Origin of the sequence: Mesorhizobium sp. M1169, assembly GCF_040318345.1 — a bacterium.
GTDB lineage: Bacteria > Pseudomonadota > Alphaproteobacteria > Rhizobiales > Rhizobiaceae > Mesorhizobium.
In genome coordinates this window covers 1-57098 of sequence record NZ_JAMYME010000014.1, presented here as the reverse complement: position 1 = coordinate 57098, position 57098 = coordinate 1, and the positions used below count along the sequence as shown (strand labels likewise).

Below are 57098 nucleotides of genomic sequence, written 5' to 3'. Positions count from 1 at the left end.
TTCCAGACGCGATTGGCCTTTTCGAGCGCCGTCGGCGACCCGGCCTCCGCCCAACTCTCGAAATTGCGCCAGTCCGAGATAATAGGCGCATAGAACGCGGTCTTGTAGCGGTCTTGCGTGTGCTGGGTGCCGAAGAAATGACCGCCGGGGCCGACCGACTGTATGGCGTCGAACCCGAGCGCTTCCTCGGAAAGATCGAGCGGCGTCAGGAACTCGGCGACCATCTGCAACAGGTCTATGTCGAGGATGGTCTTCTCGTAGGAGCAGCGAAGGCCGCCTTCGAGCCAGCCGGCCGCATGCATCATCAGATTGCCGCCGCCCTGGATGGCGCCCCACAGCGAGAACACGCTTTCATAGGCGGCCTGCGCGTCGACCGTGTTGGCGGCGCAGGTGTTGGAGGTGCGGTAGGGGATGTTGTAGCGGCGGGCGAGCTGCCCGCCGACCAGCTGCGCCTTCATATATTCCGGCGTGCCGAAGGCCGGCGCGCCGGACTTCATGTCGACATTCGAGGTGAAGCCGCCGTAGCCGACAGGCGCGCCCTTGCGCACCATCTGCGCGAAGGCGATGCCTGACAGCGCCTCGGCATTCTGTTGCACCAGCGCGCCGGCAATCGTCACCGGCGCCATAGCGCCGGACAGGGTGAACGGCGTCACGATGACCACCTGGCCCTTGCTCGACATCTGGATGATGCCTTCCATCATCGGTACGTCGAGCTTGAGCGGTGAATTGGTGTTGATGATGGTGAATACCGACGGCTCCGCAAGCAACTGCTCATGGCTGATGCCACGTGCGATCCTGGTGATCTCGATGCCGTCGACGTTGCGCTCCTTACCGAGCGAATAGATGTGGAACATCTTGTCGGTCAGCGTGGCGAGATCGCGGATGCATTCAAGGTGGCGGACGGACGGATGGATGTCGATCGGCTCGACCGGATAGCCGCCCGTGCAGTTCAATATGTTGTGCATCTGCGCAAGCTTGAGGAAGTTGCGGTAGTCCTGCTGGTTGCCCGGCCGGCGGCCGCGGTCGACGTCGGAGCAATTGGGCGCCGACGCCATCATCGAGATGATCAGATTATCGCCGCCGAAGCGCACGTTGTGCGCCGGGTTGCGGGCGTGGATGGTGAATTCCGGCGGGCAGTGCGCAACCAGTTCCAGGATCATGTCACTGTCGAAGCGCACCCGCTCGCCACCTTCGCGGACATCGGCGCCATGCGCCTTCATGATGCGCCGGGCTTCGTCATGTAGCACGTCGACGCCGATTTCCCGCAACACGCGCAGAGAGGCGAGGTGGATAGATTCCAGCTCGTCGTCGGAAACCAGCCGGGTCGGCGCCAGCGGGTTCTTCAACTGCCGAAACGGCGGCTGCTCGAACGCCGCCGATCCGCCGGCACGCTTTCCCGCGCGGCCGCCGCGACGGGCGCGGTCGTTTGCCAATGCAGGTTCGGCGGGCTGAATGGCGGCGGTCATGATAGTCCTCGTACGCTGCGGCAATGCGGCGGCATAATGGACTGCCGGCCGGCCAGCCATTGCGGAGGCGGCGACCACTAGGACGAGGGAAGCGACATGCCTGAAGGGCAGCCGGAGGGATCGTCAGGCTCTTATCTCTTCCGGCTGGCGCAAGCGGTTTTCGTTGCCGGTGCTTACCGCGATGAAAGCGAAACGCTAGTCCTGCATCATGGACCGGGCGGAACAGGACAGCGGCGAGACAGTGCAATGGGCGGCGATCACCGGCGTGATCGCCACCGTCTCGGTGTTCGCCATCGCGCAAGGGCTGAGCTATCCGCTGTTGAGCTTCATCCTGCAGCGCCAGGGCGTCTCGCCGGCCATGATCGGCCTGTCGGCGGCAATGACGCCGATCGGCTTCATCGTCTCGTCGCCGCTGGTTCCGGCGCTGGCGGGGCGTTTCGGGGCAGGGCGCACCGCGCTTACTTGCGCGGCACTTTCCGCGCTGGTGCTGGCGCTGATCGGCTGGACGCAAAATGTCTATCTGTGGTTTCCTCTGCGCTTTTTGATCGGCGCCGTCACCAACCCGCTCTACGTGCTGAGCGAAGTCTGGGTGATCGCACTGGCGCCGCCGACACGCCGGGGCCGCGTCATGGGCATCTATTCGACCATCATTTCGGCGGGCTTTGCGGCGGGGCCGCTGTGCCTGCTTGCGGTCGGCACCGAGGGATGGCCGCCGTTCCTCGTCGGCATCGCCGCATTCCTGTTTTGCGGCGCCTGCCTCGCCTCGGTGCTGGCACGGCTGCCCAAGGTCGACGAGAGCGGGCACCGCGTTTCGGTGCTGGGGTTTGTGCCGCAGGCGTGGCTGCTGTTATCGGCGGTGATCGTGGCCGCCGGTTTCGAACAGGCGGTGCTCGCCTTGCTGCCGGTCTACGGAACACATTATGGCATCGCCGAAGCGCGCATGTCGGCGCTGCTGTCGGTGATGATCGCCGGCAACATCGCTATGCAGGTGCCGCTCGGCCTGCTGGCGGAACGACTGACGGCGCGGCTGGTGCGGTTCATCTGTGTTTCGATGACGGTGCTCGGATGCGTTCTGTTGCCGTTTCTCATCGAGACGCCGCTGATCTGGCCGTGCGTCTTCATCTGGGGCGCGGTTTCCTACGGCATTTACACGATGTCGATCATTGAACTCGGCGAGCGGTTCACCGGCTCGGCACTGGTCGCCGGCAACGCCGCCTTCTCGCTGATGTGGGGCGTCGGCGGCATCGCCGTGCCGCCGCTGGCGGGCAGCGCCATGGATGTTGTTGGCGCCGGCGGCCTGCCAATGACGCTCGGTGCCATTTGCCTGGCGCTGGCAGTTGTAACGGTCATTCGAAGACGGATGGTGTGAATGCCAGAAAGCCGCCGTTTCTGACGAATGACTTGAATATAAGCGGCCCCATGTCGATCTTGGCTATGCCGCCGCCCGACTCAACCGGAGACGTCATGACCAAATCGAATACCAAGGGCCAGCCGGGTTCGGCGGCCGAAGACCCGTTTCTCTGGCTTGAGGACAGGAGGGGCAAGCAGGCGCTCGACTGGGTGCATCACCAAAATGCAGTTACGGTCGGGGAGCTGCAGGGCGATCCGTCCTATCAGACGTCGTTCGAGACGGCGCTCGACCTGATGACAGCCGAGGATAACATCGCCGTTGGGGCCGCTATCAACGGCTATGTCTATAATTTCTGGCAGGACCGGACGAACGTACTCGGCCTTTGGCGGCGCACCACCGTCGCCTCCTACAAGACCGACAAGCCGGAATGGCAGACGATCATCGACTTCGACAGTCTGGCGGCGAAAGAGGGGGTGAAATGGGTGTTCAGCGGCGCCAGTCGGCTCTACCCCGACTTCAGCCGCTGCCTGCTCAACCTGTCGCCGGATGGCGGCGATGCCAGCGAGATGCGCGAATTCGATATCGAAAGCAGATCGTTCGTCGATGGCGGCTTTCGCGCTCCTGCCTCGAAGTCGAGCTTTAGCTGGCTGGACGAGGACACGGTTATCGTTTCCGCCGCCTTCGAGGAGGACGACAAGACCCAGTCCGGTTATCCGCGCGTGGTCAAGCTTTGGCGGCGCGGCACGCCACTGGAAGCGGCGATGCCGATCTTCGAGGCGCTGAAGCAGGATCTTGCCGCCGGCGGGTCCGTCGAATTCGACGGCGACAAGCGTCATGTCTTCCTCGCCCGGACCATCGACTTCTTCGCCTCGCACAGTTTCCTGCGGCTGCCTTCCGGCGAGAACAGGCGCATCCCGTTGCCGGACGACGTCACCGATACAGCGCTGTTCAAGGGCCAGCTCGTCTTCGGCGTGCGTACCCCGTGGACTGCGCCGGACGGCACGCTGTGTAAGCCCGACGGGCTCTATTCACTCGATTTCGAGCGCTGGATCGAAACCGGGATATTCGGATCCCTCGATACCGTGCTCGAGCCGGCGCACCGCGTCTCGATCGCCGGCATTGCCCGCACGCAGGACCGGCTGTTCATCAATTTGATGGACAATGTGCGCGGCAAGGTCGTCGCCGGCGAGCGCAGCGACAGCGGCTGGGAGTTCAAGCCCGTGGCGTTGCCCGAAAACGGCAATGTCGGCATCAGCCATGCCGAGCATTTCGGTTCCAGCGTCTCCTTTTCCTTCACCGATTTCCTGACGCCGAGCTCGATCATCTGGTCGGACGACAATGCTGCCACGCTGGCACCGGTGAAATCGCAGCCGGCGCGTTTCGACGCGTCGTCCCTGCTCTCCGAACAGTTCGAGGCGCGCTCGAAGGATGGCACGATGATCCCGTACTTCGTCGTCAGGAGGCGCGACTTGCATGGACCCTTGCCGACATTGCTTTACGGCTATGGCGGCTTCGAAGTGCCGCTGCTGCCCGGCTATGCCGGCGTGCGCGGCAGGCTGTGGCTGGAGAAGGGCAATGCCTATGTGCAGGCCAACATCCGCGGCGGCGGCGAGTTCGGCCCGAACTGGCACCAGGCAGCGCTCAAGGCCAATCGCCAGAATGCCTTCGACGATTTCGCTGCCGTCGCGCAAGATCTGATCAAACGCGCCATCGCTACGCCCGACACACTGGGCATCCAGGGCGGATCGAATGGTGGCTTGCTGACCGGCGTCTCGCTGACCCAGCACCCGGAATTGTTCGGTGCAGTGATCATCGACGTGCCGTTGCTCGACATGCTGCGTTACACCGAGCTGCCGCCCGGCGCGTCATGGATGGCCGAGTATGGCGATCCGGCGAAGCCGGAAGAGGCAGCCTGGCTCGCCGCCTATTCGCCCTACCAGCATGTAGACACGGATGCAGCCTATCCGCCGGTGTTGCTGACGACCTCGACCGCCGACGATCGCGTCCATCCCGGCCATGCCCGCAAGATGGCGGCACGGCTGCAGGCGGCCGGCCACGGCAAGACGCTGTTCTTCGAGGAGACCGAAGGCGGCCATGGTGGACGCGGCGACCGGCGGCCGCAGGCCGTACAGGCGGCGATGAAGTACGTCTTCCTGCAGCGGGCCCTGACTGGCACCAATTGACTGGCACCAATTGACTGGCACCAATTGACCGGCGTCGCTTGACCGGCACGGCTTGAACTGAGGGCTCGAGGCAGCCTAAGGTACATGCATGGCTCGGCTGGCGAAATCGGGTTGCGCATTTGGGGTGGCGGTGACGCCGTCGTCGCGCACGCTACGCGCCGAGCTGTTGCGGCTGTGCGCTCGCATCGGCTATTCGCCGCCCGCTGTCCTCTGACGAATCCGCCCCGGCGCGAAAGCTGCCGGATTGGTTCAAGAGGAAAGACCAGACATGACCTACCAGAATTATTCGCTGAAGCAGCTTCAGCAGATCGATGCCGCGCATCACCTTCATCCGTTCACCGACCACAAAGAGATGCGCGAGACCGGCTCGCGCATCATCACCCACGCCAACGGGCCGTTCATCTATGATGCCGAAGGGACGGAAATCCTCGACGGCATGGCTGGGCTGTGGTGCGTCAATGTCGGCTATGGCCGCGACGAGCTTGCCGACGCCGCCTACGCCCAGATGAAGGAGTTGCCCTACTACAACTCTTTCTTCAAATGCTCGACGCCGACGCCGGTTCTGCTGTCGAGAAAGCTGGCGGAGATCGCGCCAAGGCACATCAACCAGGTGTTCTACGGCTCGTCCGGTTCGGAGGCCAACGACACGGCGCTGCGCCTGGTCCGTCACTATTGGGTGCTGGAAGGCAGGCCCGAGAAGAACCGCATCATCTCACGCAAGATGGGCTACCACGGCTCGACCATCGCCGGCGCCTCGCTCGGGGGCATGGATTTGATGCACAAGCAGCTCGGAGGCGCCGTGCCCAACATCGTCCATGTGATGATGCCCTATGCCTATGAGCTCGCACTGCCCGGCGAAAGCGACCATGATTTCGGCCTGCGCGCGGCAAAAGCGGTCGAGGACGCGATCCTCGAAGCCGGCGCCGACAAGGTGGCCGCCTTCATCGGCGAGCCGGTGATGGGGGCAGGCGGGGTGAAGATCCCGCCGATGAGCTATTGGCCGGAGGTGCAGCGCATCTGCCGCAAATACGATGTCCTGCTGATGCTGGACGAGGTCATCACCGGATATGGCCGCACAGGCGAGTGGTTCGCCGCACAAGCCTTCGATGTCGAGCCCGACACCATCACCACGGCCAAGGCGCTGACCTCTGGCTATCAGCCGCTGTCGGCGCTGCTGGTCGGCGACCGCATCGCGGCGACGCTGGTCGAAAAGGGCGGCGAATTCTATCACGGCTACACCTATGCCGGGCATCCGGTGGCCTGCGCGGTGGCACTGAAGAACCTCGAGATCATCGAGCGTGAAGGCCTGGTCGAGCGCGTCAGGAACGACACCGGGCCTTACTTCGCCAGGGCCCTGCAGGAACGTCTCGGTGGGCACGATCTGGTCGGCGAGGTGCGCTCGTTCGGGCTGATGGGGGCGATCGAGATCGTCAAGGACAAGGTGACCAAGGAGCGCTTCCTGCCTGCCGGCAGCGCGGCGGTGATGGTTCGCGACCACGCGATTGTCCAGGGCATGATGCTGCGCGCTACCGGCGACACGATGATCCTGTCGCCGCCGCTGATCTGGACGCGCGAGACGATCGACATGGCCTGCGACCGCATCGCCACGGCGCTCGATCTGGCGCAAGCGGATTTGCGCAAGGGGGTAAGGTAGAACCATCGCCGGGCGTCCTGCAGTCGGACGCTCGGCGATCGCTGCGTCGATCGCCGAGCAGATGGTCGAGGACGTGGACAAAGTCAGTTCGAATTCGGCTGCGGGTGGAAACGCGCCCTTTGGCGCGCCAAGCCTACCTCACTCCCCGGCTGGCAAAACTCGTCCATGCCGAGCGCGGCAAGCGTGCGAACGGCGCCCGTCTTGTCACCTGCCGCCGATCAGCGTGACTTCCGTAAGCCATCCGTAAGTCCGGTCCAGTCAACGTCGCCTGATCGACTTCAGCAAGGGATCATTCGTTCAAGGAGACCAAAATGGGCGACTAGCTGTCCTTAGCGCCACGTCGCAACGAATTGCGCCACGTTGAAGAGCGAACAAGTCGAGCGGTGTGCAAATTTGAAGCATGCTTGCTTCCCAATTGAGGCATTTGGCGAATCCAAATCAGAGGGAGTGACACATGTTTAAATATCTGTCTCGGGAGGGTCTCACGCGCGAACAATCGGAAGCCCTGGAAAAGGCCGCGTTCTTGATCATCAGCGCGCGGAAAGAAGCCGCGGCCCTACTGGCGCGGGCGGGAGTAACTTTACCTGATGATGGGTTTGGGTTCGGGAACCCTTGCAACGCGCACATAGAGGCGCACGGCAACTGCCCGTGCAACGATTACACGGGCGATGGTGGGCCATGTTTGACGCAGACTACCCTCGATACCGCCTTCCCCCCGTCCCGGAGTTGCGGCCATCCACCATCAAAACATCTCTCCACGTAAGGCGTATTGGAGACAGTTGATGCGCACCATTTCTTTGATCCTAGCCTTGGTTATGCAATCGGTCATCACTGTATCTCTTGCGCAGGACGCCAAAACACCTTTCAAAAGGCCGGCTCCAGAAGAGCACAAGGACTTCGTGGCGGAAATTGAGGGTGTTTTCAGGAAATATCCAAGGGCGATCGCTCGCTACAAACTCGTGGATATCGGCCTCGTAAATATTGGCGAGATGCCGCGCGTGGAGTGCACAGTAGAATGCGAGTTTGATTCTACTTGGGGCGGATGGTGCAAAGACCGTTGTGATACGGAACGCGAAGAATAGCACCCTGCCGGTTTCCATTGCCCGGTTGCTAGTCGACAGACACGCGCTTTATGATGGCTGCTGAAGCGCCGATCGGGCCCGTTGCCCGAGATCGTTGTGCGGGAGGGACACTATGGCCCAGCAGGAGCAGTGGCAGCTGGAAGGCAGCGCCGCGGACCTCTACGAGCGCTACCTGGTCCCGGCAATCACAGCCCTGTGGGCTGCGGACCTGATGGATCGTGCTGCGCCTCAATCTGGTGAGCGGATTTTGGACGTAGCTTGCGGCACCGGCGTGGTGGCACGCTCGGCGGCCGAGCGTATGGGAAGTGGGCAGGTCGTCGGCCTCGACATCAATACGGGCATGCTCGCCGTTGCTAGGTCGCTCCCGAGAGGCGCTGGAGCGCGTATCGACTGGCACGAGGGAAGCGCGCTCGAAATGCCGTTCCCTGACTCCGCCTTCGATCTGGTTCTTTGCCAGCTCGGACTGCAGTTTTTTCCGGATCGATCTAGTGCGCTCCGTGAGATGTTCCGGGTTCTGGTGCCTGACGGCCGACTGGCTTTAAACGTTTTCAGCGCTATTGAGCACACTCCTGCGGCGAAGGCGCTGGCGGATGCCTTGGATCGACACCTCGGTCCAGGCGCTTCGGCAACGAAAAGGTCTGAGCATTCACTCGCCGATGCGGACGAGCTTTACCGATTGGTGGCCGAGGCGGGATTTCGTCAGGTGACCATCCACACGACGACACAAAACATCCGATTTCCCTCGTCTAGGGAATATGTGCGACTACAGCTGGCAGCGACTCCGCAGGCCGGGCTGGTCAGCAGAATTGATGCCGGGCATCGGGAAGCAGTCATCGCAGCGATCACCGGTGATCTAGATTTTTCGCTGGCAATCTATTCAACTGAAGGGGAGCTGATGTTCCCCCAAGAGGCCCACGTCGTGCTCGCACGCAAGTAGCGTAGCTGACCGATGAGCCATGGCACCGACGCGCTGGGGGATTGGGGCGCGACCACCTGTGGGTCGACGTAGCTCAGGACAGCAGCCACGACGCCGACGATCATCTGGAGACGCGCCAGGGCGATCGCCTCATTGTCCTTGAAGAATGCGAAACGCAAAAACCGCGCTCCATCGGAACGCGGCTTTGCCAGATACGCATGGCGCTTCGCCAACAATACACTTGCGAAACTAACGGCGAACCTTACGGGCTCCGGTACGCGAGACCTGATCCGGAGCGCCGGGCGGATGTCCGCCTCGCAATCCGTTTTAAACGCATATCGTTACTGCAGGGTTAGCAAGAGCTTAAGCAAACCTAAATTTGCCGACTTTCCGCTTTGGGCAGATCGAAAACCTGTGAACTTGGAGCTTACGCCGGGTCACCACGGAGGAAATTAATGATGCCGGAAAAATCCGCGCCGGCATTCCCTTGTGCGTTGAACAGCGCATAAAGCTGGGCTGCCTCGGCGCCGAGCGGCGTTGCTGCACCGACGCTCTGTGCGGCCTCCTGCGACAGTTTCAGGTCCTTCAGCATCAGTGCCGCCGCGAAGCCAGGCTTATAGCCATTGTTGGCGGGCGATGTCGGCACCGGGCCGGGCACCGGGCAATAGGTGGTCAGCGACCAGCACTGGCCGGACGACGTCGAGGCGACGTCGAACAGCGCCTGGTGCGACAGGCCGAGCTTTTCCGCCAGCACGAAGGCCTCGGCAACGCCGATCATCGAAATGCCCAAAATCATGTTGTTGCAGATCTTCGCCGCCTGTCCGGCGCCGTCGTCGCCGCAATGAACGATGCGGCCGGCCATCGGCTTGAGGATTGGTTCGGCCATGGCGAAGGCATCCTTCGAACCGCCGGCCATGAAGGTCAGTGTGCCGGCCGCCGCACCGCCCGTGCCGCCGGAGACCGGCGCGTCGATCGACAGCAACCCGTGCTTGGCGGCGATGGCATGGGCCTTTCGAGCCGACTCGACATCGATGGTCGAGGAATCGATGAACAGCGCGCCTTTTTTTGCCTTGGATACTATGTCTGCGTAAACCGACAGAACATGCTTACCGGCCGGCAGCATGGTGATGACCGCATCGGCGTCTTTCACCGCTGCAACGGCGTTGGCCATGATGACGACGCCGTGTTCCCTGGCGATGACGAGATTCTCCGGCACCAGGTCGAAGCCGTGCACGGCATACCCGGCCTTGACCAGGTTGGAGGCCATCGGATTGCCCATATTGCCGAGGCCGATGAAGGCGATGGTGGTCATAATGGCGCTCCGTGAGTGGAATAGTGAATAGTGAATAGTGAATAGTCAGTAGTCAGTAGTCAGTAGTCAGTAGTCAGTAGTCAGTAGTCAGTAGTGATCATGTATTACTCATAGTCTATATGATAGCCTCACCATTCACCATTCACCATTCACCATTCACTATTCACTATTCACTAAATTCTCTATCGTCCGATCAGGGCGCGAGCGATGATGACGCGCATGATCTCGTTGGTGCCTTCGAGGATTTGGTGGACACGCAGGTCGCGCACCAGCTTCTCGATGCCGTAATCGTGCAGATAACCATAGCCGCCGTGCAGCTGCAGGGCGTCGTTGGCGACATTGAAGCCGGTGTCGGTGACGAAGCGCTTTGCCATCGCCGACCATTTCGAGGCCTCCGGCGCGTTGCGGTCGAGCTTCGAGGCGGCGGTATAGAGGAAGACGCGCGCTGCCTGCAGTTCGGTCTCCATGTCGGCAAGCTTGAACTGCAGCGCCTGGAACTGGTTGATCCTCGAGCCGAAAGCCTTGCGCTCGGCGGTGTAGGCGAGCGCCTTGTCGAGTGCCGATTGCGCGCCGCCGAGCGAGCAGGCGGCGATGTTCAACCGGCCGCCGTCCAACCCGGCCATGGCGATGCCGAAGCCGGCGCCCTCGACCGACAGCAGGTTTTCGGCCGGCACCTTGCAGTCCTCGAAGACGACCTGGCGCGTCGACTGCATGTGCCAGCCCATCTTGTGCTCGTTGGCGCCGAAGGAAAGGCCCGGCGCATCGTTCGGCACGACGAAGGTGGAAATGCCTTTCGGCCCGTCGGCGCCGGTGCGCGCCATGACGACATAGAGGTCGCTGTCGCCGGCACCGGAGATAAACTGCTTGGCGCCGTTCAGCACATAGTCGCCGCCGCTTTTGACCGCACGCGTCTTCAGCGCCGCGGCATCGGATCCCGAACCCGGCTCGGTCAGGCAGTAGCTTGCCAGCCATTCCATCGAGGTCAGCTTCGGCAGGAAACGCCGGCGCTGCTCGTCGCTGCCGAAGCGGTCGATCATCGATGCCGCCATGTTGTGGATCGAGATGAAGGCGGAAAACGCCGGATCGGCCCGCGAAAGCGCCTCGAAGATCAACACGGCGTCGAGCCGGCCGAGCCCCGAGCCGCCGACGTCGTCGGGGACATAGATGCCGCCAAGGCCGAGCGGACCTGTCTCGCGGATCACATCGGCGGGGAAATATTTGTTGCGATCCCAGTCGAGTGCGTTCGGCGCCACACGGTCGGCGGCGAAGGCTTGCGCCATCTCCTGGATGGCGCGCTGGTCTTCGTTGAGTTCGAACTGGCTGGTGCCCGCATCGACAGCGGCGTCCATGGCGTGCTCCCTGATGTTTCCGGCCTGCTGGCCTGTCGTTTTTGGCTTTGCGCGCCGTCCAATCTAGACCAATGATGCCGCCGCGCAACCCGACCGTCTCCATCCAACCATCTGGGCAGCCGCTGTGGGCGAATGCGCTTTGGAGCAAAGTGTGACGACAACTTTCGACGAACTGCTTGGATGCTTCCATGCCTATCTCCAGACGTTCGATGATGCGCTGGTGCGCGACGCCGTGGCCCGGATCGGCTGGGACATGCCGTCCCGTCCGCTCGAACCGCATGCACTGCCTTGTCTCGTCCAGCTCGGCCGGATCGTCGAACTCGCTCCCGCTGCGGCCAAGCCACTGGCGCGGCTGGTTGCGGAGCGTCGCGGAGATCTGCGCTGGGGCCAGACCTATGGCGAAGCGGATTTCGGCAAGGCTTTCATCGACAATTACGGCTGGCTGGAGGTGTTCGGCACACGCGGCCATTTCGTCAATTACGAGGTCGCGGGCGGCCTGCTGATCCTTGGGCCCGACATTGTCTACCCCGATCACCACCATGTCGCGGGGGAGATCTACATCCCGCTGACCGGCGGCACCGAATGGCGCATGGGCGACGGCGGTTTTCGCCTTCGAGCGGCGGGCGAGGTGATCCACCATGCCTCTGACATCAACCACGCCATACGCACCGGCAGGGAGCCGCTGCTGGCGCTCTATCTCTGGCGTGGCGGGCCACTGGCGGCCAAGTCGACGATCACCGCAACCGTTGCGCAGGGCAGGGACTGATATGGCCAAGGCGATCATGCTGCAGGGCACGGGTTCGGATGTCGGCAAGACGGTGCTCGTCGCCGGTCTGTGCCGCGCGGCGAAGAAGCGCGGCTTGAAGGTGCGGCCGTTCAAGCCGCAGAACATGTCCAACAACGCCGCCGTCGCCGATATTCCAGGCGATTCAGGCGGCGGCGAGATCGGCCGCGCCCAATGGCTGCAGGCGATCGCCTGCGGCGTGGCGCCGACCGTCCACATGAACCCGGTGCTGCTCAAGCCGCAGACCGATGTCGGCGCTCAAGTCGTCGTGCAGGGCAAGGTGTTCGGCGAGGCGCGGGCGCGCGACTACCAGGCGCTGAAGGGCCGGCTGATGGATGCGGTACTGGACTCCTGGGCAAAGGTCGGCGAGGGCGCCGATCTGGTCATTGTCGAGGGCGCCGGCTCGCCGGCCGAGATCAATCTCAGGAGCCGCGACATTGCCAATATGGGCTTTGCGACGCGCGCCGGCGTGCCGGTGATCCTGGTCGGCGATATCGATCGCGGCGGCGTCATCGCCTCGGTCGCCGGCACCCATCTGATCCTGCCGGAGGAGGACCGGCGCATGATCGTCGGCTACCTCATCAACAAGTTCCGTGGCGACGTCTCGCTGTTCGAAGACGGCATCAAGGCGATCGAAAAATTCACCGGCTGGCGCTGTTTTGGCGTCGTGCCGTGGCTGAAGGCGGCGGCGCGGCTGCCATCGGAAGATTCCGTCGTGCTCGAGCGACTGGCGTCCGGCGAGAAGCGCGCGCTGAAGATCGCCGTGCCGGTGCTCTCGCGCATCGCCAATTTCGACGATCTCGACCCGCTCAAGGCCGAACCGCAAGTTGAGGTGGTGTTCGTGCCGCCTGGTGAGCGCTTGCCCGAAGATGCGGGTCTGGTGGTCATTCCCGGCTCGAAGTCGACGATCGGCGATCTCCTGAAATTTCACGAGAACGGCTGGGACCGCGACCTTGCCGCGCATAGGAAACGCGGTGGTCATATCGTCGGCATTTGCGGCGGCTTCCAGATGCTTGGTCATATCGTGCGCGATCCCGACGGCATCGAGGGCAGCGTTACAGAAACGCAAGGGCTTGGCCTGCTCGACGTCGAAACGGTGATGGAGCCGGAAAAGACGGTGCGCAATGTCAGCGCGCGCTCGGTGCAATTCGATCTGCCGCTCGAGGGCTACGAGATCCATCTCGGCCGCACCACCGGTCCGGACACGCTGCGGCCGTCCGCCGTTATCAACGGCATCGATGACGGCGCTATCTCGGCCGACGGCAAGGTGCTGGGCACCTATATGCACGGGCTGTTTTCCGCCGATGCCTTCCGGGCGAAATTCCTCGAAAGCCTCGGCGTCAAGGGCGGCGGCATCGACTACCGCGCCGAGGTCGAACGGGCACTGGACGAGATCGCAGCCGAACTGGAAACCCACCTCGACTGCGACACGATTTTTGGGCTGGCGCGTTAGATACTTTGCCTGAGCATGATCTTGTCCGAAAACCGGTCTCCACTTTTCGGGATCATGCTTTCTCGTCAGCCTTCGGCCAGTAGGTGCCGAACGACCAGACGTTGCCTTCCGGATCGCGGCAGATGAATTCGCGGCTGCCATAGTCGCGGTCGGTGAGTTCTTCCAGAATCTCGGCGCCGGCGGTCTTTGCCCGCGCGTATGCCGCGTCTGCGTCAGCGACCGCAACGTAGATCGACTTGCCGCCACCCGAACCCGGCGCGCCGACCATCTTGCCATAGGCGTCGTCGCGCGCCGTGCCGAGCATGACGATCGAAGAGCCGAAAGCGAGTTCGGCGTGGTGCACCACGTCGCCTTCGCCATAGCGGGCGCGAACGCTGAAGCCGAAGGCCTCGCACAGCCAATCGATCATCTTGCCGGCATTCCTGTAGCGCAGCGCCGGATAAAGCCGCGGTGGTTCGGGGGTGTTCGGCATGGCTGATCTCCTTCAGCGGGTTGGTCGATCAACCCAGTCTGCGCGACGGCCGGTTGCGCGTCTTGAAGAAATGTTACCTCGCGGCAAGCGCCGTCGGCGCGACGCCTGCCAGGTCGCGAAACTCGCGTACCAGATGCGCCTGGTCGGCATAGCCGCAGTCGGCGGCGATGTCGGCCCAAGCGCTGTTCGCCTGTCTCGACAGGCCAAGCGCATGATTGAAGCGGACGATGCGCGAGAGCGTTTTTGGGCCGGTGCCGATAGCGTCCGAAAATTTTCCGGTAAGATGCTTGCGGCTCCAGCCAAGCTTTTCGGCCAGCGTCGAGATGCGGGTCCGCCCACGCGTCGAGACGATCGTCTCATAGGCCCAGACCATTTCGGCCTGGGTGCGGTCCGCGGTTGCCAACCGATCGCCAACGAAGGCTTCGGCGATGGCAAAGCGTGAGCTCCAATCCGGTGCATTGCCGAGCCTTTCGCGCAGCGCGATGCCTTCTACGCCGAGCACGTCATCCAGGCCGACCATGCGGTCGGTCAGTTCGATCATCGGGCGGCCGAAGAAGCGACGAGCGCCGAGCGGGCTGAAATTGATCTGCACACAGCAGGCGCCGCCGAAGGATTCGATCACTACCGGCCCGGCATAAAGGCCGGCGGCAAAACTGGCGAAGCGGTCATTGTCGCCCGGGTCATGGCCGAGCCCGATGGCAAAGGGTTCGGCAAAGCTGATGACCAGCGGCACGGTCAGCGAGGCATATTCGACGGCGCGGAAATGGCCTGGCATGGTTTCGCGAAAGCCGCATATGTCGGTGACGGCGCCCTGAAGCCGATGGCTCGGCGCGCGCCGCACCATCTCGAACCGATCGAGGCCTGGGCTTTCGTGGCGGCTGCCGTCTTCGCTGTCGGGCATGCGCTTTCCTTCCGCCACGCGACTTTAACAGACCATTCGTCGGAATCAAAAGCGCCCCGCGTTTTGGCGGGCGCGCCGCGTTGCCTGGGATTGTGAATTGTATGGACGTGTTTAGGCGCCGCGCATCAGGCAGCCGGCGGCCAGCACGATGTAAGCGATGACGACAATCCACACAGCAGCCAAAGGGATGAACGCAAGGACGCCAAGCGCGGCGAGAACGCCGATAATGGCGATAACAAGGGATATAATGAAAATAAGCTGGGTAGGCGCACTGAGATTCATGTTCGGTCCCTCCTCAACATGATTCGTACAACGGCATACTATCAGTCGCGCGGTCACACACCAATGAGTGCACGCAGGCGGCTTTTCCACCATCGCACCCCGTTTGCGCCAAGCCGATTCCGCGCTACCTTCCCGACGAATCGGAAGGGGCTGATGGCGATGGGATTGCTGGACCAGATACGCTCGATCTTCGACGGCGACCCCGGCGTGCGCAAGGTCGCGGACGATCCGGTGCTGTCGGCGGAATTGCTGATGCTGTTCCGTATGATCCTGGCCGACGGTTCGGTCAGCGAAAGCGAAATGACCGCCTTCAGGCGTATCTGCCGCGACGCCTTCGGCATACCCGAAACCAGCGTCGACAGCGTCATCGAATATCTCAACGATTTCGGCTACGAGACCAACAGCTCGCAGGCCGTCGCCCAATTCCGCGACCTCGACGTCGAACGGCGCAAGCTGCTCGCCCGCCACATGGCCGAGATCGCCAAGGCCGATTCGCAACTTGCCGGGAGCGAGATGCAGCTGTTGCGCCGCACGCTCGATTTGCTCGACATCAGCCCGGCCGATTTGGTCAAGCCGCAAGGCTGAGGCCGCTCACCCCTGTTCGTGCAGCCGTTTTGCGATCGCCCGGTGCAGGTCTGGAGCAGCAGTGACCAAGGCTTTGGCCGCCTCGGACTGCGGGTGGTCGAGCACTTCGCTCGTCCTGCCGCGCTCGACGATCTTGCCGTCATGCATGACCATCACCTCGTCGGTGATGGCGCGGGCGACGGTCAGATCATGGGTGATGAACAGATAGGCGATGCCGAGCTTCTGGTTGAGGTCGGCGAACAGATCGAGGATCTGCGCGCGGATCGAGACATCGAGCGCCGAGACCGGCTCGTCGGCGACGACCAGTTTCGGCCGCGTGATGATGGCGCGGGCGATCGAAAGGCGCTGGCGCTGGCCGCCCGAAAACTCATGCGGATACTTGTCCATGTCGCCTGGTGAGAGGCCGACCTCGTGCAGCGCATACGCCACCATCTCGCGCCGCGCGGCGGGCGCCGGCTTCTTCTCCAGCACATGCAGCGGCTCGGCCACCAATCTCTCGACCTTCTGGCGTGGGTCGAACGAGCCGTACGGGTCCTGGAACACGACCTGCATGTCGCGCCGTGCCGGCTTCAGCTCCGCCTCGCTCTTGTCGGTGAGGATATCGCCGCGGAAGCGGATGGTTCCCGATGTCGGCTTGTCGAGTGCCAGAACCATGCGGGCAAGCGTCGACTTGCCGCAGCCGGAACGGCCGACGAGCGCCACCGACCGGCCGGGCGCCATCGAGAAGGAGACATCGTCGACGGCGCGGATGGCAGCCGCGCGTTTAAACAGGGATATGCGCCGTCCCGGATAATCCCGCGTTACGCTCTCTACCTGAAGCAGCGGTTTGGCCGATCCGCTGTCGTGTGTGCGGGCCCGCGCCGGCACATGCATCGAGGCCTGCGCCAGCTGTCGCGTGTAGGGATGAAGCTGTTCGGACAGCGTGCGCGCGGTATCGCCGGCCTCCATCACCTCGCCATGGCGCAGGATGGTGATGCGGTCCGCCATCTCGGTCACCACTGCGAGGTCGTGCGAGATGAGCAGAAGACCCATGCGGTTTTCCGCTACGAGGTCGCGCAGCAGGTCGAGGATCTGCGCCTGCAGCACCACGTCGAGCGCGGTCGTCGGCTCGTCGGCGATCAGCAGCTTGGGCTTCAGCGCACAGGCGATGGCGATGACGACGCGCTGGCGCTGGCCTCCGGACAGCTCATGCGGATAACGCGACAGCGGGAACTGCGCCGCCGGCAAGCCGACCCGGTCGAGCATTTTTCGCGCCCGTTGCTCGGCGTCCGCGCGGCTCGCCCTGGTGTGCCAGCGAATACCTTCGGCGACCTGCTCGCCAATGGTCTTGACCGGGTTGAGCGCCGTCATCGGCTCCTGGAACACCATGCCGATGTCGTCGCCGCGCAGCGCGCACATCTGGTCCTCGCTCGCCGCCAGAATATCGATGCCGTCGAAGGTAACGCGTCCCGTGGCGCGTGCCGCCCAGGGCAAGAGCTGCATCACGGTGAGCGCCGTCATCGACTTGCCGGAGCCGGATTCGCCGACCAGCCCCATGACTTCGCCGGGCGCGACGGATAGCTCGACGTCCCTGAGGATGGGCGTGCCGCCGATGGTCAGCGACAGCTTCTCGATTTCGAGCAGGCTCATCGCTGCCGCCGCGACTTCGGATCGAGAATGTCGGCAATGCCGTCGCCAAGCAGGTTCAGGCCAAGCACGGTGATGACGATCGCCATGCCCGGAAAGATCGCCATCCACGGCGCCACCACCATGCGGGTCTGGGCGTCGAACAGCATGCGGCCCCAGCTCGGCATCGGCGGCTGCGTGCCCAGCCCGACATAGGAAAGCCCGGCTTCGGCCAGTATGCCCAGCGCGAACTGGATGGTGCCTTGCACCAGCAGCAGCGTGGCGATGTTGGGCAGCACATGTTCGATACTGATCAGCGTCCTGCTCTTGCCGGCGGCGCGGGCGGCGAGGATGAATTCGCGGGGCCAGATCGCCAGGGCGCCGGCCCGAGCGACGCGCGCGAAGACCGGGATGTTGAAGATGCCGATGGCAATGATGGCGTTGAACGCGCCGGGCCCGAAGATGGCGGTGATCATGATTGCCGAAAGCAGCGCCGGAAAGGCGAAGACCAGGTCGTTCAGCCGCATCAGCACGTCATCGGCGATGCCGCCGCGCGCCGCAGCAAAGGCGCCGAGCGGCACGCCGACGCCCATGCCGATGCCGACCGCCACCAGCGCCACGGCAATCGAGTTGCGGGCGCCGACCATGATCATCGACAGGATGTCGCGACCGAAATGGTCGGTGCCGAACCAGTGCGCCAGCGATGGCGCCTGGGTCTTGTCGGAAATGACCAGCCTGGTGACATCATAAGGCGTCCACAAGAAGGAAAGGATCGCGACCGCAGCCACCAGTGCGGTGATGACGAAGCCGGCGAAGAACGAACGGTTTTTGAACGCCTTGGCCAGGATGCCGGCGAGATTCTCGTCGGGGATGTCGATGTGCAGCGTCATTGCCTGCCTCTCAGGCGCGGATCGACCACCGCATAGGAGAGATCGACAACGAAATTGACGATGATGACGGCGGCAACCAGCAGCATGACGACGCTCTCGACCACGATCAGGTCACGCTGGTTGATTGCCTGGAACACCAGCCGGCCGAGGCCGGGCAAATAGAAGACGTTCTCGATGATGATGGTGCCGGCAAGCAGGAAGGCGAATTGCAGGCCTAGAATGGTGACCACCGGGATCAAGGCGTTGCGCAGCGCATGCCGCCACAAGACAAGACGATAGGGCAGGCCCTTGGCGCGGGCGGTGCGGATGTAATCCTCATTCAGCACTTCAATCAGCGCCGAGCGGGTGACCCGGGCGAGGATCGCCGCCTGCGGCAGAGCGAGGGCGACCGCCGGCAGGAGCAGCGACTTCAGCGCCGGCCAGACGCCGGCGCCCCAGCCGGGAAAACCGCCGCCCGGCACCAGCCGCAGCCAGACGGCGAACAGATAGATCAGCATCAGCGCAAACCAGAAATTGGGCACGGCGACGCCAAGCTGGGCGGCGCCCATCGCAACCGTGTCGCCGGCGCGGCCGCGCCGGCTGGCGGAAAACAGCCCGACCGGGATGGCAATGACTGTGGACAGCGCCAGCGCCATCAGCGCCAGCGGCAGCGAGACGACGAGACGCTCGCGGACCAGATCGATGACCGGCACCGAATAGGTATAGGAACGGCCGAAATCGAGGCTCAGCAAGCCGCCGGCCCAATGCAGGTAGCGCAGCACGACGGGAGCGTTGAGACCCATCTGGTTGCGCAGCAATTCGATCTGGTCGGCGCTGGCGTTCAGGCCAAGCATCAGCCGCGCCGGGTCGCCGGGAATGATCTCCAGCACGGCAAAAACGACCATTGAGGCCAGAACCAGCGTGACGATGGCGATGATGAGGCGCTTGAGGAGGTAGGCGGTCATGGACGTTGAGGAACCGCTGTGTTGCCGGACGCAAAAACCGGGCGAAGCTTGCGTTCCCGCCCACCCCCCTCTGTCCTGCCGGACATCTCCCCCTCAAGGGGGGAGATTGGCAGTTTCAACGCCGGCACTGTCCTTGCAACGCTAGTGGTTAGCGAAAGCGGCGGTGAGGGCTCAATCTCCCCCCTTGAGGGGGAGATGTCCGGCAGGGCAGAGGGGGGTGTGACGGAGTGCAACTTTCGCCCTTCTATCAGCGACCCGCTCAATCCGTCCACTTCACCTTGGTCAGGTCGTTGGCCTGGATCGGGGCATTTTCCCACAGGCCCTGCAGTTTGGCGTCCCAGACGCCGACCTTCGGCAATTCGTAGAGGAAGCCGACCACGGCGTCATCGGCCAGGACCTTCTGCGCCTCGCCGAGCAGCGTCGTGCGCTTGGCCTCGTCGGAGGTAAGGTTCAATTCGTCGATGATCTTGTCGAAGGCCGGATTGTCGTAGTTGAAGTAATAGTCCTTACGCGAATAGATATCGATGTCGTTAGGCTCGGTATGGGAAACGATGGTCAGGTCGTAGTCCTTCTTGGTGAAGACCTGGTCCAGCCATTGCGCCCATTCGACCGGGATAATCTCGAGATCGATGCCGATTTCGCGAAGCTCGGAGGCGATGATCTCGCCACCAAGCCGCGCATAGGAGGGCGGCGGCAGCTTGAGCGTCGCCTTGAAGCCATTCTCCAGGCCGGCTTCCTTCAGCAACTCCTTGGCCTTCTCCACATTGTGCGGATAGAGGCCGGTGAGGTCGACATAGGCCTTGCTGGCGGGCGACATGTGCGAGCCGATCGGCACGCCTAGGCCGGCCGAGGCGCCGTCGATGATCGCCTTGCGATCGAGCGCAAAGGAAATCGCCTGCCTGACCTGCAGCTTGTCGAAGGGCGGCTTCTTGTTGTTGATCGACAGGATGGTTTCACCCTCGGTCGAGCCGATCACCACCTTGAAGCGCGGATCGTCCTTGACCTGGGCGACGCTGTCGGGGTCGAAGAACGGAAAGGCCTGAACGTCGCCGGAAAGCAGCGCCGGAACGGCGGCGGCGGCATCCGGAATGATGCGGAACTCGGCCTTGTCGAGGAACACCGGGGCGCCCCAGTAATTGTCCGACTTGACCAGCGTGATCGATGAGCCCTTGGCCCAGTTCTGGAACTTGAACGGGCCGGTGCCGATCGGTTTTTCCTTGTTGGTGTCGGCTGTCTCAGGCGCCACGATCACCGCGTCGCCCCAGCCCATATTGTAGAGGAACGAGCCTTGCGGGTTCTTCAGCGTGACCTTCACCGTCGCGGGATCGACGACCTCGACCTTGTCGATGGCGGCAAACAGGGCCTTTTGCGCGTTGACGGAATTGTCGGCGCGGGCACGGTCGAGCGAGAATTTCACGTCGTCGGCGTTGAAGTCGGTGCCGTCATGGAATTTCACGCCTGTATGCAGCTTGAAAGTGTAGACCTTGCCGTCGTCGGAAATGCTCCAGCTTTGCGCGAGATCGGGCAGCACCTCGCCGTTCGGGCCGATGCGGGTCAGGCCCTCGAAGACATTGGCATAGAGTACCTCGTCGATTGCCGCGGCGGCACCCGCGGTCGGGTCGAGATGCGGGGGTTCGAGCGTAATGCCGATGACCAGGTCGGTGCGCGCGGCCATCGCCGAGGTCCCGGCGGCCAACGCCAGCGCCGCGGCGGCCACAATGGTTTTCCACAATTTCATCGTGCAACTCCCCATGTCTAAAACACGTGCTCAAACCCGGGCGGATAGAAGCGTGAATTCGCCGCCGAGTAAATTGCGTTTCGTACCGTGTGCCGACGCCGGGAGGAATGTTTTTCCGCCCAGGGCCGGATCATGGCGGGCCGGCGCCCCTCAGCAGCACGCCGAGGCCGATCGCCATCACCTTTGCCGAGTCCAGCATGTCGGCAATGCCGACCCATTCATCGGGCCGATGGGCGAGATCGAGGATGCCCGGGCCATAGGCGATGCAGTCATAGATGTGGCCGATGCGGGCGATGTGCTTCTGGTCGTAGGTGCCGGGCGAAATCACATAATCCGGCTCGCGGTCGAATATCTCCATGATGCCTTGCGCGACCGCCTTCACCACCGGTGCGTCGCGCTCGGTCATCAGCGGCAGCACCTCCATCAGATCGCGGATCTCGTAATCGAACTTTTTGCGCTCGCGCTTCAGCCGTTCCAGGATATCGGTCACCTCGCTCTTGACCGTAGCGAGATCCTCTTCGAGCAGGAAGCGGCGGTCGATGGTCAGCCGGCAGGAATCGGGCACGTTGGGCGAGGGCAGGCCGGGCCGGAAATCCTCCGTCTGGCCGCCATGGATCGAGTTGATGTTCATGGTCGAGCGTTTTGCGCCTTCGGGCACGACCGGCATGCGCGTCATCTTGCGGTCGAGCGCCGGAAACAATTCGTCTTCGAAGGCCCGCAGCACGGCGCCCATATGGCGCACCGCATTGTCGCCGAGGAACGGCATCGAGCCGTGCGCGATCTCGCCCTTGGTCTCGATCTCGGCCCACCAGACGCCGCGATGGCCAAGGCAGATGCGGTCCTTGTTGAGCGGCTCGGGAATGATGACGTGGTCGACCTTCGGCCTCGAGAAATAGCCGAGCTTGGCCAGATGCGCGACGCCGCCAAAGCCGCCGGACTCCTCGTCGACCGTGCCTGAAATCTCGATGGCGCCGGGAAAATCGGGAAACACCTCCATGAAGGCTTCAGCGGCGATGATCGAGGCGGCAAGCCCGCCTTTCATGTCGCATGCGCCGCGGCCATAGACCTTGCCATCCCTGACGATGCCGGCGAACGGATCGAGGCTCCAGCCGTCGCCGGGCTCGACGACGTCGATATGCGAATTGAAGTGCACGCAAGCACCCGGCGCCCGGCCATCGAAGCGGGCGACGACGTTGACGCGCGGGTAACGGTCAGTGTCGCCGGGCGTGCCTTCGGCACGGATGAATTCGATCTCAAAACCACGCTTCTTCAGCCGCGCGCCGATATATTCGGCACATGGCCGATAGGCTTCGCCGGGCGGATTGATGGTCGGAAAGCGGATCAGATCCGCAGTCAGGGCAACCAGATCATCGGCTCGGTCATCGATAGCCTTGAGGAGCCGTTCGTTCGGTTCGTTCATTCGGCGAATTGAGCAGCGGATGAGGCGGTTTTGCAAGCCCGATGGCGAATTGCGAGGCGATTGCGTGTCGTTACGGCAACTATTGCGGGAAATCGTTCAAATTCGCTGCTTTGGATTGGTGAAATCGTCAGGGAGTAGGTGTTAGCTCGCTGGCTTGCCATCAAAACGCTGGAGAACAGCGTGACGGCAGGCAGGCAAGGGGCATCAAAGGGGTTTGATTGCATGAAAAACACTGTTCTCATGGCAGCGGCATTAGTAGCGATGCTGTTCGGTTCGTCGTTCGAGAGCCGTGCGGCCAGCCTGGTCGCGAACATCGATATTTCCTCACAGACGATGACGGTAAGATACGGGCTTTCGTATTATCGGTGGAGCGTTTCCACCGCCCGCAAGGGCTACATCACGCCGCGCGGCAGTTACCGGCCACAGCGGACGGCCCGGATGTGGTATTCGCGCAAATACGACATGTCGCCGATGCCCTATTCGGTGTTCTTCCGCGGCGGCTATGCCATCCACGGCACCGGCGCGATCCGGCAATTGGGGCGCCCGGCATCGCATGGCTGTGTGCGCCTCCACCCCAGCAACGCCGCCGCGTTCTATTCGATGGTGCGCGAAGCCGGCTTCGGCAATACGCGGATTCTCGTGACGAATTAGGGCCTGCTCCTCGGCCCGCAATAAAAAACCCGCCGGAGCGGCGGGTTCGTTGGGGCCAAATAGCACCATACCGAAATCAGTAGCATAGCTGCCGGCACAAAGCAAGAACAAAATAAGGCTTGCACCCAAAAAAGATGGTGCGCTCAGGCGGGTTTGTCGCGCATTGTCGCTGGCCGACGCTTTTTGCGGCCGCTGATCTCCCAGCGCTTGTGGAACCACATCCACTGGCCGGGGTCTTCGCGCACCCAGCGCTCGACCACGTCGTTGAGAAGCTGGGTGGTGGCGGGGACGTCGACACTGCCGCCGGCGGTGCGCGGCAAGGTGAGTTTGTCCTCGATCTCGAGCCGGAAACGGTTGTTCGGCAGGCGTACGCAGCGCGCCGGGTAGACATCGCAATCGTAGTGCCGCGCCAGGGTGCCGAGGACCCGGTTGCTCTCGCAGGGGCGGCCGAAGAATGTCGTCTCGAGCCCGCCGGTGAATTTTTGGTCGACCAGCACGCCGATATTGCCGCCTTTCTCGAGGATGGCCGCAAGTGCGAACGAGGCACCGGTCGAAGACGGCAGCAGCGATCCCATGCTCGAGCGGCGGGTCGAGAGGATGTAGTCGGCGAGGTAAGGGTTGTTGGGCGGGCGAAAGAGCGCCGTGATGTTCATGCCGAAGGTCGCCGCCGCCACTGGCAGCAGCTCGAAATTGCCGAGATGCCCAGTGAAGACGATATGCGGCTTGTCCTCGCCCGCGATGCGCACGAAATGCTCCACGCCCTTGACCTCGACACGGCCCGGCTTCGTCGCAGTGGGATCGTAGTCGAACAAAGCATCGAGAAAGATGTATTCGGTGGCCAGGCGGGCCATGTTGCCCCACATGTCGGAAGCGATCGCCTCGATTTCGGCATCGCTCTTTTCCGGATAGGCCTTGCGCAGATTGTCGACAGCAACCTGATGGCGCGCCACCCAGGGGCCGATGCGGCGGGCAGCGCGGTCGGCGAAATTGAGCGCCCTGTCGGGCGGCAGCAGGCGCAGCGCGGAGATGATGAACATCGCGACGCGCGCGACCAGCCAGTAGTTGAACTGGCGAAGCCGCCTGCCATAGCGGAATCCCACGTCCCTGCGGATCTTCCTGAAGGCGTTGCCGATCATTTCAGCCGACGCGCAGGATGATCTTGCCGAAGACGTCGCGGCCTTCCATGCGCTTCAGCGCCGCATCGATGCCGTCGAAGCCGACCTCGGTGTCGATCACCGGCGCGACCAGGCCCGCCGCCATCTTCTCCATGGCGTCGGCCATGTTTTCCATGCGGCAGCCGAACGAGCCTAGCAGCTTCAGCTGCTGCTGGAACAACTGCATCAAATTGATCTGCGTCGACACGCCGGACGTCGAGCCGCAGGTGACCAGCCGACCGCCGCGTTTGAGGCACAGCATCGAGGCGGCAAAGGTGTCGGCGCCGACATGCTCGAACACCACGTCGACGCCCTTCTTCTTGGTCAGCTTGCGCACGACGCCTTCGAAGCGGTCGTCGCGGTAATTGATGACGTGGTCGGCGCCGAGCGCCTTGGCCTTGTCGATCTTGTCGTTCGAGCCGACGGTCGTGATGACCGTGCAGCCCATCTTCTTGGCCAGCTGAATAGCAGCGGAGCCGATGCCGGAGCCGCCGGCATGGACCAGTATCGTCTCGCCGGGTTGCAGCCGGGCATTGTCGAACAGCATGTGCTCGACCGTGCCGAAGGTGACAGGCGCCACCGCCGCGCCGATTTCGCTCACGCCTGGCGGGGCGGGGACCAGAAGGCGCGCCGGCAGGTTGATCTTTTCCTGCGCAAAGCCGTCGAGATGGAAGCCGTGAACGCCCGAGACATGCTCGCAGAGATTGTCACGGCCTTCGCGGCAGGCGCGGCAAAGACCGCAGGTGCGGGCGCCATAGATCGACACCAATTGCCCGGGCACAAGGCTGGAAACGCCGGGGCCGACCGCCTCGACCTCGCCGGAAGCCTCGGCGCCGACGACCAGCGGCAGCTTGCGCTTGGCAAAAGCCATGCCGCGCCAGCCCCAGACGTCGATGTGGTTCAGCGCCACGGCCTTGATGCGCAGCGTCACCTCGCCGAGCGCAGGTTGCGGCGGGGGCGGCAGGTCCACCGTTTCAAGGCGGCGGTCCTCGATAAGTTGCAATGCGCGCATGGTGCCTGTCGGTTCAGTCTGGCTGAAAAAGGTCGCTTAGACCGGTTCCCGCGCCATGACAAGGCAGGTGTTCTGGCCGCCAAAGCCGAAGGAGTTCGACAGGACGGTGCCGACCTCGGCGTTGCGCTTGGTGTTCGGCACCACGTCGAGCACGATTGCCGGGTCGGGATTGTCGTAGTTGATGGTCGGCGGAATGATGCTTTCGCGCATCGTCATCAGCGAAAATGCGGCCTCGACAGCACCGGCAGCCGATAGGGTGTGGCCGATCATCGACTTGTTCGACGAGACCGGCACTGACGAGATCCGCTCGCCGAACACCGTCGACAGCGACAAATGCTCCATCTTGTCGTTTTCGGGCGTCGAGGTGCCATGGGCGTTGACATAATCGATCCCGTTCTCACTCAAGCCGGCATCGGCAAGAGCGGCGCGCACCGCCGCGATCGCCGGCGAACCGTCCGGCTTGGAGCGGGTGCGATGGAAGTCGTCGGCCTTTTCGCCGCAGCCGCGCAATATGCCGAGAACGGTGGCGCCGCGGGCAAGTGCTGCCTCCAGCGATTCCAGCACAAGGGCGCCCGAACCTTCGGCGAGCACGAAGCCGTCGCGATCCTTGGAGAAGGGTTTTGAGGCCTTTTCGGGGATGTCGTTATGGGTGGAGAGCGCCGACAGAAGCGAGAAGCGGATCAGCGCCTCGGCGGTCGCCGAGCCGTCGGCGCCGATCGACAGCGCCCTGTCGCATTCGCCGCGGCGGATCGCCTCGACGCCGAGCTGGATCGCGGTGGCGCCCGAAGCGCAGGCTGTCGACAGCGTGATCGGCAGGCCGCGTGTGCCGAAACGGTCGGCAAGCCGGTCGGCAATCGAGCCGAACTGGGTGGTCTCGAAGATGTCGAGTTCCATGAGGCCGCGCGCTACCCGCAGCAGCCTCTCTGCACCGGTGTCGTGCCTGTCTGAATTATTGGGCGTGTCGGAATTGTAGAGCGAAAAGCGCTCGCTCCAGTCGAGCTCGACCGGCGGCGAAGCGAGGAACAGCGGTCCGCCGAAATCGCCGGCATCGAGCCCCGCCTCCGACATCGCTTCCTGGGCGGCGGTTTCGGCAAGCTCATAGGTGAGGAGACTGGCGCCCTTGGAGCTCGACGGCAGGAAATCGACCATGCCGGAGATGCGGGTGTTGAGATGATCGACCGGGAAGCGGGTGATTGGATGGATGCCGGATTTGCCTGAGGTAAGTGCCGCCCAATTGTCGGCTTTGCCGACACCGAGCGACGTCACGACGCCGATGCCGGTGACGGCGACGATGGGCCTGCCCATGTGGTCGTTCAGATTGGCCATTTGTTGTCCAAAAACCTGTTTCTCTTGGAGCGTCGGATCGCCCGAAAACCGCGCCACACTTTTCGGTCCGATGCTCTAGGCGGCTTTGATCAGCGCCATGCCCTCGAATTGGTGATAGCCGATCGCCGTTGCAAGGACGGTCTTCGGGACGCCGGCAAACGGCTTTTCGACTGTGGCGTCGAAGACAGGGTAGGCGGCCTTGCGGTCGACAGCCAGCGCCGCCAGCGCCACGGCAAAGGGGAACTGCGCTTCCTTCATGTGGCCGGTCAGCGTCGAAAAGCCGCGTGCGGCGATCGCCGGATTGGCGTCGAGCGCCGATTTCTCGGCGGCGGTCGCGGCATGGGCGCCCGAAGCGCCGGAGATCGCGAGCAGCTCGCCATTCGGCAATGCGGCTTGCTTCAACAGCACGGCGATCTCGCCGTCGAGTTCGTCCCGCCGGCGCCTGGCGCGACCGGACAGGACCGGGCCGAGTTCCGCATAGATCTTCCGGCCACGGCTTTCCGCATGCTCGCGCTGCTCCAGGACGAGAAACGCGCCGCCGGATCCGGTCACCACGCCGCCGCCTTCGGCACCTTGCCTCTGCCAGACCGGCCGCCACGGACCGCGATGCAGGTAGCCGGCCAGTTCATAGCCGAGCAGCATGTCGGAATGTTCGGTCTGGAAAGCGCCGCCGACCAGAATATGCGTCGACTGGCCGGAGCGGATGCGCGCGGCCGCCGTCTCGACGGCGGCAACGCCCGCACCTTCCTCGCCCATGAAGGTGCGCGACGACCCCGTCACCTTGTGGACGATCGAGATGTTGCCGGCGAGCAGGTTGGAAAGCTGTGCCAGAAACAGCGTCGGACGCAATTCGGTGGTCAGCTTCTCGTTGAGCAGCACGTCGCGGTCATTGCGGCTTTCCGATGCCGCGAGAATGGCCGCATCGACCGCCTCGTCGCGCTCGCCGCCGCCGGCGGCCACCACCATGTCCATGGTCGCGCAGAGTTCGTCATTGCCCTTGATGCCGGCATCGTCGAGCGCAAGGCCGGCTGCATAGGTGCCGAGCCTCTGCCAGGTTTCCATCTGCCGCTGGTCGCCACGCTTGGCGATCTGCAGGTTCCAGTCGATCTCGGGCAGCGGATGGACCGTATAGGGCGAGAAGCGCGAGGCCTCCAGAACCGGCTCAAGCCGTGGCTGGACGAGCTTTTGCCAATGCGCATCCGGACCCTCGCCCAGTGACGAGACAAGGCCGATGCCTGATATGACGACGTCGTGGGGGTTCATGGGAGGCTGTTGTGGGTCGGGCGCGTCAGGCGCTGTGTTCACGTGGCGTTCTTGGCGGCGACGAGCGCGTCGATCTTGGCGCACAGGTTCTTCATGACGAAATAGTCGTCGGTCGAAGCCTTGCCGTCATTGACTTCCTGCGTCCACTTTTCCAACGGCACCTTGATGCCGAATTCCTTGTCGATGGCAAAGACGATGTCGAGGAAGTCGAGGCTGTCGATGCCGAGATCGTCGATGGTGTGGCTTTCGGGCGTGATCGTCTCGATGTCGATCTCGCTGGTGTCGGCGATGATCTTGGCGACTTTGTCGAACGTGGTGGACAAGGGCTTTTCCTTCGATTGCGGGCGGAATCTGTCCGCATGTGTTTTGGGCTGTCTAATCGGTTTTTCCGGGCAGGAAAAGGCCTGATACGCCGCGCGCAGATGGGATTGCTGCCCAGGCAGAGCAATAGGGGGCGCTGGCAACCCCCGGCGATATGCCGAAACCGTCCCATCTCTGATCATTGGGTGTACCAATGTACCATGGTACAAAGATCTATGACCATAGAACGCGTGCAGACCGGGGTGCGCCTGGAAAAACGATTGGTGAAGGTGCTCAAGGCCTTGGCTGAGCATCGCGACATGAGCCTGGGTGACCTCATCGAGGGCATCGTGCTGCATGCTTTCGAAGGCCGGACACCGTTCTCCGCGGCGACCCTGGAAACAATCGGCCAATTGAAGCGCATCTACGAAATGGGAGCTTGCCGCAGCGGACAGCCACCGTCTGGCGGAAACCGGGGGGAGGGCGGATGACGAGCCATCTTGCGCGCAGCCACAGCATCGTGCTTTCGGGACCGATCGACCGCGTCTTTCCGCTGTTCACGCCGATCGGAGAGACCCTTGGGTGGACGGCAGGCGCATCGCATCCGCTATGTTCGAGTTACGCCGGATTCGCGTTTCGGATTTGTCGAGGTGGCCTGCCGACCGACCACTAACGGAGGCACGGAGGCGTCGATTACTCACGGCCTTGGAGCCCGGCAGGAGCATCCTATCTGTCCGAACTTACAGAGGACGCGTTCGCGGACATGATCGAGGGATGGAAGCTCCGTGTCGACGCTTGGCTGGTAGCGGTGAAAATCTGACGCCAAGTAACTAAACGAATTGCCACTAAGGGTGGAATGTTACCTTCGTCTCGTAGACGGGAACGAGCAAGTAGCGGACAAAGCGGTCGCTCAGTGAGGTTTCCTGCGTTCTGTGCCTTGATAATGGGACAATTCTTCGCCGCTGATCGGAGCAACACCCGTGGCCATGCATTCCTTCCACATCCACATCCCGGATGAACAGATCGAGTACCTACAGCGTCGTATCCAATCGACAAGATGGCCGTCGTCGATCTTCGCATACGGATGGGACGACGGTACTGACGTTGATTTCCTCAGAAAGCTTTCACGTTACTGGGAATACGATTTCAGGTGGCGCGATCACGAAAAACGTCTGAACCTGTTGCCTCAGTTTAGGGTCACGATAGACGGGTGCGACATCCATTTCGTTCATCAGAAAGGAAAGGGGTCAGCACCCTTGCCGTTGATCCTCACTCATGGCTGGCCCGGCTCCTTCGCCGAGTTCGAGCACGTCATTCCGCTGCTCACGGATCCTGCCAAATACGGCGGGGATGCCGAGGACGCCTTCGATGTCGTCGCACCGTCGCTTCCGGGTTTCGGCTTCTCGTCCCCGCCGCATCAGGCCGGCGTTAGCTCAAAGCGTGTCGCGAAGCTGTGGCGGGGGCTGATGCGCGAACTGCGATATGATCGCTTCGCCGCACAAGGTGGCGACATCGGCGCAGGCGTCTCGACCTGGCTCGCTCGGCTTTACCCGGACGACCTTATCGGATTGCACCTGAATTACATTCCAGGCAGTTTCCGCCCGACCCTCGGTCGCGACGACCCACCTGTCACGCCGGAGGAGAAGGCATTCCTCGACAGTGCGGCGAATTTCGCCGCAACGGAGGGGGCCTACGCTTTTCTGCAGGGGACCAAGCCCCAGACGCTAGCCTTTGCACTGACAGATTCCCCAATCGGGCTAGCCGCATGGATTGCCGAGAAGTTCCGCAGTTGGAGCGACTGCGAAGGCGAACTCGAACGCGCCATCCCTCTAGACACGCTGCTTACCGACATCTCGCTCTACTGGTTCGGTAACACGATCGAGGCCTCACTCCGGATTTACAAAGAGAACCGGCTCTGCCCCCTGATCTTCGGGCCAAGGGAGCGAATAACACCGCCCCTCGGCGTTGCAGTCTTCCCTCGAGAGCTTCCTATGCCACCTCGCTCCTGGGTCGAGCGAGTCTTCCGTGTCGAGCGCTGGACCGACATGCCGAAAGGCGGACATTTCGCGGCGATTGAGCAACCCGAACTCCTGGTCGAGGACATCCGGGCCTTTTTTCGGCCGCTGAGGCTCCGGCCGGCAAAGTAAGGACGAAAACCTGCCCGTTGTCACGGCTCGGAAGTCCTGATGAGACGGAAGCATCGCATTCGCTTTCGTTAAAAGCGCTCGTTGCTCCTGACTAAGGTCAATGTCGACCTTGGACTCGACCAAGACCTCATCGCGGGTCGGAACCGGTATTCCGCTTAAGGTACCAAGCGCTAGATTTTCACTTCAACCGGCTCCGGCCCGGTCAGAAGGTAACGCGGCCGAGTACCCGTACGCCGTCGCCCTGCGGCTCGACGACCACGGCCTCGCCTTCGCGCGGCGAGATGCCGGTCAATTCCTTGATGTTTTCGAGATGCGTGACCATGACCAGATTGTCGGACCCGGAATAGCCGCGGATCTCGGCCAGGATCGCAGCGATCTGGGCGGCCTTCTCCTTTTCGTCGGTCTTCAGCAGGTCAAGCGGTGCGAACGGCTCCGGCTCGCTTTCGAAAGCGATGCGGGCGGTCTCGAGGCAGCGGCAATAACGGCTGGACAGCACGCGCTCGACCGGTGCCGCGCGGGCGCCAAACAGCGCGCCGATCTTGCGCGCCTGTTGCTTGCCGCGCTCCGAGAGATTGACCTGGGTGGCGCATTTGCCGAGGTCGAAATTGGCCGCATCGGTGGTGCCTGTGACCATGGCATGGCGAAGCAGCACCACATGCCCGCCGTCGCGCAGCAGCGCCCAGCCGGCTTCCGTCGCATGGGCTGTGGCGGAAACGGCAAGCAACAGCAGCGCCAGCATAAATCGAAGCATCAGACATCCTTTTCGGGTGACCGGCAGGCAGGTCCCCGGTGACCGGCATATAGGGACGGCAAAGCCGGCTGAAAGACAAGCCGAGTGCAACCTGCGGCCGAGACGCCTATTTCTTCGCTATCTGCTTCTTCACCAGATCGATCTTGCGGTCGGTCAGCGGGATCGGGAGTGTGTAGCCGGCTTCGGTAAATCCTTGTTTGGCGTTCTCGAAGAATTCGATCGCCTTTTGGTATTCGGCATTGCCACCGCCATAGCTGCCGCGGTTCCAGTGGACGTCGCCGAGATTGTTCTGCTCGAAGGCCCATTGCATCGGCTGGCTTTCGCGGGTGAAGACCTTGAGCGTTGCCTCGAAGGCGGCTTCGGCTTCGTCCAGATATTTGCCGGTGCGTTCGAGATTGCCGAGATTGATCAGGCTCATGCCGATGCCGTTCTGCGCGTTTGCCCAATCGACGGGCGAGGTCTCGAAGGTCAGCACCTCCAGCGCCGCCCGGCGCGCGGCGATCGATGCGGCCAGTTTGCCGGGATCGGCCTCGCTCATGCTCAGCCATTGCAGCGCCGAGCCGAGGCCGGCCTGCGCCAGTGCCCATTGCCGCGGCGTCGTCTCGCGCTTGTATTCGCGCAGTGCATCGCGATAGGCCTCGATCGCCGCCTCGTAGTGCACCGGCTTGTCGGTCACGCCGCCGAGCAGTTGCAGCGTGTTGCCGAGATTGTAGTGGGTCATCGCCCAGTCGAGCGGAAACTCCTTTTTGGTATAGACGCGCCGTGCCGCCCGGTATGCAGCAGCCGATTGCTCAAGCCTGGCAGGATCGCGCGTGCGCTGGCCGAGCGTCTGGTAGATCGAGCCGAGATTGTTCTCCGCCGAAGCCCAATCCGTCGGAAAACGCTGGCGTGTGAATATGGTCAGCGCGTCGCCATAGGCGGCAGCCGCCTCTTCGAGCAGGCCGGTGCCGAGATCGAAACGGGCAGCACTGCTCAGCGCGTTGCCCAGATTGAGACGGCTGCTCGCCCAGGAGAGCGGGAAGGTGTCGCGTGTGCGGATTTCGAGCGCGGCGCGGAATGCCGCGGCTGCCTCGTCGATTTTCGCCTTGTCGTTGCGTTGCGTGCCGAGAGACACCAGCGTATTGCCGAGATTGTTCTGGACCATCGCCCACTGAACGGGCGCCTTTTCGCGCGTATATTCTTCAAGCGCCAGCCGGTAGGCGGCCTCGGCCTCGGTCAGGCGCTCGCCGTCCGGTTCGCGCTCCGAAAGCGCGTAAAGCGCAAGGCCAAGGTTGCTTTGCGAGGCGGCCCAATCCAGCGGGACTTTGTCGCGCGGCCGCTTCTCCAGCGTGGCGCGCATCGCCACCACCGCCTCGTTCAGGCGTTTCGGGTCGCTCTCGCGTTCGCCGATCTTCAACAGCACATTGGCCAGGTTATTCTGGGCGGCCGCCCAGTTGATGTCGTCTTTCTCGCGCTCGAACACGGCAAGCGAATCGCGAAAGATGTTCGCTGCCTCTTCCAGCCGGTCGATTTGGCGCTCGCGCTCGCCGATCGTCTGCAGCACCACCGCCATGTTGTTGCGGGTGATCGCCCAGTCGCGGTTCTGCTCGCCGTTGGGGATGAAGTTCAGGATGACGCGGTAGGCGTCGATGGCGTGCTGCAGCGCTTGCCTGTCGCCGGTGGCGTTGCCATGCGCGTTAAGCGCTTCCGCCTCCTGGTTCTTGTAGTTCCAGCGCAGCCTGTCGTCCCATTTCTCGACCAGCGAGAAGGCCTTGCCGTAATCGTTGGCGGCCGACAGATAGTCGAAGACCAGCGCCGAAGCGTCGGCGCGCCTGGCATAGATCGCCGCGTCGGCAAGACGCTTCTGCCTGACCAGATCCTCTGCCCGATCGACCACGCCGCTGGCCTGCTCGACCCGGCCCACCGCCTGGTCGAGGAAGTTGCGCGCGGTGACGATGGCGCCCTGGCCGATCGCCTTGTCGGCCGAGGCGACGAGGCGGCTGATCTCGGGGTCGTCGGTGCGCAGCGCGTCGCGCTCGGAGATCATCTTCTTCAGGCGCTCGGCCTGGGCGTCGAGCAGCTTTTGCAGGTCGGTGGGGTCCTCCGGCATGTTTTCGGTGCCGAGCGCCTTCAGCACGCCATAAAGCGCGTCGAGCGGGACGCCGTCCTGCAGCGAGGCCAGTTCGACCTGTACCCGCTTGGGGTTCGGCAACTCGGCGATCGTCAGCAGCAATTGCCGCCGCTCGCCGGTGATCAGGCCGTCGTCGCCGGTCGGCTCCTGCGGTGCAACGCCGAAATAGAGCAGCCGGCGCAGGCTTTCATTGACCCATGGCCGCTGCCTTGCCTTGGTGTCGAGATAGACCTCCTCGGTCACCATGCGCATGACCGAGCCGAACTCGGTGCCCTTCATTGCCGCTAGGTGGCGCAGAAGTGCCGCTGCGTAGGGGCTGTTTTCGCCGACGATGCCATCGAGTGCCGGCCGCCCCGGCTCGGCGGCAAAGCCGATCACCGTTCCCAGATTTTCCGTCGCGGTCGCGTTTGCCAGTGCCCTGGCGCCGCGCACCGGCTCCAGGCCGCCGGCGCCAATCGGCGAGGCCGAGGCCGTCGGCGCCCGGCGCAGCACCGCATCCGCCGGAAACGGGTTGGTGCGGCAGGCATCGAGCAGCATGATCGTTACCGGCACGGTCGTCTTCAATTCGTCCATGACGGCGGAGATCGGCACCAGGGCCTGATCGGCGTCCTTCAATGAAGAAACGTCGGCGTCGACCGGCACCAGATAGTTGTCGCCGCCGGCCTCGATGCCGTGGCCGGAATAGTAGATCAAGGCGACGTCGGCGTCCTCTGCATCCTCGGCGAAACGCTCGAGGTCGCGCTTCAGCTTTGCCGTGTCGCGGTCGGTGACGCTGCGCGCGTCGAAGCCGAGATCGGTCAGCATCTTGGCGATGTCGCGGGCGTCGTTGGCGGGGTTGGGAAGAGCCGCTATGTGCTGGTATTTCGACTGGCCGACAATCAGCGCCACGCCCTTGAGGCTCGCCGGCTCCGCGCGAAGCAAGGTCGTGACCAGGCAGAGCAGGGCGGCGACGAAAACCGTCAGCCACGCCTGCTTGAAGAAGTGCTGATTTCCGACAAGGCCCATTCGCCGCGTGTCCCCCGACAACTCTGTATAGCGCTGGCATCCAACCATGAGCAAATTCGGGCGAGATCCGAGCGGCCGGATTGTTGGCCGGTACATTCGCGAGGGAAGGGCGATTGCGCCGCCGCCGAGCCTCGCCTATCACGGGAAAAATGTCTCCGCTTACCGAAACCGTCCTCTTCGTTTTCAGTCTTGTCGGGCTCGGCTATCTTGCCGGGTTCACCGGCTATTTGAAGCCGGCGAGCGGCGAGGGCGTATCCGAATTCGCCATCAACGTGGCAATGCCGCTTTTACTGTTCCAGACCATGGTAAAGGCTGATTTCCACGGCGTGGCGCCGTGGTCGCTGTGGGGCGCCTATTTCGCGGCGGTGGCGCTTACCTGGGCTGCCGGCCATCTGGTCATTACGCGCATCTTCGGACGAGACGCCCGCGCCGGCGTCGTCGGCGGCGTGTCGTCGTCCTACTCCAACGTTGTCCTGCTCGGCGCGCCCTTCATCATCGGCGTGTTCGGGCCGGCCGGGTTCGAAGTGCTGTCACTGCTCGTCTCCATTCATCTGCCGGTGATGATGATGGCCTCGATCATCCTGTTCGAGATGTTCGGCCGCGGCGGCAGCGAGCCTGTGCATCCGCTCCGCGTCGTCAGGAGCTTTCTCAGGCGGGTATTCATCAATCCGCTGATCATCGGCATACTGGCCGGGCTGGCGTGGCGCTTCACCGGTGCGCCGCTGCCGGTGCTTGCGACGCGGCTGAGCGACGCGCTGGCCGGCACGGCCGCCCCGGTGGCGCTGTTCGCCATGGGGCTCAGCCTGCGCCGTTTCGGCATTTCCGGCAATGTCAGGCCGGCGCTGGCGCTGTCGGCGCTGAAACTGTTCCTGATGCCGGCGCTGGTTCTCGGCCTGGTCTGGCTGATCGGCCTGCCGCCATTGACGGCCAAGGTGGCGGTCATGGTTGCGGCGTTGCCGTCCGGCATCAATTCCTATCTCATCGCCGTGCAGTTCAACACCGGCCAGGCGCTGGCGTCGAACCAGATGACCATCGCCACCGCCTGTGCGGTCGTGACCACTGCGTTTTGGCTGACAGTGGTCGTCCATGTTTTTGGATAAGAACTCGGGTTTTTGGATAAGAACCCGGGTTTTTGGATAAGAACCCGGCTGCATCGCCTCTCGCTTTGGCTGGCGCAAACCCTATATGCCATCTTGTGATTGCTTGCGGGGCTTGCCCCGGGCTAAGAGCAGTGGCTCTAGCGATGCTATCGCGCACGTCCATTCACGAAATCAGCGACCGGCCCGCCAGGTGCCGAACGGAGGCGAGATCATGCTTCAGAAAACCAGCCATTTCATGCGGCAGGCCAATCTCATCAATGGCGAATGGGTGCAGGCCGATTCAGGCCAGACGGTCGACGTCAACAATCCTGCCACCGGCCTCAAGATCGGCACCGTGCCGAAGTCGGGCAAGGCCGAGACCCGCCGCGCCATCGAGGCCGCCGACGCTGCCTTCAAGACGTGGCGCAAGACCACCGCGCTCGAACGCTCGAAGCTGTTGCGCAAGCTGCACGACGCGATGATGGACAATCAGGACGTGCTGGCCGAACTGCTGACCATCGAGCAGGGCAAGTCGCTGTTCGAATCGAAGGGCGAGATCGGCTCGGCCGCGTCCTACATATTGTGGTTCGCCGAAGAAGGCCGCCGCACCTATGGCGACGTCGTGCCGTCGCCCTGGGCTGACCGCCGCATCCTGGTGACCAAGGAACCGGTCGGCGTCATCGCCGCCATCACGCCGTGGAATTTCCCGTCCTCGATGCTGGCCCGCAAGCTTGGCCCGGCGCTTGCCGCCGGCTGTACCGCCGTGGTCAAGCCGGCGTCGCAGACGCCTTATTCCGGCCTTGCCTGGGGCGCGCTTGCCGAGGAAGTCGGCTTCCCTAAAGGCGTAATCAATATCCTGACCGGCGCCGCCGGTGAGATCGGCGACGAGATCTGCGCCAACCCGCTGGTCAAGAAGATCACCTTCACCGGCTCGACGGAGGTCGGCAAGATCCTGATCCAGAAGTCGTCGGTGACGGTCAAGAAAGTGTCGATGGAGCTCGGCGGCAACGCGCCGTTCATCGTCTTCGATGACGCCGATCTCGAGCGGGCCGTCGCCGGCTCCATCACCGCCAAGTACCGCAATTCCGGCCAGACCTGCGTCTGCACCAACCGCTTCCTGGTGCAGGCCGGCATCTACGACCAGTTTGTCGAAAAGCTGGCTGCTGCGAGCAACGGGCTGAAGGTCGGTTCCGGCCTCGAGGAAGGCGTCCAGCAGGGACCGCTGATCGACGAAAAGGCGGTGGAGAAGGTCGAGGAGCTGATTGCCGACGCTACCGCCAAAGGCGGCAAGGTCGTCGCCGGCGGCAAGCGCCACGCGCTCGGCGGCTCGTTCTTCGAGCCGACGGTGATCGCCAATGCGACGCCGAAGATGCGCTTCATGAAGGAAGAAATCTTCGGCCCGGTGGCGCCGGTATTCAAGTTCGAGACCGAGGAAGAGGCCGTAGCACTCGCCAACGACACCGAGTTCGGGCTGGCCTGCTACTTCTACACCGGCGATCTCGGCCGCGCCTTCCGGGTCATGGAAGGGCTCAAATACGGCATGGTCGGCGTCAATGAAGGGCTCATCACCACCCCTGAAGCGCCGTTCGGCGGCGTCAAGGAATCGGGCCTCGGCAAGGAAGGCGGCCATCAGGGCATCGAGGACTATCTCGACACCAAATATGTCTGCATCGGCGGACTTGGTCTCTAGAAGCCTGATGCGGTAATACCGAAAAAGACCCTGAGCCGCTTCGAAAGGCTAGGCTGGCATCGATCAATGAACTTGCGAGCATGGCAATGAAGGACGGCGAGGTTTTCGGCACGACGCAGGCGGGCGAGGCCGTCCGCCGCTTCACCATCCGTGGCGGCGGCCTCACCGCCAACATCATCGGCCTGGGTGCGATCATCCAGGATCTGCACCTGGCCGGGCACGAGGCGCCGCTGGTGCTCGGCTATGATCGTTTCGAGCACTATGAGACGGACACCGCATTCTTCGGCACCGTCGTCGGGCGCTATGCCAACCGTATCCGCGACGGCCGCTTCACGCTTGCCGGCAAACGCTATCAGACCGAGCGCAATTTCCTCGAAAAGCACACGCTGCATGGCGGTTCGCAAGGTTTTTCGCGCCGGGCCTGGGCGGTTTCGCTGCATGGCAGGGATTTTGTCACGCTGACCCTGCACGACCCCGACGGCACGATGGGCTTTCCCGGCGCGCTTGACGTGACCTGCACCTACCGGCTCAAGATCCCCGGCACGCTCAGCGTCGAACTGACCGCCACCTGCGAGGAGCCGACGCTCTGCAACCTCACGCAGCATTCCTATTTCAACCTGGATGACGGCGGCGCCGGCGACATTCTCGATCACCGGCTGATGCTGAATGCCGGCGCCTATCTGCCGGTCGACGCGGATCTGATCCCGACAGGCACGGTCAAGCCGGTCGACGGCACGCCCTTCGATTTTCGCCAGGCGCGGCCGCTGCGCATGGAGACCGAGGGCGAGCAGCTCCCCTACGACCAGAATTTCTGCCTCGCCTCGACGCGCGGGCCGCTGAAGCAGGCGTCGTGGGCGCAAGGCGCGAATTCCGGCGTCGAGATGGAGCTCTGGACGACCGAGCCAGGTGTCCAGCTCTATACCGGCCAGTATCTGGCACCGTCCTCGCCTGGACTGGGCGGGCGTCAATACAAGGCCTTTTCGGGCTTCTGCCTGGAGCCGCAAATCTGGCCGGATGCGCCGAACCGGCCGTATTTCCCGCAAGCCACGCTGTGGCCCGGGCAGATCTATCATCACGTGACCGAATACCGGTTCAGGCTGCCTTAGGGCATGACCCCCGGAAACCGGCATGGTTTTGCTGCGCTGACCTCCGGTTCGGAAAGGGTCATGCAAAATTCAAAGTGTTATAGCGTCCTTTGCGCGTCCAATGAGGCGCGGCGCACTGGAGTCAAAACGCAATCACTCTGAACGACCGACTTCGAAGCCTCTCGGACCTTTGACGCCGAGAGCCCTGACGACGCAAGTTGACCCTTATCCGACATTCGGGCTCTCATGCAGCAAAGTACACAGACCTGAAAAGCTGTCTTTCAGGGGCGGCGGCAATGGCATCAACCTGCGACCTGCTGTAAGCTTGGAAAGCGGGTAACAATCCGCGAAGGATTGGGGGATGGAACGTCATCTCGCAGCCGTCCTGATTGCCGATGTCGTCGGCTATGGCCGCTTGAGCCAGATCGACGACGAGGGTACGCGTGCGCTTTTCCGAACCGACCTGAACGAAGTATTCAAGCCAAGGATCGCTGCGCACCATGGTCGACTGGTGAAAACCATGGGAGATGGGATGTTGGTCGAGTTCCACAGTGTGGTCGACGCCCTACGCTGCGCGGTCGAAATCCAGCAACAGAAGGCGGAGGTGAACGTTTTCACGCAACCAGAACGGCGGCTTGATTTCCGCATCGGCATCAATCTGGGCGATGTTATCGTTGAGGGTGACGACATCCACGGTGACGCGGTGAACATCGCCGATCGGCTACAAGGGCTGGCGGAACCTGGAGGAATCGCGATTTCCGCCACCGCCTGCGACCATGTGAGGGGAAAGGTGCCGATCGGCTTTGCCTCACTCGGCGTGCAGAAAATGAAAAGTATCGCCGAACCGGTTCGCGTGTACCGTGTCTTGATCGACCCCGCTACTGCGGGCAAGATCGTCGGTGCCAAACCACGCCTTTCTTCCGGCGACGACAGTAAGCCGCCGGTAATTGCGGTTTTGCCGTTCGAAAACCTGAGCGCCGACGACGGCTGGACGCGGCTGGCAGACGGCCTGTCGGCCGACATGATCGGCGACCTAGCGCGCTATCCCGACCTTGCGGTCATTTCGCGCCAGACCATGCAGTCCTATCGGGGACGGGCGAGCGACACACGCTCGGTCGGACGGGAACTGAACGCCGATTACCTGCTGGAAGGCACCCTCCAGGCGATCGGACAGCGTGTCCGCGTCGCGGTGCAGCTGGTCGACACCCGGACCGGAGCCAACCTTTGGTCGGCGCGGTTCGACGAGTCGACCGATGATTTTTTTCTCATGCAGGACAGCATCACACAGAACGTTATCAACGCCCTGGCAGGCACTTTCGGCAAGCTTGCCAATCTCGGGCGTGAGGTGGCTCGGCGGAAGCCTCCCTCGAGCCTGGGTGCTTACGACTGCTATCTGCTCGGGGTGGAACTGCACGACAGATTCACGACCGATGCGAGGGCAGAAGCCATACGCATGCTGTCCCGCGCCGTGGAACTCGACCCCGGCTTCGCGCGGGCCTGGATGACGTTGGGATTGGCACATGCGGTCGATGCCTTCAATGCCTTCACGCCAGATTCAGCCGCTTCGGTCGAGCGCTGGCGAGAATGCGTGGAAAAGGCTCTGGCGCTTGACCCTACCGATCCGATGACGCGCCTTTACATGGGCGCTCTCCGCGCCATTGACGGCGATATCAGCGGGGCCGCAGAGGAATACGACCGGGCGCTGGCCCTGGCACCCAATGACGCCGATGTGCTGTCGATGCTTGCCTCAAGCCGAGCTCTCGTGTGTGGAAATCCGGAAGAAGGCTGTGCTCTCGCCGAACGGGCGCTTCGCCTCAATCCGCAGGCTCCGAGTTGGTACTACGCGCAGCTCGCCCGGGCGCGGTTCGTCGCCGGTCGCTATGCCGACAGTCTGTCGTCGCTGTGCCAAAGTCCGCCGGATATTCCCGTCACTCTGATGTTCCGTGCCCTGTGCCACGCGCTGCTCGAAGAGTCGGCGCAGGCGCAGTCGATCGCCAGGCGGATTGCCGTCGAGTTTCCAAGGTTCACCGTCGAGAACTTCATCCGAACCTATCCCGTCACCAATCCTCTGGCCCTCGCTGCGATTAAGGAAGGGGCTCGTCGCGCAGGCATAGCGTAGAGCCGAAAACGGTGCCTAGCTGAGGAGGGGGACGCGCTTCCTGGATATGCCACTTGGTAAGCCGGGCCTCGCTTCCGGCACAGGCTGAAGGTCTGCTTCGTAGCGCTAACTGGGCGCTGGCGTGACCGCTGCTAAGCTTCCGCTCATGGCGCTCTGTGCTCATTCCCGCCGACTGATTCAAACGGCAAGTTCCGCCCATCTGGGCCATTGGCGGCAGCCAGTCTGATTGAGTTTTGACCCTAATCCTCAAACGCCGCCCTCAGCGTTTCGATCGTCGCAAACACGCCCAATGCAGCGCGCTCGGGATCCTTGGTCGGTGGCAGAGCTTCAGCTATCCGGCGCACCAAGGTCGTCTCAGAACCGGCTGGAGCGTTTTTTCGGCTGAGGCGACTTCAAGCCGTGACAGGAGCATTCCGGATCAGCGGGAAGTCGCGCGGCGGTCTCCAGCGCGACCCGCGAGGCTGTCATGGAGAGACTGGGCAGCACGTCCTCCTGCAGCAATTTCTGGCGATTGCGATCCATATAGTCGTTGAAGCCCGCCGTCACGAACGCGCAAGGCACGAAACACGCGCCGATCTCGCGCGACAAGGTCGCCTCAGGGGCGATGGAATGGTTGAGTACATCCGCCCCCATGCCACGATATGCCAAGGCTTCGGCAGGCGTTGTCAGCCGGGGCCCATAACAATGGGCAGCCACCAACTGCTGTTCGATGCCATAAACGCGGCATTCGGCTGGCCAATGACGGCGGGCCGTTTCGACCAGAACCGCCGCACATCTTGGACACACGATTTGCTTGCCCGAACAGTCAAAGCTCTGACGGTCAGGAAGCAGTGAAAACGGGGTCTGCGTCAGTTCAATGATATCGGCGGGCACCACCATGTCGCCCGGCTGGATCGCCTTGTTGACGGCGCCAACGGTCGAGCAGGCGAGAACTTGCCGTACACCCGCCCGCATCAATACCCAGAACGCGCGGCGATGGCAGGAATGGTCGATACGGTCGCGGGGATTGCCGTGCGAATACATGCACAGCGCGCGTTTTGCTCTCCCTTCGGCTGTGATCGACGCATCGAACTCGAGCAGCTTCCAGTTGTCGGTGCGACCGAAAGGTGTTTCAAAACTCATGTCGCGCCGCAAGGTGCGCACACCATCGAATTCGATATCTTCCGGGAAGGCAAGCCCCCAGTTTGCCGATCCGGTGATGATGGCCAACCCTACCTGAGGGATGTCCGTCGAATGATCCGTCAGATCGTCGGCCGCGTGGTGATTGGTGGGCATGTTTCCAGTCTCGGTCAGGATTTTTGGCGAAGGGTCACAATCAGGACGACGGCCACGACGATGACGGTCCACAATGTCGAGATCGCCGCAATGGTCGGATCGATCTGATCGCGCAGCGACAGGAACATAAGCTTCGGCATCGTGCTGTTGCGACCGCTTGCGATGAAGATCGAAATCACAGACTCGTCGAGCGAAGTCAGGAACGCCATCAATGTCGCTGACAGCAAGCTGATCCGAAGTTGCGGAACGATGATTCCGCCAATGGACCTGGCCCAGTTTGCACCGAGGCTGCGCGCCGCCTGAACCTGGTTCCAGTCAAAGCGGGCGAGAGCGGGTAGCAACACAATGCAGGCGACCGGAACGGCCAGCACCACATGCCCGACCAGCACACCGAATAGCGTTCCGATCAGATGTTGTGCGGCCAACACAAAGAAGAGACCGATCGCAAGCAGGATACCGGGGGTGATCGAGGGGGTCAGCAGGACGCTCTGGATGGCCGCAGCGGTTTTTCCGCCCAGCCGATTCATTGAAATGCAGGCGAGCAGCGCGAAAGGCACCGCGATCAACGCCGTCAACGTCCCAAGGACCAAACTCGTTCTCAGCGCGGCCATCCACGTTGCCGAGCCGAAGAAGTTCTCGTACCAGCGCAACGAGTAGGCGTGCGGCGGAAACTCGAGGAGATTCGACGCCGAAAAGGAAAGCGGCACCACCACGAGCGTCGGCAGCATCAGAAATGCCATGACAAGAGCGGCAAAGCTCCAGAGCAAAATGCGGGCGAGCCTGTTTTGCGGATAGGCTTCAAGCATGGGAGGCTTCCACGGTGTTCTGGGCCACCAGACGGCGTGCCGCCAGCAACATCACACCGATCAGCGCCATAAGAACGAGGAGCAGAATGCCCAGGACGCTTGCCGACCCCCAGTCCTGAAAGGTCGATAGTGTACGCTCGATCCGGGTAGAGAGCGGATTTACCTTGCCGCCGCCAAGCACCGCCGGCGTGATGAAAAAACCTATGGCGTAGATGAGGACGATGATCGAACCCGAGAAGATGCCGCCCGCCGAAAGCGGCATAATGACTGTGCGGATGACCTGCCTGAGAGTGGCTCCCATGCTCGCAGCCGCGCGAATGAGATTTGGGTCGATATCGCGCATCGCAGCATAAACAGGCAGCAGAAAAAGTGGCAGCATGTAGTGCACCATGCCGATGAGCGTTCCCGTGAAGTTGTAGACCAGCGGCAATGGCTCCGCCGTCAGGCCTGAACCGGTCAAAGCCGCGTTGATCAGGCCGTCGCGCCGCAAGAGCACGAGCCAACCATAGGTACGCACCAGAATAGAGGTCCACAGCGGCAGCATGACGAACGCCATGAGCACGTTCGCCAGCCTTGGTCTGACGCTGGCCAGCGCCAGCGCCAGAGGAGTGCCGAGGAGAATGCAGCCCGCCAGCGTACCCAAGGACAGTTCGAGGGTCGTGACGAGCGCCGACCACGTCAGTCCGCTCGAAAGGACCTTCTGGTAGTTGCCGACGGTGTACTCACCCCCGGTGGTCAGGAAGGATTGCCGGATGATCCAAAGGATGGGCAGTATCGCCGCCAGTCCAACGATGAACAGCGCCGGGAGCGAAAGTGAAAGAAAAAACCGCCGCTCGCGCCGCGCATCCGCCGCGAGCGCCGGGTCCCGGACGACGATCACGCCATCGCTCCCGGTATCGCGTGAACCTTCGCTGCCGGTGCATATGCGGTCATCCGCTGACCGGCGGCAAGCTCGGCGCAGCCGCCGGCCAGCGCTGCCGGAATGCAGACAAGAACCTCTTGCCCGCCGTCAAGCGCCAGCGTCAAAAGCCAGTTCTCGCCGCGGAACGCTTTGGCGCGCAGTATTCCTTCGAGAGCCACTCCGTCTCCCCCGACGAGCTTCGCATCAAGATGGAAGCTTTCGGCGCGGATCATCAGGGTTTCGCGTGATGCTTCGGCGCCGTCGATTCTGCGCGCTGAGCCCGGGGCCACAATGTTGGCCTCGCCCATGAACTCCGCGACGAAGCGGGTCGATGGACGATCATAAATCCGCTGCGGCGTATCTATCTGCTGGATGCGGCCAGAATTCATCACCGCAATCCGGTCAGACATAATCAGCGCTTCGCGCTGGTCGTGGGTTACATAGATCGTGGTGATCCGTAGATGATCATGCAGACGCCGGATCTCATACTGCATGGTCTCGCGCAGGTTCTTGTCGAGCGCCGACAGCGGCTCGTCCATCAACATCACGCGCGGTTCGAAAACGATAGCCCGCGCCAATGCCACCCGTTGACGTTGGCCGCCGGATAGTGCGGCAATATTGCGCTCCGCCAGACCATCCAGCTTCACGCGGGCCAAGGTATCAAGCGCCCGCTGACGCGCCTCCGCTCTCGGTACCTGGCGCAGCACCAGCGGATACGCGACATTCGCCAGGACATTCATGTGGGGAAACAAGGCGTAATTCTGGAATACTATGCCGATGTCTCGTTTGTTGGGCGGCAGGCGGGTGATGTCTCGATCGCCCAAGAAAAGTTTACCGGAATCCGGCCGGACAAAACCGGCCAGAGCCATGAGTAACGTGGTCTTGCCCGATCCCGATGGTCCTAACAGCGTGAGGAATTCGCCAGCCTGAATGTCGAGCGAAACATCATCCAGTGCGACGTAGGACCCATAAGCCTTGTGCACGCTTTCGATGGCGATCGCGAGCGACTTCATCATGTGCTCCAGCCTTGAAGCGCGTCGCGTTCGACCGGCTTCACGCGACGCGCTTTAGGTTCTTGTTTTCATGCATGTCGTTGTCGCGCGCTGCACATTTTTGCGCGACATGCGTCAGAGCTGAGAGTCAGCGAGCCATCATTTCATCGAAGGCTCTTTGGGCAGCCTCGCCATTCTTGACCCACCATTCTGAATTGGAAAACACCGAAGTGCCAGCATTTTCAGGCGCGGTCGCAAGGGTCTTCAGACGGTCCTCGGGAATAAGGCCACCCTCATATGCCGCAGGATTGACTGGGCCGTAGGCAATGAAATCGGTCAGCTTGGCAACCCGCGCGGGCTGCGTCATCGCTGCGATGAGCTTCATCGCGGCTTCCTTGTTCGGCGCTCCCTTCGGCACCCCAAGACAGTCCGTGCCGATGACCGAACCCTTGAACGTGTAGTCAGCCGCGCCGCCATCTGCTTTCACGGTTTGGGCGCGTCCGTTCCAGGTAATGACCAAATCCGCCTCACCGTCTTTCAGCAACTGCGCGGACTGGGCGCCCGAGGTCCACCACACGGCGACATCTGGTTTGATCGCTTCAAGCCGCTTGATGGCGCGCTCTAGCCCTTCCGGGGTGCTGAGCACGGAATAGACGTCCGCCGGTGCCACGCCATCGGAGAGAAGCGCGATCTCGATCGAGTCTTGCGCATTGGCGCGCAACGCGCGACGGCCAGAAAATTTGGCAACATCCCAGAATTCCGCCCACGTCTTCGGCGGGTTCTCGCCATAGGTCTTGGTGTTCCACGACATGACGGTGCCATAGGAGTCAAACGGATAGCAGTAGTCGGACTTCGCACCCTCCGGCACGGATTTCGGATCGATGATCTTGTAGTCGAGTGGCTCCAGCAGCGATTGTGCGGCCGCCTGGGCACCTTCCGGTGAGCCCAGGTGAATGACGTCGGTCGTGACCGCACCCGAGGTGACCTGCATCTTCAAGGCGGCCAGGCCGTCGCTTAGGGTCTCCTCGCGGACATCATAGCCAAGCTCTTTTGCAGCAGGGGCCCACATGGCCTCCTTCATGGCGTTGCCATAGTCGCCACCCGCGGTCGTGATTGTGACCGTCTGCGCATGAACGGGCAGGGCAGCCGAGATTGCGAATGCTGTTAAGGAAATGCGTAGCCAGGACATAGGTTCTCCTCCCCAACTTTTATGGAATATCGTTTGAAAGAGCCATTATTTTGTAATCGTAACGTTACGATTGCATCTGAATGCGCCGGAGTCAAGCTGCTTCCTGCGGGAGTTTGGATTGACCGGGATGTCGAATTCGGTAACGTTATGGCGGTCAGCAAATCAGCCGGCGCTTTCGCAAATGAAGTCGGGCGAACAATGGCCAATCTAAAGCAGATCGCCGCTGAACTTTCCCTGTCGGTGACCACGGTATCCCGCGCTCTGAAGGATGGGCCGGAGGTGCAGCCCTCGACCATAGCCCGCGTCAAGGAGGCGGCCAAGCGGGTCGGCTATCTACCAAATCATCATGGTCGCGCGCTCAAAACCGGTCGAACGCAGACGCTGACGGCAGTACTCCCGATGGAAACACGAGACCATCTGTCCGATCTATTAAAGCTTCCTTTAATCGAAGGCATGACGCTGGCGGCGCGGCAAGCCGGTTATAGTCTGTCCATCTATTCCACCACTCCCGACGACGATCCCGTTGAGAGTGTGCAGCGGCAGCTTCAGGCGCACAGCGCAGACGGCCTGGTCATCACGCGCCTGGTGTCGGCTGATCCGCGCGTCAAGCTGCTGCTGGATAAACGCATGCCGTTCGTCGCGTTTGGAAGAACCGACCTGGATATCGCGTATCCTTACGTCGATGTCGACAATGAACAGATTGCCTATGAGGCGACCCGGCGGCTCATGGATAAGGGCTGTCGACGCATTGCGCTGCAACTTCTCGTTCCGGAGGACCAGGCGAGTGCCACGCGTCTTTCCGGGTATGGAAGGGCAATGGCCGAGGCTGGTATTCCGATCGACCAGTCGTTGCTCGGTCATGGCATGTTCACCATGGAATCGAGCGCAGGCTGGTTCGATCGCTTGCTGGCGTCATCAGATCCGCCAACGGGCTTGGCGTGCGCCAACGAACTGGGCCTTCTGGGAGCGTTGCACGCTCTCGGCAAGTGGGGTCTCACACCAGGCCGCGACGTCCACATCGTCACCCGTGACAGCACGCGGCTGGCACGCTTCCTGCCGGCAAAGATCGGAGTTCATTCCGTGGATATGGCGGGTGTTGGACGCAAACTTATCGAAGTCCTGGAGAGCCGGATCATCAATCCGCTCGGGCCGGTGGAGACAGTCTTGGTGCAAGGCAGATTCGAGCCGGCCGAATAATCCGGGCTGCCCTCAGGAGGCCGCCTCGTCTTGAACCGGCCGGATCAGCGCCTTTGCGGCAGCTGCTCCCGCCGCTAGGATACGATCCGATAATTCCGTTCCTTCCACGGCGCGCGCGAGTTGAAGCGCGCCGATGAGCGTTGCAAACATGCCCAACGCAGCGCCCTCGGGATCGTTCGTCTGCGGCAGAGCTTCAGCTATCTGGCGCACCAGGGATTGAGCGCGCTCGGCATAGAGGGCTCGCGTTTCAGGCGGCTGCCGCGCAATTTCCGGCAACAACGCGGCAGATGCGCAACCCTTTCCAGGATTGTCCCGGTGCTCGGCCGATAGATACGTCTCTATGGCCATTTCCGGACCGCCGGCGGCCAATGCTTCCTGCACTTCATGCGACTGCGCGTCCAAGGCCGCCGCCACGCTTTCACGGACGAGCTCCGCCTTCGACTGGAAGTGCGGATAGAAGGCGCCGTTCGTCAGCCCGGCGTCGCTCATGATGGTTGCCAGCCCGGACGCCGCGATGCCGTCAGATCGAAAACGTTCGGCGGCGACCTCCATGATCCGGCTGCGTGACGCGTCTTTTCGGCCCTTTTCGTAGCGCATGGTCTCTCTTTCCTGTCCTGCTATTGCATTATGCTCATAATCTGATATTACGATCATAATTCAACTCGTGGAAATAAGCTAGACCTCTCGAACCTGGAACATCAAATGAATGGGAATTCTGAAAAGACCGCAATCGTGACCGGAGCCTCCTCCGGCATCGGCCGCGCCAGCGCCGAGGCCTTGGCGCGGGCGGGTTTCACTGTCTTCGGGACAAGTCGCCGCAAGACCAGTAATGGTCCGGGCGGAGTGACCATGCTGGCATGCGACGTGACCGATGATGCGGCCGTCAATGCGCTCGTTGCCACCGTGCTCGCGCAGACCGGCCGGATCGACCTCCTGGTCAACAATGCCGGTGTCGGTCTGCTAGGAGGCGCCGAGGAATCCTCGGTCGCCCAGGTACAAGCCCTGTTCGACGTCAATCTGTTCGGCGTCATGCGAATGACCAATGCGGTGTTGCCGTCGATGCGGCGGCGCGGCGAAGGGCGCATCATCAATATCGGCTCCATTCTGGGACTGGTACCCGCGCCATACTCAGCTCATTACTCGGCGGTCAAGCACGCGCTCGAAGGCTATTCGGAATCGCTCGACCACGAGGTGCGCGCCTTCAACGTCCGCGTTTCCGTCATCGAGCCGGCATTCGTTCGCACCGTCTTCGACCAGAACGGCATCGAGCCGGATTCGCTGTTGAAGGAATACGATCGGGCTCGAGCCGGGCTCAAGGCGCTGCTGGGCGATGTGATGCCCAAAGCCGATCGGCCGGAAGTGGTGGCGGATGTGGTTGTCAAGGCAGCGACCGATGCCCGCCCGCGACGGCGCTATACCGCTGGCAACGCAGCGCGCCAGGTCAGCCTGCTGCGCCGCTTTGCCCCCGCGGGGATTTTCGACAAGAGCCTGCGCAAGCAGTTCCGCTTGCCGGTCTGAACAACGGCGAGGCAGAGGATTTCACGCACATGCGACTAGCAACTACGACACATTTGGCCAGGCCCTACGAAACGGAGGCGCCAAGCATGACACATAGATCCAATCGGTCGCCGCGTTCACCGGCGTTGTTCCAGGACGCGCCAACGCGCTCCGTCGATGTCGGCGGCATAGCTTTTGCGTACAGGGAACTCGGGCCCAGGACGGGCGTGCCAGTGATCCTGCTCAACCATCTGGCTGCTCAGCTGGACAATTTTGATCCGCGCATCGTCGATGGCCTCGCTGCGACCCGGCGGGTAATTGCCTTCGACAATCGCGGCATCGGTGCTTCGGGTGGCAAAACTCCGTCGACCATTTCCGGCATGGCGCGGGATGCGGTCGCCTTTGTCCGGGCGCTGGGGTTCGAAGAAGTCGATCTCTTCGGCTTTTCACTCGGCGGCTTCGTGGCGCAAGAGATTGTGCTGACCGAGCCCAAGCTTGTGCGCAAACTCATCCTGGCTGGCACGGGGCCGGCCGGTGGGCAAGGCATCGACAAGGTAACGCCGCTGACGATCGTGGACATGATCAAGGGCGCGCTGACTTTTCGGGATCCGAAGTACTATCTCTTCTTCACAAGAACGCCGAATGGGCGCCGCGCCGCAAACGCATTTCTGGAACGGCTGAAGGAGCGCCGGAACAACCGGGACAAGGCGATATCGCTGAGCGCGTTCGGCGCGCAACTCAAGGCGATCAAGGCCTACGGACTCCAGGCGCCACAAGACCTGAGCACCATCCGCATTCCCACTTTGGTTGCGAATGGCGACCAGGACAGGATGGTGCCGAGCAGCAATACCTATGATCTCGCCGGGCGTATCCCGGGGGCGCATCTGGTCATCTATCCGGATGCCGGGCATGGCGGGATATTTCAGAACCACGCCGATTTTGTCCCGAAGGCCCTGTCCTTCCTCGAGGCTGAGGCCTTGCCGCAAGGCGGCTATGCAGCTGAAAACGTTCGGCTTGTTTCGTCCCGAACAGCAACAGGCATTCTTAGAAAGTAACTGCCATGAAGGCATTCGTTGTCGATAAGTATAACAAGAAGGCTATTCTGCGGCTGGCCGAAATGCCGGAGCCGGAGCTCCAGGACAGCGATGTCTTGGTCGAGGTCCATGCCGCAGGGGTGAACCTGCTCGATTCCAAGGTCAAAACCGGAGAATTCAAGCTCATCTTGCCCTACCGCCGGCCCTTCATCCTGGGCCACGACGTGGCTGGGAAGGTTATCCGCGTGGGATCGAAAGTCAGCAAGTTCAAGGTCGGCGACGAGATCTATGCGCGGCCGCGCGATGGCCGGATTGGGACATTCGCCGAATTCATTGCCGTGAATGAGGCCGACGTAGCCTTGAAGCCCGAGAATCTCAGTATGGAAGAGGCGGCGTCGATTCCCCTGGTCGGTCTCACCGCCTGGCAGACGCTCATCGAACGGGCAAACCTGAAGAAGGGACAGAAGGTCTTCATTCAGGCTGGTTCCGGCGGCGTCGGGACATTTGCTATTCAGTTGGCCAAGCACCTCGGCGCGACCGTTGCGACAACAGCGAGCGCGGCGAGTGCCGATCTGGTCAAAAGTCTCGGCGCCGATGTTGTCGTCGACTACAGGAAAGACGACTTCGAGAAAGTTCTGTCGGGCTACGATGTCGTCTTGAACAGCCAGGACGCCAAGACACTGGAAGAATCCCTGAGCGTGCTGAAACCGGGTGGCAAGCTCATCTCCATCTCCGGTCCACCGGATGCCGAATTTGCCAGGGAAAAGGGACTGAACTTGATGCTGAGGCTGGTGCTCAGCTTCCTGAGTCGCGGAATTCGGGCCAAAGCCAAGCGCCGCGGCGTGCAGTTTTCGTTCCTTTTCATGTGGGCGCAGGGCGATCAACTGAGCAAAATCACCGCTCTCATCGAAGCTGGCGCGATCCGCCCGGTTGTGGATCGGGTCTTTCCATTCGAGGCGACCAATGACGCCCTGGCCTATGTCGAAACAGGACGCGCCAAGGGCAAGGTCGTCATCAAGGTCAGATAGCAGTTGCCTCGAACGCAGCCTTGAGCGTCTCGAACGGCGCCAGGGCGCCGCGCACCTGCACGACGGCGGCGGCGACGCGATGGGCGCGCAGCACCGCCTCTGCCGGGGCATGGCTGGCAAGGCGAGCGGCGAGGTAGGCGCCGTTGAAGGAGTCGCCGGCGCCGGTGGTGTCGACCGGGGTGGCGACGTGTACCGCCGGCACCGATTGCGAGGTTCCGTTTTGCGCGATCAGCGCCGGTTCCTCGCCGTTCTTGACGACGACTTCGCCGACCAGCTTTCGCAGCCGTTCAGCTGTTTTCTGCGGTGTTGTATCACCAAACAGCATCTGCTCGTCGGGAAAGGTCGGTAGCGCGATGTCGGCGACGGCGAGCGCCTCGAGGATCGCGGCCTGCGCTTCCTCGCTTTGGCGCCACAGCCTCGGCCGGTAATTGGGGTCGAAGGCAATCAGCGAGCCGGCCGCGCGCGCCTTGGCCACGGCCGTCAGCAGTACCTTGCGTGGAGCCTCGTCGAGGATTGCCAAAGTTATACCGGAAAAATAGACAAGCGCTTGGTTTTCAAGGCTTTTCTGCAATGCGGCTGGGTCCGAAGCCAACTGCCTTGCGGCCGCATCGGCCCGCCAATAGGTGAAAGAACGTTCGGCGCCGGTCAGCGTGATCGCATAGAGGCCGGGGCGGGCGCCCGCTATCACCGGGCTGGCGCCGATGCCGATGCCGTTCTCGGCCAGGAACTTGATCTGGTCGCGTGAGAACGGGTCGTCGCCGAACGCCGACACATAGGTCGCCGGCCGCTCGCCGCTCAAAGCATGCAGCGCCCACAAAGTGTTGAACGTGTCGCCGGCAAAGCCCATGCGCCAGTTCGGCCCGGCCTGGCCCGAAAGCTCGAGCATGCACTCGCCGATCGAGGCGATGCCGATTCCTGCCATGAAGCACTCCTCCATCCTGCAATTGCGGTGCTGTAGCTTTTTGCTGCCGGCAGCGCCATGCTTGGCGACGGCGGATTCTTGCACTGGGCGCGATTTCCCACAGGGGCGTGGGACGCGATCTGCCCAGCGAAACGTTATCCGCAGAACAGGAATGGGTTTGGCATCGTTATGGCGTTATCTTCTTGGAGGCCTCGGCTTGGCTGCCTTGCTCGCTGGCGTGCTGGCAATCGTCTATCTGACGGCGCTGCATGCACCGCAACCAAGCTCGGACGTCGGCCGTTCCAAGACGACGGCGAACAAGCTGTTCGCGGCGACTTTCGAGCCCGAGAAAGGCGTCATCCGGCAGGGCGAACTGGAATCCTGGCTGCTGACGCTGAAAACCGTCGAAGGTGCGCCGGTGGAAGGTGCTGCGATAACGATTTCCGGCGGCATGCCGCAGCACAAGCACGGTCTGCCGACCAGCCCGCAGGCGACCGATTACCTCGGCGCGGGGCGCTATCGCATCGACGGCGTGAAATTCACGATGAGCGGGTGGTGGCAATTGCATTTTGCCATTTCCGCCGCGGCCGGTTCGGACACTGTCGTTTTCAACGTGGTGCTGTGAGCCATAGATGAGCCGGTTTTCCAGTCTTCTCGCGTTGGTGATGGTGGCGGTGCTCGCCGGCTGCGGCAGACCGGAGTTTTCCGACGCCGAGAAGCAGACCATCGCCTCATTGGCGCTGTCCAGGCTGCCGCAGCTGAAGCCCGATACCACCAATCGCTTTGCCGACGTGCCGGCCGCCGCGGCACTCGGCTCGACGCTGTTCTTCGACACCGGGATGAGCGGCGACGGCACGGTATCGTGCTCGACGTGCCACAAGATCGACCGCCAATTCCAGGACGACTTGCCGCAAGCGGTCGCCGTCGGCCGCACCAACCGTCGTACCATGCCGTTGGCCGGCGTCGCGCATGATTCCTGGTTCTTCTGGGACGGGCGGCGCGACAGCCTGTGGGCGCAAGCGCTGACACCGCTCGAAAATCCGCTGGAGCAGGCCGGCAACCGCGCCGCCTTCGCGCATTACATCAAGGCCCGCTTCGGCGAGCGCTACGAGCGCATCTTCGGGCCGCTGCCGGACCTTTCGGGCGTGCCGGCCAATGCCGGCCCGCTCGGCACCGATGCCGAGAAGGCGGCCTGGAACGCCATGCCCGCCAGTCAAGCCGAGGAGGTCAACCGCGTCTTTGCCAACATCGGCAAGGCGATCGCCGCCTTCGAGGGCTCGATCGCGCCGCCGCAGACACGCTTCGACCGCTTCGCCATCGACCTGGCTGCGGGCGCCGAGCCGAAAGGCGACGCCGCCTTTTCGCCGGAGGAAATCCTCGGCCTGAAGCTGTTCATCGGCAAGGCCAATTGCGTGACCTGCCACAACGGCCCGCGTTTTACCGACGGCAGCTTCCACAACACCGGCGTGCCGCCGGTCGCGGGCCTGCCGCCGGATCGCGGCCGCGTCGACGCGGTGGCGCAGGTCGAGGCCGATCCGTTCAACTGTTTCGGCGCCTTTCGCGACGGCGATGCCAGCGCCTGCCGCGAGTTGCGCTTCATGGTCAAGACCGGGCCGGAACTCGTCCGCGCCTACAAGACGCCGTCGCTGCGGGGTGCCGCCACCCGGCCGCCCTACATGCACGCCGGGCAGTTTTCCTCCCTCGACGAGGTGGTGGCGCATTATTCGAAGGCACCGGCAAGCGTCGAGGGCACATCCGAGATCCACCCGCTGCAGCTTTCGGACCGCGAACGCGCGGCGCTGGTGGCGTTTTTGAAGACACTGGCGGAGTGAGGGCGGGACAACAACAGCGCTCTCCTACCGATCCTTCACCGTCTCCATCGCGACAAACGTCGAGGTCTGGGCTACGTGCGGCAGCGCGGAGATGCGCTCGCCGAGCACGCGGCGGTAGGCGGCGATGTCGGTGGTGCGGACCTTCAGCAGATAGTCGAAGCTCGACGCCATCATGTGGCACTGCTCGATCTCCGGCACCGCCTGCACGGCGCGGTTGAAGGCGTCGAGCGCGGCCGAGCGGGTGTCGGACAGTTTCACCTGGACGAAGGCGACATGGCCTTCGCCCATGCGCTCACGGTCGATGATCGCCTGGTAGCCCCTGATGAAGCCGTCCTTCTCCAGCCGTTTGACTCGTGCCTGCACCGGCGTCTTCGACAGGCCGACTTTCGCCGCCAGTTCCGACATGGAAAGCCGGCCATTGCTGCCCAGAGCCGACAGGATGTTCCTGTCGATGCGGTCCAATTGGTCTTCCGTCACTGAATTCCTGGTCGAATAGGAGGTGATCAGCCCTAATGATAGATCGATCGATCTGTTCTGTCGACTTCTTTGGACCGACTGCAATCCCTACTTATGTTAGCTTGCGCCGTTCGGTCCGGTGACCGCCGGCCCGCTCCCTTATGCTCGCTCTACAGGACCGCCATGCCAGCGCTCGACACCATCCGCCAGCAGATCCGTGCCAATTATTTGCCCGACGAAGACCAGGCGGTGAAGCGGCTGGCCGAGGCGGCCGGGCTGTCCGCGCAAGACCGCAAGGCGATTTCGGCGCGTGCCGCCGATCTAGTGCGGGCGGTGCGCGGCTCGTCCGATCCGCGGCTGATGGAGGTCTTCCTGTCCGCCTATGGCCTGTCGACCAAGGAGGGCGTGGCGCTGATGTGCCTGGCCGAGGCGCTGCTGCGGGTGCCAGACACCGAGACGATGGACGACCTTATCGCCGACAAGATCGCGCCGCACGACTGGTCGGCGCATGCGGGCGGCTCGAGCTCGATCTTCATCAATGCGTCGACCTGGGCGCTGATGCTGACCGGCCGCGTGCTCGACGAGGGCGAGGGCGGCATCGAAGGCACGCTGCGCGCCATGGTGCGCCGGCTTGGCGAGCCGGTCATCCGCAAGGCCGTCGCCGCCGCCATGCGCGAAATGGGCGAGCAGTTCGTGCTCGGCCGCACCATTGCCGAGGCGGTCAGGCGCGGCCGACCGATGACGCAGAAGGGCTATCTCTATTCTTTCGACATGCTGGGCGAGGCGGCCCGCACCGAGGCCGACGCGCTGCGCTACCTCAAGGCATATGCCGATGCCATCTCTTCGCTCGATGCCGGCGCCAACGGCCCCGACATCCGCCAGAACCACGGCATCTCGGTAAAACTGTCTGCGCTGCATCCGCGTTATGAAGTGACGCAGAAGGAAAAGATGCTGCCCGTCATGGCCGAGCGGCTGTTGTCGCTGGCGCTGGCGGCGCGCCATTCGCGCATGGGCCTCAACATCGACGCCGAGGAAGCCGACCGCCTCGATTTGTCGCTCGACGTCATCGAGCGGGTGCTGGCCGAACCGGAGCTTGCCGGCTGGAACGGTTTTGGCGTCGTCGTGCAGGCCTATGGCCCGCGCGCGGCCTTCGTCATCGACTGGCTCTACGAGCTGGCGAGGAAATACGACCGCAGCATCATGGTGCGGCTGGTCAAGGGTGCCTATTGGGACACCGAGATCAAGCGGGCGCAGACGCTCGGGCTCGACGGCTATCCGGTTTTTACCCGCAAGGCCAACACCGACGTCTCCTACCTGGCCTGCGCCAAGAAGCTGTTGGCGATGACCGATCGCATCTATCCGCAATTTGCCACCCACAACGCCCACACCGTCGCCGCCATCCTGTCGATGACGACGGAGCGCGATACGTTCGAGTTCCAGCGGCTGCATGGCATGGGCGAGGCGCTGCATGAGACGGTGCGGCGGGCCGAAGGCACGCGCTGCCGCATCTATGCGCCGGTCGGTGCGCATTCCGACCTGCTCGCCTATCTGGTCCGCCGGCTGCTCGAAAACGGCGCCAATTCCTCCTTTGTCCACCAGCTCACCGACGAGGAAGTCGAGCCCGAGGACATTGCCCGCGACCCGCTCGAAACGGTGGAGAAACAAGGTCCCGCCGCCAATCCAGCGATCGTGCCGCCGTCGGCAATCTTCGGTCCAGGCCGGCGCAATTCCAAGGGCTTCGATATCACCGACACGCTGACGCTGGCTGCGATCGACAAGGCCAGGGCCGAGTTCGCCGGGCCGGAGCGCTGGCACGCCAAGCCGGTCAGCCGCGCCGCCGGCTACGGCAAGCAGCGTCCGGTCGTCAATCCGGCAAAACCTTCGGAAGTGGTCGGCACGGTGAGCGAGGCCGGCGCCAAGCAGGTCGAGACCGCGGTACGCATAGCGGTGGAGGCACAACCGGCATGGGCAAGACGCCCGGTCGCCGAGCGCGCTGCCATGCTCAACCGGGCGGCCGATCTCTACGAGGCGAACGCCGTCGAGTTCTTTGCGCTCGCCGCCCGCGAAGCCGGCAAGTCGCTCGCCGACGGCGTTGCCGAGGTGCGCGAGGCGGTCGATTTCCTGCGCTACTATGCGGCCGAGGCCGCCAATGCCGAGGCGGGCACCGAGGCGCGCGGCGCCATCGCCTGCATCTCGCCGTGGAATTTTCCGCTCGCCATCTTCACCGGGCAGATCGCGGCGGCACTCGTCACCGGTAATTCGGTGATCGCCAAGCCGGCCGAACAGACGCCGCTGATCGCCTTCCGCGCTGTCCAGTTGCTGCGCGAGGCCGGCGTGCCGGAGGATGTCATCCAGCTTCTGCCCGGCGACGGCCCCTCGGTCGGCGGCCCGCTGACCGCTGACCCGCGCATTGCCGGCGTCTGCTTCACCGGCTCGACCGAGGTCGCCAAGCTGATCGAAAAGCAGCTCGCCGACACCGCCGCGCCCGACGCCATGCTGATCGCCGAGACCGGCGGCCTGAACGCCATGATTGTCGATTCCACTGCGCTGCCCGAACAGGCGGTGCGCGACATCCTGGCCTCCGCCTTCCAGAGTGCCGGCCAGCGCTGCTCGGCATTGCGCATTCTCTACGTGCAGAAGGACGTCGAGAAGAAGATGCTTGAGATGCTGAAAGGCGCGATGGAAGCGCTCAGCCTCGGCGACCCGTGGCGGATATCGACCGATGTCGGTCCGGTCATCGATGACGAGGCGCAAGCGTCGATCCGTGACTATTGCACCAAAATGGGCCTGCAGGGCCGGCTGATCGCCAAGCTCGAAGCGCCGAAGGACGGCCGCTTCGTTGCGCCGCACGTCTTTCGGGTCAAGGGCATCGAGGAGTTGGAGCGCGAGGTGTTCGGGCCGGTGCTGCATGTCGCCACCTTCGATGCCGACGAGATCGATGCGGTGATCGCTGCGATCAACCGCAAGGGCTATGGCCTGACCTTTGGCCTGCACACCCGCATCGAAGGCCGCGCCCAGCATTTCGTCGACGGCATCCACGCCGGCAACATCTACGTCAACCGCAACCAGATCGGCGCCGTCGTCGGCGCGCAGCCGTTCGGCGGCGAGGGCCTTTCCGGCACCGGGCCGAAGGCCGGCGGGCCACATTATCTCCGGCGCTTCCGCAAGGGGCCGGAAGCCGGCACCCATCTTGCCGAAGGCCGCAAGGTGACGGCGACCGAGCTCGCCGACAATCTGCCGGACCCGGCCTTTGGCGGCTGGTCGACGCGGCCGGATCGCGTCGCCATCCTGAGGAAACATCTGCGCGGCAAGGGTGCCGCGGCTATCGGCACTGCCGCCGGCATCGATTTCGGCCAAGTCGACCTGCCCGGGCCGACCGGCGAGGCCAACACGCTGTCGCTGTCGCCGCGCGGGCGCGTGCTGTGCCTCGGTCCCGACGCGGATACGCTGCTTGCGCAGACGATCCAGGCGCTGGCCGCCGGCAATGCCGTGCTCGCCGTCGCACCCGGCGCGCCGGCAGCGCTGTCGGCGCTGACCGGCAAGGGCCTGCCGCTGGCGGCCATCGACGGCCGGCCGGACCCGGTCGAAGCGCGCTCGCTGCGGGTCGATGTCGTGGCCTTTTCCGGCACGCCCGAGGCCGCGCGCATCGTGCGCAAGGTCATCGCCGAGCGCGCCGGCCCGATCGTGCCGCTGGTCAGCGAAGTCTATTATCCGGCCGCCTACGCCCACGAGCGCGCCGTCTGCGTCGACACCACGGCGGCGGGCGGCAATGCCAGCCTGCTGGCCGCTGCGTAGGTTTCGCCAGGGTTCGCGCATCGCGGGGCAGGATAGTGTGCTGAAGGTTCTGCAAAAAGTTTTGGAGAGAGAACGGCGCTTGCTCTGAGGGGCGAGCGGCCATGGCACGGTGGTGA

The 57098-nt window shown here is 63.0% G+C and carries 49 protein-coding genes (1 of these 49 running past the window's edge); 23 read left to right on the top strand and 26 right to left on the bottom strand.

Features of this window, described 5'->3' with window-relative positions; genetic code table 11:
* Positions 1–1466, bottom strand: the 5' portion of a protein-coding gene (locus tag NKH41_RS16290; protein WP_352470303.1) for a trimethylamine methyltransferase family protein. 112 nt of this gene lie to the left of the window's left edge; 1466 of the gene's 1578 nt are visible here — the first part of the coding sequence; its start codon is at positions 1464–1466; its stop codon lies off the left edge, out of view.
* A gap of 208 nt (positions 1467–1674) precedes the next feature.
* Between NKH41_RS16290 and NKH41_RS16285 the strand changes: the two genes are divergently transcribed.
* The 6 genes from NKH41_RS16285 (at position 1675) to NKH41_RS16260 (ending at position 8673) form a co-directional block, all read left to right on the top strand.
* Entirely contained in the window at positions 1675–2835 is a 1161-nt protein-coding gene (locus NKH41_RS16285) for an MFS transporter (RefSeq protein WP_352681593.1), read from the top strand.
* 95 nt (positions 2836–2930) lie between these two features.
* Complete coding sequence (locus tag NKH41_RS16280) at positions 2931–5000, top strand: prolyl oligopeptidase family serine peptidase (RefSeq protein WP_352933091.1); 2070 nt, start codon at positions 2931–2933, stop codon at positions 4998–5000.
* Between the two features lie 268 nt (positions 5001–5268).
* Complete coding sequence (locus NKH41_RS16275; RefSeq protein ID WP_352766895.1) at positions 5269–6654, top strand: aspartate aminotransferase family protein; 1386 nt, start codon at positions 5269–5271, stop codon at positions 6652–6654.
* A gap of 454 nt (positions 6655–7108) precedes the next feature.
* The gene (locus tag NKH41_RS16270; RefSeq protein WP_352613981.1) at positions 7109–7417 is read left to right on the top strand and encodes a DUF6422 family protein; all 309 of its coding nucleotides are present in this window, start codon (positions 7109–7111) and stop codon (positions 7415–7417) included.
* A 19-nt stretch (positions 7418–7436) separates the two neighbouring features.
* Positions 7437–7736 carry a hypothetical protein gene (locus NKH41_RS16265; RefSeq protein WP_352767977.1) on the top strand — a complete coding sequence of 100 codons (300 nt, stop codon included), beginning with the start codon at positions 7437–7439 and terminating at the stop codon, positions 7734–7736.
* A 112-nt stretch (positions 7737–7848) separates the two neighbouring features.
* A complete protein-coding gene (locus NKH41_RS16260; protein WP_352539671.1) occupies positions 7849–8673 on the top strand; it encodes a class I SAM-dependent methyltransferase in 825 nt (274 codons plus the stop codon).
* Positions 8674–9079: 406 nt separating this feature from the next.
* Here NKH41_RS16260 and mmsB read toward each other — a convergent pair whose 3' ends face one another.
* Together mmsB and NKH41_RS16250 are read right to left on the bottom strand one after the other, a co-directional pair.
* A complete protein-coding gene (mmsB, locus tag NKH41_RS16255) occupies positions 9080–9964 on the bottom strand; it encodes a 3-hydroxyisobutyrate dehydrogenase (RefSeq protein ID WP_352767980.1) in 885 nt (294 codons plus the stop codon).
* Positions 9965–10146: 182 nt separating this feature from the next.
* Positions 10147–11313 carry an isobutyryl-CoA dehydrogenase gene (locus tag NKH41_RS16250; protein ID WP_352470310.1) on the bottom strand — a complete coding sequence of 389 codons (1167 nt, stop codon included), beginning with the start codon at positions 11311–11313 and terminating at the stop codon, positions 10147–10149.
* Positions 11314–11464: 151 nt separating this feature from the next.
* On the opposite strand from NKH41_RS16250, the gene NKH41_RS16245 reads away from it, so the two are divergent.
* Positions 11465–12079, top strand: coding sequence for a dimethylsulfonioproprionate lyase family protein (locus NKH41_RS16245; RefSeq protein WP_352767983.1), 615 nt, complete (start codon positions 11465–11467; stop codon positions 12077–12079).
* 1 nt (position 12080) lies between these two features.
* The gene (locus tag NKH41_RS16240) at positions 12081–13550 is read left to right on the top strand and encodes a cobyric acid synthase (protein ID WP_352490696.1); all 1470 of its coding nucleotides are present in this window, start codon (positions 12081–12083) and stop codon (positions 13548–13550) included.
* Positions 13551–13602: 52 nt separating this feature from the next.
* Here NKH41_RS16240 and NKH41_RS16235 read toward each other — a convergent pair whose 3' ends face one another.
* From NKH41_RS16235 to NKH41_RS16225, 3 genes are all read right to left on the bottom strand, one after another.
* Positions 13603–14022: a VOC family protein gene (locus NKH41_RS16235; protein WP_352451986.1), complete on the bottom strand. Its 420-nt coding sequence runs from the start codon at positions 14020–14022 to the stop codon at positions 13603–13605.
* A gap of 73 nt (positions 14023–14095) precedes the next feature.
* Positions 14096–14923: a helix-turn-helix domain-containing protein gene (locus tag NKH41_RS16230; protein ID WP_352470313.1), complete on the bottom strand. Its 828-nt coding sequence runs from the start codon at positions 14921–14923 to the stop codon at positions 14096–14098.
* Positions 14924–15034: 111 nt separating this feature from the next.
* Entirely contained in the window at positions 15035–15205 is a 171-nt protein-coding gene (locus tag NKH41_RS16225; RefSeq protein WP_352451984.1) for a hypothetical protein, read from the bottom strand.
* A gap of 153 nt (positions 15206–15358) precedes the next feature.
* On the opposite strand from NKH41_RS16225, the gene NKH41_RS16220 reads away from it, so the two are divergent.
* The gene (locus NKH41_RS16220) at positions 15359–15790 is read left to right on the top strand and encodes a TerB family tellurite resistance protein (RefSeq protein ID WP_352470314.1); all 432 of its coding nucleotides are present in this window, start codon (positions 15359–15361) and stop codon (positions 15788–15790) included.
* 6 nt (positions 15791–15796) lie between these two features.
* On the opposite strand, the gene NKH41_RS16215 is transcribed toward NKH41_RS16220, so the two are convergent.
* The 5 genes from NKH41_RS16215 to NKH41_RS16195 all read right to left on the bottom strand — a co-directional run bounded on the left by NKH41_RS16215 (position 15797) and on the right by NKH41_RS16195 (position 22387).
* Positions 15797–17419, bottom strand: a complete 1623-nt coding sequence (locus NKH41_RS16215; RefSeq protein ID WP_352767988.1) for an ABC transporter ATP-binding protein — start codon at positions 17417–17419, stop codon at positions 15797–15799.
* On the bottom strand, positions 17416–18285 hold the full coding sequence (locus NKH41_RS16210; protein WP_352490687.1) for an ABC transporter permease: 870 nt from the start codon (positions 18283–18285) through the stop codon (positions 17416–17418). The genes NKH41_RS16215 and NKH41_RS16210 overlap by 4 nt, the downstream gene beginning before the upstream one ends.
* Positions 18282–19229 carry an ABC transporter permease gene (locus tag NKH41_RS16205; protein WP_352767992.1) on the bottom strand — a complete coding sequence of 316 codons (948 nt, stop codon included), beginning with the start codon at positions 19227–19229 and terminating at the stop codon, positions 18282–18284. Before NKH41_RS16205 ends, NKH41_RS16210 begins: the two co-directional genes overlap by 4 nt.
* A 259-nt stretch (positions 19230–19488) precedes the next feature.
* Complete coding sequence (locus tag NKH41_RS16200) at positions 19489–20967, bottom strand: ABC transporter substrate-binding protein (protein WP_352767995.1); 1479 nt, start codon at positions 20965–20967, stop codon at positions 19489–19491.
* A 130-nt stretch (positions 20968–21097) separates the two neighbouring features.
* The gene (locus tag NKH41_RS16195) at positions 21098–22387 is read right to left on the bottom strand and encodes an acetylornithine deacetylase/succinyl-diaminopimelate desuccinylase family protein (RefSeq protein WP_352767998.1); all 1290 of its coding nucleotides are present in this window, start codon (positions 22385–22387) and stop codon (positions 21098–21100) included.
* A 222-nt stretch (positions 22388–22609) separates the two neighbouring features.
* On the opposite strand from NKH41_RS16195, the gene NKH41_RS16190 reads away from it, so the two are divergent.
* On the top strand, positions 22610–23038 hold the full coding sequence (locus NKH41_RS16190) for a L,D-transpeptidase (protein WP_352470461.1): 429 nt from the start codon (positions 22610–22612) through the stop codon (positions 23036–23038).
* A 143-nt stretch (positions 23039–23181) separates the two neighbouring features.
* Here NKH41_RS16190 and NKH41_RS16185 read toward each other — a convergent pair whose 3' ends face one another.
* From NKH41_RS16185 to NKH41_RS16165, 5 genes are all read right to left on the bottom strand, one after another.
* Positions 23182–24174, bottom strand: a complete 993-nt coding sequence (locus NKH41_RS16185; protein WP_352768001.1) for a lipid A biosynthesis lauroyl acyltransferase — start codon at positions 24172–24174, stop codon at positions 23182–23184.
* 1 nt (position 24175) lies between these two features.
* Complete coding sequence (locus tag NKH41_RS16180) at positions 24176–25204, bottom strand: zinc-binding dehydrogenase (RefSeq protein ID WP_352768004.1); 1029 nt, start codon at positions 25202–25204, stop codon at positions 24176–24178.
* Positions 25205–25240: 36 nt separating this feature from the next.
* Positions 25241–26530: a beta-ketoacyl-ACP synthase gene (locus tag NKH41_RS16175; protein WP_352768007.1), complete on the bottom strand. Its 1290-nt coding sequence runs from the start codon at positions 26528–26530 to the stop codon at positions 25241–25243.
* Positions 26531–26605: 75 nt separating this feature from the next.
* Positions 26606–27793: a beta-ketoacyl-ACP synthase gene (locus NKH41_RS16170; protein WP_352500919.1), complete on the bottom strand. Its 1188-nt coding sequence runs from the start codon at positions 27791–27793 to the stop codon at positions 26606–26608.
* A gap of 38 nt (positions 27794–27831) precedes the next feature.
* Positions 27832–28116: an acyl carrier protein gene (locus tag NKH41_RS16165; protein ID WP_023719977.1), complete on the bottom strand. Its 285-nt coding sequence runs from the start codon at positions 28114–28116 to the stop codon at positions 27832–27834.
* A 213-nt stretch (positions 28117–28329) separates the two neighbouring features.
* Between NKH41_RS16165 and NKH41_RS16160 the strand changes: the two genes are divergently transcribed.
* Positions 28330–28584, top strand: a complete 255-nt coding sequence (locus NKH41_RS16160; protein WP_352768008.1) for a ribbon-helix-helix domain-containing protein — start codon at positions 28330–28332, stop codon at positions 28582–28584.
* 495 nt (positions 28585–29079) lie between these two features.
* Positions 29080–30240 carry an epoxide hydrolase family protein gene (locus tag NKH41_RS16155; RefSeq protein ID WP_352780516.1) on the top strand — a complete coding sequence of 387 codons (1161 nt, stop codon included), beginning with the start codon at positions 29080–29082 and terminating at the stop codon, positions 30238–30240.
* Positions 30241–30442: 202 nt separating this feature from the next.
* Here NKH41_RS16155 and NKH41_RS16150 read toward each other — a convergent pair whose 3' ends face one another.
* Positions 30443–30991, bottom strand: coding sequence for a histidine phosphatase family protein (locus NKH41_RS16150; RefSeq protein ID WP_352768010.1), 549 nt, complete (start codon positions 30989–30991; stop codon positions 30443–30445).
* A gap of 106 nt (positions 30992–31097) precedes the next feature.
* Positions 31098–34106: a caspase family protein gene (locus NKH41_RS16145; RefSeq protein WP_352768012.1), complete on the bottom strand. Its 3009-nt coding sequence runs from the start codon at positions 34104–34106 to the stop codon at positions 31098–31100.
* Positions 34107–34255: 149 nt separating this feature from the next.
* Between NKH41_RS16145 and NKH41_RS16140 the strand changes: the two genes are divergently transcribed.
* The 4 genes from NKH41_RS16140 to NKH41_RS16125 all read left to right on the top strand — a co-directional run bounded on the left by NKH41_RS16140 (position 34256) and on the right by NKH41_RS16125 (position 40079).
* Complete coding sequence (locus tag NKH41_RS16140; RefSeq protein ID WP_352613997.1) at positions 34256–35206, top strand: AEC family transporter; 951 nt, start codon at positions 34256–34258, stop codon at positions 35204–35206.
* 211 nt (positions 35207–35417) lie between these two features.
* Positions 35418–36875 (top strand): NAD-dependent succinate-semialdehyde dehydrogenase, encoded by a 1458-nt coding sequence (locus tag NKH41_RS16135; protein WP_352768014.1) that lies wholly within the window; start codon positions 35418–35420, stop codon positions 36873–36875.
* Between the two features lie 80 nt (positions 36876–36955).
* Positions 36956–37981 (top strand): aldose epimerase family protein, encoded by a 1026-nt coding sequence (locus tag NKH41_RS16130; protein ID WP_352768017.1) that lies wholly within the window; start codon positions 36956–36958, stop codon positions 37979–37981.
* 340 nt (positions 37982–38321) lie between these two features.
* A complete protein-coding gene (locus NKH41_RS16125; protein WP_352685100.1) occupies positions 38322–40079 on the top strand; it encodes an adenylate/guanylate cyclase domain-containing protein in 1758 nt (585 codons plus the stop codon).
* Between the two features lie 354 nt (positions 40080–40433).
* Here NKH41_RS16125 and NKH41_RS16120 read toward each other — a convergent pair whose 3' ends face one another.
* The 5 genes from NKH41_RS16120 to NKH41_RS16100 all read right to left on the bottom strand — a co-directional run bounded on the left by NKH41_RS16120 (position 40434) and on the right by NKH41_RS16100 (position 45242).
* Complete coding sequence (locus NKH41_RS16120) at positions 40434–41354, bottom strand: phosphorylase family protein (protein ID WP_352768020.1); 921 nt, start codon at positions 41352–41354, stop codon at positions 40434–40436.
* A gap of 14 nt (positions 41355–41368) precedes the next feature.
* Positions 41369–42160 carry an ABC transporter permease gene (locus NKH41_RS16115; protein WP_352500913.1) on the bottom strand — a complete coding sequence of 264 codons (792 nt, stop codon included), beginning with the start codon at positions 42158–42160 and terminating at the stop codon, positions 41369–41371.
* Positions 42153–43040 (bottom strand): ABC transporter permease, encoded by an 888-nt coding sequence (locus NKH41_RS16110; protein WP_352768022.1) that lies wholly within the window; start codon positions 43038–43040, stop codon positions 42153–42155. Before NKH41_RS16110 ends, NKH41_RS16115 begins: the two co-directional genes overlap by 8 nt.
* Positions 43037–44074 carry an ABC transporter ATP-binding protein gene (locus NKH41_RS16105; RefSeq protein ID WP_352768056.1) on the bottom strand — a complete coding sequence of 346 codons (1038 nt, stop codon included), beginning with the start codon at positions 44072–44074 and terminating at the stop codon, positions 43037–43039. Before NKH41_RS16105 ends, NKH41_RS16110 begins: the two co-directional genes overlap by 4 nt.
* 127 nt (positions 44075–44201) lie before the next feature.
* The gene (locus NKH41_RS16100; RefSeq protein ID WP_352470335.1) at positions 44202–45242 is read right to left on the bottom strand and encodes an ABC transporter substrate-binding protein; all 1041 of its coding nucleotides are present in this window, start codon (positions 45240–45242) and stop codon (positions 44202–44204) included.
* 147 nt (positions 45243–45389) lie between these two features.
* Between NKH41_RS16100 and NKH41_RS16095 the strand changes: the two genes are divergently transcribed.
* The gene (locus tag NKH41_RS16095) at positions 45390–46439 is read left to right on the top strand and encodes a LacI family DNA-binding transcriptional regulator (protein WP_352768025.1); all 1050 of its coding nucleotides are present in this window, start codon (positions 45390–45392) and stop codon (positions 46437–46439) included.
* 12 nt (positions 46440–46451) lie between these two features.
* Here the strand turns inward: NKH41_RS16095 and NKH41_RS16090 are convergent, their stop codons facing one another.
* Positions 46452–47036 (bottom strand): TetR/AcrR family transcriptional regulator, encoded by a 585-nt coding sequence (locus NKH41_RS16090; RefSeq protein WP_352500910.1) that lies wholly within the window; start codon positions 47034–47036, stop codon positions 46452–46454.
* Positions 47037–47141: 105 nt separating this feature from the next.
* Between NKH41_RS16090 and NKH41_RS16085 the strand changes: the two genes are divergently transcribed.
* The 3 genes from NKH41_RS16085 (at position 47142) to NKH41_RS16075 (ending at position 49998) form a co-directional block, all read left to right on the top strand.
* Entirely contained in the window at positions 47142–47957 is an 816-nt protein-coding gene (locus tag NKH41_RS16085) for an oxidoreductase (RefSeq protein ID WP_352451958.1), read from the top strand.
* 86 nt (positions 47958–48043) lie between these two features.
* Positions 48044–48991 (top strand): alpha/beta fold hydrolase, encoded by a 948-nt coding sequence (locus NKH41_RS16080; protein WP_352768029.1) that lies wholly within the window; start codon positions 48044–48046, stop codon positions 48989–48991.
* A gap of 5 nt (positions 48992–48996) precedes the next feature.
* Positions 48997–49998 (top strand): NADP-dependent oxidoreductase, encoded by a 1002-nt coding sequence (locus tag NKH41_RS16075; protein ID WP_352768031.1) that lies wholly within the window; start codon positions 48997–48999, stop codon positions 49996–49998.
* On the opposite strand, the gene NKH41_RS16070 is transcribed toward NKH41_RS16075, so the two are convergent.
* Entirely contained in the window at positions 49991–50920 is a 930-nt protein-coding gene (locus NKH41_RS16070; protein WP_352747779.1) for a sugar kinase, read from the bottom strand. The two genes, NKH41_RS16075 and NKH41_RS16070, sit on opposite strands and share 8 nt — an antisense overlap.
* 157 nt (positions 50921–51077) lie before the next feature.
* Here NKH41_RS16070 and NKH41_RS16065 point away from each other — a divergent pair, with 157 nt between their 5' ends.
* Positions 51078–51524, top strand: coding sequence for a FixH family protein (locus tag NKH41_RS16065; protein WP_352768059.1), 447 nt, complete (start codon positions 51078–51080; stop codon positions 51522–51524).
* A 7-nt stretch (positions 51525–51531) separates the two neighbouring features.
* Positions 51532–52731, top strand: coding sequence for a cytochrome-c peroxidase (locus tag NKH41_RS16060; protein WP_352768037.1), 1200 nt, complete (start codon positions 51532–51534; stop codon positions 52729–52731).
* A gap of 24 nt (positions 52732–52755) precedes the next feature.
* Here NKH41_RS16060 and NKH41_RS16055 read toward each other — a convergent pair whose 3' ends face one another.
* Positions 52756–53208, bottom strand: coding sequence for an Lrp/AsnC family transcriptional regulator (locus NKH41_RS16055; protein ID WP_023676441.1), 453 nt, complete (start codon positions 53206–53208; stop codon positions 52756–52758).
* Positions 53209–53370: 162 nt separating this feature from the next.
* Here NKH41_RS16055 and putA point away from each other — a divergent pair, with 162 nt between their 5' ends.
* Positions 53371–56982 (top strand): bifunctional proline dehydrogenase/L-glutamate gamma-semialdehyde dehydrogenase PutA, encoded by a 3612-nt coding sequence (gene putA, locus NKH41_RS16050; RefSeq protein ID WP_352768039.1) that lies wholly within the window; start codon positions 53371–53373, stop codon positions 56980–56982.
* Positions 56983–57098: the final 116 nt, after the last annotated feature.

What these genes read in the sequence shown, in the direction of transcription:
- NKH41_RS16230 (WP_352470313.1), bottom strand. Translation starts at nt 14,923, where the DNA reads ATGCCCGACAGCGAAGACGGCAGCCGCCACGAAAGCCCAGGCCTCGAT.
- NKH41_RS16080 (WP_352768029.1), top strand. Translation starts at nt 48,044, where the DNA reads ATGACACATAGATCCAATCGGTCGCCGCGTTCACCGGCGTTGTTCCAG.
- NKH41_RS16195 (WP_352767998.1), bottom strand. Translation starts at nt 22,387, where the DNA reads ATGAACGAACCGAACGAACGGCTCCTCAAGGCTATCGATGACCGAGCC.
- NKH41_RS16250 (WP_352470310.1), bottom strand. Translation starts at nt 11,313, where the DNA reads ATGGACGCCGCTGTCGATGCGGGCACCAGCCAGTTCGAACTCAACGAA.
- mmsB (WP_352767980.1), bottom strand. Translation starts at nt 9,964, where the DNA reads ATGACCACCATCGCCTTCATCGGCCTCGGCAATATGGGCAATCCGATG.
- NKH41_RS16140 (WP_352613997.1), top strand. Translation starts at nt 34,256, where the DNA reads ATGTCTCCGCTTACCGAAACCGTCCTCTTCGTTTTCAGTCTTGTCGGG.
- NKH41_RS16175 (WP_352768007.1), bottom strand. Translation starts at nt 26,530, where the DNA reads ATGGCCAATCTGAACGACCACATGGGCAGGCCCATCGTCGCCGTCACC.
- NKH41_RS16180 (WP_352768004.1), bottom strand. Translation starts at nt 25,204, where the DNA reads ATGCGCGCATTGCAACTTATCGAGGACCGCCGCCTTGAAACGGTGGAC.
- NKH41_RS16220 (WP_352470314.1), top strand. Translation starts at nt 15,359, where the DNA reads ATGGCGATGGGATTGCTGGACCAGATACGCTCGATCTTCGACGGCGAC.
- NKH41_RS16060 (WP_352768037.1), top strand. Translation starts at nt 51,532, where the DNA reads ATGAGCCGGTTTTCCAGTCTTCTCGCGTTGGTGATGGTGGCGGTGCTC.
- NKH41_RS16225 (WP_352451984.1), bottom strand. Translation starts at nt 15,205, where the DNA reads ATGAATCTCAGTGCGCCTACCCAGCTTATTTTCATTATATCCCTTGTT.
- NKH41_RS16265 (WP_352767977.1), top strand. Translation starts at nt 7,437, where the DNA reads ATGCGCACCATTTCTTTGATCCTAGCCTTGGTTATGCAATCGGTCATC.
- NKH41_RS16145 (WP_352768012.1), bottom strand. Translation starts at nt 34,106, where the DNA reads ATGGGCCTTGTCGGAAATCAGCACTTCTTCAAGCAGGCGTGGCTGACG.
- NKH41_RS16135 (WP_352768014.1), top strand. Translation starts at nt 35,418, where the DNA reads ATGCTTCAGAAAACCAGCCATTTCATGCGGCAGGCCAATCTCATCAAT.
- NKH41_RS16170 (WP_352500919.1), bottom strand. Translation starts at nt 27,793, where the DNA reads ATGAACCCCCACGACGTCGTCATATCAGGCATCGGCCTTGTCTCGTCA.
- NKH41_RS16275 (WP_352766895.1), top strand. Translation starts at nt 5,269, where the DNA reads ATGACCTACCAGAATTATTCGCTGAAGCAGCTTCAGCAGATCGATGCC.
- NKH41_RS16150 (WP_352768010.1), bottom strand. Translation starts at nt 30,991, where the DNA reads ATGCTTCGATTTATGCTGGCGCTGCTGTTGCTTGCCGTTTCCGCCACA.
- NKH41_RS16270 (WP_352613981.1), top strand. Translation starts at nt 7,109, where the DNA reads ATGTTTAAATATCTGTCTCGGGAGGGTCTCACGCGCGAACAATCGGAA.
- NKH41_RS16120 (WP_352768020.1), bottom strand. Translation starts at nt 41,354, where the DNA reads ATGCCCACCAATCACCACGCGGCCGACGATCTGACGGATCATTCGACG.
- NKH41_RS16260 (WP_352539671.1), top strand. Translation starts at nt 7,849, where the DNA reads ATGGCCCAGCAGGAGCAGTGGCAGCTGGAAGGCAGCGCCGCGGACCTC.
- NKH41_RS16160 (WP_352768008.1), top strand. Translation starts at nt 28,330, where the DNA reads ATGACCATAGAACGCGTGCAGACCGGGGTGCGCCTGGAAAAACGATTG.
- NKH41_RS16125 (WP_352685100.1), top strand. Translation starts at nt 38,322, where the DNA reads ATGGAACGTCATCTCGCAGCCGTCCTGATTGCCGATGTCGTCGGCTAT.
- NKH41_RS16280 (WP_352933091.1), top strand. Translation starts at nt 2,931, where the DNA reads ATGACCAAATCGAATACCAAGGGCCAGCCGGGTTCGGCGGCCGAAGAC.
- NKH41_RS16105 (WP_352768056.1), bottom strand. Translation starts at nt 44,074, where the DNA reads ATGAAGTCGCTCGCGATCGCCATCGAAAGCGTGCACAAGGCTTATGGG.
- NKH41_RS16155 (WP_352780516.1), top strand. Translation starts at nt 29,080, where the DNA reads ATGCATTCCTTCCACATCCACATCCCGGATGAACAGATCGAGTACCTA.
- putA (WP_352768039.1), top strand. Translation starts at nt 53,371, where the DNA reads ATGCCAGCGCTCGACACCATCCGCCAGCAGATCCGTGCCAATTATTTG.
- NKH41_RS16115 (WP_352500913.1), bottom strand. Translation starts at nt 42,160, where the DNA reads ATGCTTGAAGCCTATCCGCAAAACAGGCTCGCCCGCATTTTGCTCTGG.
- NKH41_RS16075 (WP_352768031.1), top strand. Translation starts at nt 48,997, where the DNA reads ATGAAGGCATTCGTTGTCGATAAGTATAACAAGAAGGCTATTCTGCGG.
- NKH41_RS16090 (WP_352500910.1), bottom strand. Translation starts at nt 47,036, where the DNA reads ATGCGCTACGAAAAGGGCCGAAAAGACGCGTCACGCAGCCGGATCATG.
- NKH41_RS16215 (WP_352767988.1), bottom strand. Translation starts at nt 17,419, where the DNA reads ATGAGCCTGCTCGAAATCGAGAAGCTGTCGCTGACCATCGGCGGCACG.
- NKH41_RS16085 (WP_352451958.1), top strand. Translation starts at nt 47,142, where the DNA reads ATGAATGGGAATTCTGAAAAGACCGCAATCGTGACCGGAGCCTCCTCC.
- NKH41_RS16235 (WP_352451986.1), bottom strand. Translation starts at nt 14,022, where the DNA reads ATGCCGAACACCCCCGAACCACCGCGGCTTTATCCGGCGCTGCGCTAC.
- NKH41_RS16200 (WP_352767995.1), bottom strand. Translation starts at nt 20,967, where the DNA reads ATGAAATTGTGGAAAACCATTGTGGCCGCCGCGGCGCTGGCGTTGGCC.
- NKH41_RS16240 (WP_352490696.1), top strand. Translation starts at nt 12,081, where the DNA reads ATGGCCAAGGCGATCATGCTGCAGGGCACGGGTTCGGATGTCGGCAAG.
- NKH41_RS16285 (WP_352681593.1), top strand. Translation starts at nt 1,675, where the DNA reads ATGGACCGGGCGGAACAGGACAGCGGCGAGACAGTGCAATGGGCGGCG.
- NKH41_RS16095 (WP_352768025.1), top strand. Translation starts at nt 45,390, where the DNA reads ATGGCGGTCAGCAAATCAGCCGGCGCTTTCGCAAATGAAGTCGGGCGA.
- NKH41_RS16210 (WP_352490687.1), bottom strand. Translation starts at nt 18,285, where the DNA reads ATGACGCTGCACATCGACATCCCCGACGAGAATCTCGCCGGCATCCTG.
- NKH41_RS16205 (WP_352767992.1), bottom strand. Translation starts at nt 19,229, where the DNA reads ATGACCGCCTACCTCCTCAAGCGCCTCATCATCGCCATCGTCACGCTG.
- NKH41_RS16190 (WP_352470461.1), top strand. Translation starts at nt 22,610, where the DNA reads ATGAAAAACACTGTTCTCATGGCAGCGGCATTAGTAGCGATGCTGTTC.
- NKH41_RS16070 (WP_352747779.1), bottom strand. Translation starts at nt 50,920, where the DNA reads ATGGCAGGAATCGGCATCGCCTCGATCGGCGAGTGCATGCTCGAGCTT.
- NKH41_RS16185 (WP_352768001.1), bottom strand. Translation starts at nt 24,174, where the DNA reads ATGATCGGCAACGCCTTCAGGAAGATCCGCAGGGACGTGGGATTCCGC.
- NKH41_RS16100 (WP_352470335.1), bottom strand. Translation starts at nt 45,242, where the DNA reads ATGTCCTGGCTACGCATTTCCTTAACAGCATTCGCAATCTCGGCTGCC.
- NKH41_RS16130 (WP_352768017.1), top strand. Translation starts at nt 36,956, where the DNA reads ATGGCAATGAAGGACGGCGAGGTTTTCGGCACGACGCAGGCGGGCGAG.